This window comes from Kitasatospora sp. NPDC088351 (assembly GCF_040685575.1).
Lineage (GTDB): Bacteria > Actinomycetota > Actinomycetes > Streptomycetales > Streptomycetaceae > Kitasatospora.
The window spans coordinates 227,874-285,544 of sequence record NZ_JBFBIL010000001.1 but is presented as its reverse complement, the minus strand read 5'-3'; the positions used below and the strand labels follow the sequence as shown (position 1 = coordinate 285,544).

The window sequence follows — 57,671 nt, the reverse complement described above, 5'->3', positions numbered from 1 at the left end:
GTCTCCTCGGCCCAGGACGGCCGGGGGCGCGGCTCGGTGGCCGGCGGCTGCTCCTCGACCACCGGCAGCTCGCGGGTGCTGTCGGCCGGCTCCTCCCGCCAGAGGCCCGGCGGGAGGCGGTCGGCCGGGCGGTCCGGCTCGACCCGGGGCAGCACCGCGGTCCGGTCGGCGTCCGCCGAGGGCACCCGGGGCAGCACGGTGGTCTCGTCGCCCGCGGCGGCGGGAACAACCGGCAGCTTCGCCGTCTCGTCGGCCGCGGGGGCCGCTGCGGCCCTCGCCGCCTCCGCCTCCTCGGCCGCCCGGGCAGCCGCCCGGCGGTCCCGCTCGGAGATCTCCTGGGTGGCCTCGTCACTGTCCTTCACCACCCGCAGTTCGGTGGTCACCGCGTCCCCCGGAGCCGTCCGGTCCGCCCGGTCGGCCGCGCTCTCGGCGGCGGCAGCGGCAGCGGCGAGCGCGGCGGCCTGCGCCAGCCGGGCCTCCTCGGCCCGCTGCAGGGCCTCTTCGGCCCGCCGCCGCTGCTCCTCGCGCTGAAGATCGCGCTGCCGCTGGAGCTCCGCCTGGACGGCGGCCTCCTCGGCACGCCGCTTGCGCTCGGCGGCCTCGGCGGCCAGCCGGGCCTCCTCAGCGGCCCGCAGCTTCGCCTCCTCCTCGGCCTGCCGGCGGGCTTCCTCCTCCGCCCGGAGCCGGGCCTCCTCGGCCGCCTTGCGGGCGGCCTCGGCGGCGACCCGCTCGGCCTCCTCCTTGGCCAGCCGTTCCTTCTCCGCCTGCTCGGCCCGGAGCTGCTCCAGCAGCTCCAGCCGCTTGCGCTCGGCGGCCTCCGCCTCGGCCTTCTTCCGGGCCTCCTCGGCGGCGCGGCGCTCGGCCTCCTCGCGGGCCAGCCGCTCCCGCTCGACGCGGGCGGCCTTCTCCTGCTCGGAGAGCGGCAGCTCGCGGTCGAGCCGGTGCCGGATCGCGGTGGTGACGAAGGCGGGCTGCTGGCTGCCGTCGACGACCAGGTAGCGCGCCGGGTCGGCGGCCGCCAGGGCGAGGAAGCCGGACCGCACCCGCTGGTGGAACTCGGTCGGCTCGGACTCCAGCCGGTCCAGCGCCTCGGTGAACCGCTCCCGGGCCTTGCTCGGATCCACGTCCAGGACGACGGTCAGGTCGGGCACCAGTCCGCCGGTCGCCCAGCGCGAGATCCGGGCCACCTCGGTCGCGGCCAGGTCGCGGCCGGCGCCCTGGTAGGCGATGGAGGAGTCCATGTACCGGTCGGTGATCACGACGGCGCCGCGGGCCAGCGCGGGCCGGATGACGTTCTCGACGTGCTCGGCGCGGTCGGCGGCGTAGATCAGCGCCTCGGCGCGGTGCGACAGTCCGGTGTTGCCGACGTCCAGGACGAGGCCGCGCAGCCGCTGCCCGACCGGGCTGCCGCCGGGCTCGCGGGTGAGCACCACCTCGTGGCCCTTGCCCCGGATCCACTCGGCGAGCGCCTGGGCCTGGGTGGACTTGCCGGCGCCGTCGCCGCCCTCCAGGGCGATGAAGAAGCCGGTGCCGGTGGTGCGGTGCGAGGCGAGCCCGGTGCCGCCGCGTACGGCGTCCACCAGCTCACGGACGAAGGGGGTGGTGCCCCGGCGGTCGTCGGTCTTGAGCAGCACGACGGCCGCGAGGACGAGGGTCAGCAGCCCGGTGGTGGCCACCGCGAGGGCCGCACCGCCGTGAATGAAGGTGAACGAGCCGGGCTCGATCCGGCCGTACTCGACGTCCCCGTAGGCGGCGGCGATCAGCGGGACGGCAACCAGCGCGGTGCCCACCACGGCCCGCAGCACCGCGTGCAGGTGCTCGGTGACCTCGGGCAGCCGGGCCTCCTCGACCTCCTGGGCGAGCAGGGTACGCCCGGCCGAGACGGTGATCCCGGCGGCCAGCCCGGCGAGCACGGTCAGCAGCAGGACGAGGACGAAGTCCAGCACCAGGCCGGCCAGGATCAGCGCCACGCCCTCGGTCAGCAGCGCCAGCGCCAGCAGTCGGCGGCGGGAGAGCGCGGGCAGGGTGGCCCGGGTGAGCCGGGCGCCGAGCGCGGGCGTGGCGGCGGCGACGAGCACCAGCAGGCCGTAGCCGATCGGCCCGGCCCGGTGCTCGGCGGCGGTCAGCAGCGCCAGCGCGGCGACGCCCGCCATCGAGGCGTACCCGGCGGCGACGGAGAAGGTGAAGTACGGGGCGGAGCCGGTGCGGCCCTTGTTCAGGGCGGGGCCGGGCGTCGCGTCGGTCGGGGCGCGCAGGCCCTGCAGCGGCGAGTGCGGGGCGACCGGCACCGGACCACCGGACAGCTGCTGCAGGTACACCCGGACGGCCGAGGCCGTGAACAGGGCGGCCGAACCGAGGGCGGCGAAGGTGAGCTGGTGGGCGCGCAGCCAGTCCGAGCCGAGGGCCGCGAAGATGTTGCCGACGAGGGTGAGCGCGATCAGCGCGGCGGCCGCGACCGGCACGGTGGCCCAGCCGGTGCGACGGTCCAGCGTCCGGACGGTCTGCAGGTTGGCGGCGGACGGGCGCTGCTCGGCGGCCGGAGCGTACGGGTTGCCCGGCGGCAGCAGGCCGGGGACGGCGGCGGCCTTGGCGATCGCCCAGACGCGTTCGGCGGCCCCGGTCAGGAAAACGGTGGCGAGCAGGACGTACGTCGCACCGCCGGAGGGCTTCGGGCCGGAGCCCAGCCAGACGACCCACCACGGCGCGACGCCGATCAGCACGGCGCGCAGCGCGTCCGCGCCGAACAGCGTCCAGCGGCGGTCCAGCGGGCCGGTGAGCAGTCGGTGCACCGGGCCGAGCAGAGCGGCGCCGACCAGCACGGTGGCGGCCAGCCGGGCGGCGAAGACGGCGGCGACGGCGAAGCCGAGGCTGCGCGGCAGGTCGCCGAACTGGCCGCCGAGGGCGGTGGCGGTCACGGTGAGCGCGAGCAGCACCAGCAGACCGAGCCGGTCGGCGGTGCCCCCGATCAGCTGGGTGGTCCAGAGCCGGCGGTACGGGCGCGTCCGCAGCAGCGCGCGGGCCCGTTCACCGGGGGTCCCGGCGGGCGCGACCTCGGGAAGGTCGGGCGCGCCGGCTCTGGCGGCCGGGGCGGCGCTGGGGGTGGGCTGCTCCTCGCTCGTCATACGGTCAGCGTAGCGGTCGGCGCTTGCCGCAAAAGGGTGAGCGGGGTTCCGGATCCCGGTCATTGCACGGTTGTGACGCTCCGCGCACACGGCGCGGGCCCGCGCCTCCGGAGCGGAGGCGCGGGCCCGGTGCCACTGGCGGAGGGTCAGCCCTCGTCGGTGACGGTGGTCTTGCCCGCGGCGGCCTTCTTGGTGGCCGTCTTCTTGGCCGCGGCCTTCGCCGTCGTCTTGGTCGCCGTCTTCGTCGCCGTCGTCTTGGTGGCCGCGGTCTTGGCCGCCGCCGTCTTGGTGGCGGTGGCCTTCTTCGCGACCGTCTTCTTCGCGGTCGCCTTCTTGGCCGGGGCCTTCTTCGCCGTCTTCTTCACCGGTCCGCGCGCCCGCTTCTCGGCGAGCAGCTCGTAGCCGCGCTCGGGCGTGATGGTCTCGACCTCGTCGTCCTTGCGGAGCGTCGCGTTGGTCTCGCCATCGGTGACGTACGGCCCGAAGCGGCCGTCCTTGACCACCACCGGGCGCTCGCTGACCGGGTCGGTGCCCAGCTCCTTGAGCGGCGGCGCGGCGGCGGCCCGGCCGCGCTGCTTGGGCTGGGCGTAGATGGCCAGGGCCTCCTCGAGGGTGACCGTGAACATCTGCTCCTCGCTGGTCAGCGAGCGCGAGTCGGTGCCGCGCTTGAGGTACGGGCCGTAGCGGCCGTTCTGCGCGGTGATCTCCACGCCCTCCGGGTCCACCCCGACCACGCGCGGCAGCGAGAGCAGCCGAAGCGCGTCCTCCAGGGTGACGGTGTCCAGCGACATCGTCGTGAGGAGGGAGGCGGTGCGCGGCTTGACGGCGTTCTTGCCGGTCTTGGGCGTGCCCTCGGGCAGGATCTCGGTGACGTACGGGCCGTACCGGCCGTCCTTGGCGACCAGCATGTTGCCGCTGACCGGGTCCGGGCCGAGCTCGAAGTCCCCGCTGGGCTTGGCCAGCAGCTCCTCGGCCAGCTCGACCGTCAGCTCGTCCGGCGGCAGCTCGTCCGGGATGTCGGCGCGCTGGCCGGGCTCGCCGTCCACCACGGAGGCCCGCTCGACGTACGGGCCGTAGCGGCCGACCCGCAGCGTGATGTCGTCGCTGACCTTGAACGAGCTGATCTCCCGGGCGTCGATCGCGCCGAGGTCGGTGACCAGTTCCTTCAGCCCGCCCAGGTGGTCGCCGTCGCCGTTGCCGGCCTCGGCGGCACCGCCGGTGGCGTGGCCCTCGCCCTCACCGAAGTAGAAGCGCTTCAGCCACGGCACGGACTGCGCCTCGCCGGCCGCGATCCGGTCGAGGTCGTCCTCCATCTTCGCGGTGAAGTCGTAGTCGACCAGCCGGCCGAAGTGCTTCTCCAGCAGGTTGACCACGGCGAAGGAGAGGAACGACGGCACCAGCGCCGTCCCCTTCTTGAAGACGTAGCGGCGCCCGATGATGGTGTCGATGATCGAGGCGTAGGTGGAGGGGCGGCCGATCTCGCGGTCCTCCAGCTCCTTGACCAGCGAGGCCTCGGTGTAGCGGGCCGGCGGCTTGGTGGCGTGGCCCTCGGGGGTGAGCTGCTCGGCGGAGAGCGGATCCCCCTGGGTGACCTGCGGCAGGCGCCGCTCGCGGTCGTCCAGCTCGGCGTTCGGGTCGTCGGCACCCTCCACGTAGGCCTTGAGGAAGCCGTGGAAGGTGATGATCTTGCCGGAGGCGGAGAACTCGACGTCCCGGCCGTCCGAGGCGGCGCCACCGACCTTGACGGTGACGGACTGGCCGACCGCGTCCTTCATCTGGGAGGCGACGGTCCGCATCCAGATCAGCTCGTAGAGGCGGAAGTCGTCACCGCTCAGGCCGGTCTCGGCGGGGGTGCGGAAACGGTCGCCGGACGGGCGGACCGCCTCATGCGCCTCCTGCGCGTTCTTGACCTTGTTGGCGTAGGTCCGCGGCGCGTCCGGCAGGTAGTCGGCACCGTAGAGCTGGGTGACCTGCGCGCGGGCGGCCGCGATCGCGGTGTCCGACAGCGTGGTGGAGTCGGTACGCATATAGGTGATGAAGCCGTTCTCGTACAGCTTCTGGGCCACCTGCATGGTCCGCTTCGCGCCGAAGCCCAGCTTGCGGCTGGCCTCCTGCTGGAGCGTGGTGGTGCGGAACGGCGCGTACGGCGAGCGGCGGTAGGGCTTGGACTCGACGGCGCGCACCGCGAAGGCGGTCTGCTCCAGGGCGGCGGCCAGCGTACGGGCGGCCTGCTCGTCCAGGTGCAGCGTGTTCGCACTGGCGCTCTTCAGCCGGCCGTCCGAACCGAAGTCGCGGCCGCTGGCGATCCGCTTGCCGTCCACGGTGGCGAGCCGGGCGCCGAAGGTCTCCGGGTTGGCCGCGTCGGCGGGGGTGCGGCCGGTGCCGAAGGTGCCGACCAGGTCCCAGTAGGACGCGCTGCGGAAGGCCATCCGCTCGCGCTCGCGCTCGACCACCAGACGGGTCGCGACGGACTGCACGCGGCCCGCCGACAGCTTCGGCATGACCTTCTTCCACAGCACCGGCGAGACCTCGAAGCCGTAGAGACGGTCGAGGATGCGGCGGGTCTCCTGGGCGTCGACCAGGCGCTGGTTCAGCTCGCGCGGGTTGGCCACGGCCTCCTGGATCGCCGTCTTGGTGATCTCGTGGAACACCATCCGGTGCACCGGCACCTTGGGCTTGAGCACCTGCTGGAGGTGCCACGCGATGGCCTCGCCCTCGCGGTCCTCATCGGTGGCGAGGAAGAGCTCGTCGGACTCCGCGAGCAACGACTTCAACTTGCTGACCTGGGACTTCTTGTCCGCGTTGACCACGTAGATGGGCGCGAAGTCGTGGTCGACGTCCACGCCGAGGCGGCGTACCTCGCCGGTGTACTTGTCCGGTACCTCGGCCGCCGTGCTGGGCAGGTCGCGGATGTGCCCGACGCTCGCCTCGACGATGTAGCCGGGGCCAAGGTAGCCCTTGATCGTCTTCGCCTTGGCCGGCGACTCGACAATGACGAGTCGCTGTCCGTGCGCGGTCTCGCTGCTCGGGGACACCTTCGCTCTTCTCTCCCGGTCGTTATGTGAGCTGGTCGGCGCTGGCAGCACGGGCTGCGCTCCGCCCGACCCCTCCACCGTCCCGGGGCTGCCGCTGTACGACGACCCCACCAGCGGAGTGTGACCGTACCCCGGCCACCCTTGTCAAACGGACGGATCCCGCTTTTTCACCGGCTAGGCCGACCGACGCCACTCGAACGGTAACCCGATGATGGAGGATCGCGCCCCGTGGAGGGGGGCTTCGGCGGGTTCCGAAGGATGGAATGACGGATTTCAAAATCTGTCAACAAATAATCGGTGGGCCGCCCGTCACCCGGGACGGCCGGTGCGACGGCCGTCCACCGGCCCGTGACGGATCGTACGACGGCCGCCCGCCGGACCGCGCCGGCCCCCTACGACGGATGCCCACCGGACGGGCCGGACCGTACGACAGATGCCTGTCAGACCGTGCCGACGACAGCCAGCAGGCAGGCACCGGCGGCCAGGCTGCCGACGCCGAGCGAGCTCCAGAGCAGGTCCGTCAGCGCGACACGGCCCGTCTCGGCCGCCGCCAGCACCACCCGGGACGGGCGGCGCGGATCGTACGAGATCCGCACTGCGGTGCCGGGCGAGAAGCGGACCGGGCGGCGCAGCGGGGTGTGGCCGCGCGGCCGGGTGAGCACCGCCTCGGCGCACCGGCCCGCCCCGGGGCCGCCGACCGATGCCATCGCGGAGAAGGAGAGCAGCGGCGCGCTGTCGAGCTCGCCGTGTGCGTGGGCCTCGACGACCACGGTGGCGACCGCGGGCACGCCCCGGCGGCGCACGAGGTGGCGAAGGCGCACTTCGGCGGCGCACCAGAGAAGCAGGGCGCTGCCGAAGAGGGCGAGCACGATGCCGCCCACCGTCGCCGTCGTCGTCTCCAACCCCGCGCCCCCAGCCCTGTCCACAGCCTGTGGACAGAGCCTCACAGTCGGGGGCCAACGGGAGGCAGCCGCTCGGCGGCCGACGGACGAACCAGGGGGTACGGCGAGGTGAACCGGCCCCCGGTCCGAGCGGCCTGCCCGGGCCGGGGACCGCGGGACTCGTCAGTCCACGCTCGTCAGTCCACGGGCCGAATGAACCCCTGCTCGGTGAGCAGCCGCAGCGACTCCGGTACGCGGTCCCGCAGCACCACCCGGTCCTCTCCGAGCAACTGCGCGATGGCGTCGACGATCTCGCCGGCCGACAGCGTCCCGTCGCAGACCCCGACGAAGCCGGCGCCCACCGTGTCCACCTTGGTGGCGCGCCGCATGCCCCGGTTGTGCCGCAGGATCACGTGCTCCGGGTCCTCCGCCCCGGGCGCGCCGACCTGCTCCTGGACGACCTCGTCGGCCAGCACGTAGTGGGCCGCGAGCAGCCCCGCGTCGTCGTGCGTCCGCAGGTAGTCCTGCCGGTCGAACCACTCCTCGATGTGCGGACCGAGCGGCTGCTCGACCGGGTGCGGCCACTCCTCCACCCGGACGGTCGGCCGGTCGGCGCCGCCCGCGCGCAGCGTGATCCAGCCGAAGCCGATGCCCTCGACCCGGCCCGCCTCGAAGGCATCCAGCCACTCCCCGTACCGGGCCTGGTAGTCGCCGCCGGGGCCGCGGTGGTCGCCGCCGTCGCGCAGCCACAACTCGGCGTACTGGGCGACGTCCTGAACCTCCCGCTGGACGATCCAGGCGTCCAGGCCGGTGCCCGCGACCCAGCCGGCCAGCCGGTCGTGCCAGTCCTCGCCCTTGACGTGCTGCCAGTTGGCGAGCAGCTGGCAGTAGCCGCCGGGCTCCAGATGGGCGGCGGCCGTGCGGACCAGGCTGCGGCACAGGTCGTCGCCGGCCATCCCGCCGTCCCGGTAGGTGAAGCGGCCCGCGGGCGAGATCACGAACGGCGGGTTGGAGACGATCAGGTCGAACTTCCGCTCCCCGACCGGCTCGAAGAGGCTGCCTACGGCGGTCTCGGTGTTGTCAAAACCGGAGAGCGCGAGGGTCAGTTCGGTGAACCGCAGGGCGCGGGGGTTGAGGTCGGTGGCGGTGACCCGCTGGGCGTGCCGGGCGGCGTGCAGCGCCTGCACACCGGAGCCCGAACCGAGGTCCAGGGCGGCCCGGACCGGCCGGCGCACGGCGAGGTTGGCCAGCGTGGTGGACGCGCCGCCCACCCCGAGCACCAGATCCTTGCGGGCCACTCCCTGCGCGGTCTCACCGGAGCCGATCCCGCCCGCGCCGCCGACCGCGCAGCCCAGGTCGGAGACCACCCAGGCGTCCGAACTCGGCAGGCCGGCGACCTCATTGGCGTACGGACGGATGTCCACGGTGGCTCGCACCAGGTCGCCGTCCGGACGCAGCCAGCCGTCGGCCAGGCAGTCCTCGACGGGCAGGGCGGCAGCGGCCGCCCGGTACGGGACGGGCTGCTGCAACAGGAAAAGCCGCACCAGCGTCTCCAGCGGGCTGCCGCCGCGGGTGGCGCGCAGCGCCGGGACCGCCTCGCTGCGGGCCAGCGCCGCGTACCCGGTGGGCCCGAGCAGGCCGAGGCAGCCGTCGGCGGTGTACGAGGCGGCGAGCAGTGCCTCGCGCAGTTTGGCGAGGCGGGTCTGGTCGAGAACGGGGCTACTGATCACCCCGCCATTGTCTCCCGACCCGCCGCCGCCGACCGCTCGCCGGGCCACGCCCGAACGGGCCCGCCTGGGCAGGCCTCAACGGATCTCCATGGGTCTCAGTGAGTCTCAGTGAGTCTCAACGGGTCTCCGCAGTCAGCGGCCCCGGCGGCCCCGGCGAGTCTCGACAGGTCCCCAGCGGACCTCAGCTCGCCGAGGGGGCGGGTGCGGGCGGGGTCGACGCCGCACCCGTGTCCGTCCCGGTGGGGCTCGTGGCCGGGCTCGTGCCGTCCGTGGCGCCGGGGGCGGGCGTTCCGCCGGCGCCGTCGGTGGCCGGGGCACCGCTCGCCGGGGCGTCAGTGGCCGGGGTGCCGCTCGCCCCGGTGGTCGGGGCCGCACCGGCCGCGCCCGGCTTGCAGCCCTCCTGCTTGGCCATCGCGGCACCGAGCTCGCCGCGCTGCAGCTTGGCCTGCGCCTGGGTGGACAGCGAGGCCAGCTGCTGCACCTGGTCGGCGACGCTGCGCAACCCGTCCGCGAACTTCGCCTGGTCCGTATTGGGCAGCGCGTCCACCTTCTTCTGGACGTCCAGGTAGCCGTCCGCCGCCTTGTTGAGCTCCGCGACGGTGTCCTTCTGGAGGTTCGCCCCGTCGTCCACCTTGGGCGCTCCGGCCGAGTTGATGGCCGCGGCGATGTCCTGGTTGGTCTTGGCCAGGCGGCCTATGTCCGTCGAGAGCCGCTTCTGCAGGTCGCCCGGGGCCTCGCCGGTCTTCACCTGGCCGGTGTCCGCGAGTGCCGTCTGCGCCTGGGCGATCGGGTCCTTGGCCGCGCCACAGACGTTCGCCGCCCAGGACTCCAGCTGCTTGCTGTTGTCGTCGCCGCAGCCGACGGCGCCGAACGCGAGCAGCGCGCCGAGCGCGGGTACGGCCAGCAGTCGCTTGTTCACCGGAGAAGCCCTTTCGGTTTCGGTCGTCGAACTGCGAACCTACACGGCCGCCGCACCGCCCCCGGTTCCCGCCCGTATTCGGCCACCCGCTCCGCGCCGGGCGCCGGTTCGGGCCCGCCCACCCCGGATTCGGACCGCCTGCCCAGTCGTCTGCCCCGCCCACAGCCCCCGGGCACCGGTACGGACGGCAGCGCGAGACCGTCCCGGTCCGGCCAGAACGCCGAGCAATGGCATCAGCGCCGGGGAGGCGGTCGAGAGCAGGCACCGGCTCAGAGCAAGGCAAGGCACGACAGCGAGCCGTGAACAGATACCCGGACCAGCGCTCGGTCGGCCGGTACCCGGCAGGTCGGCGTTCGGCGGGTCAGTGCTTCGCGGGTCAGTGCTTCGCGAGCCGGTGCTTCGCGAGCCGGTGCTTGGCGGGCCGGGACCCAACGAGCCGACGCCGCTGGATCAGACCGTCACCGCGTCGACCGAAACCGGCCAACTCATCCGGATCAGGCCGCCACCGGCTCCGCTGGTGACCTCCAGGTCCTCGACCAGGCCGGTGATGACGGCGAGGCCCAGGGTGTCCTCGTCCGGGTCCGCGCCCTCGGTCGCACCCGGAGGCGGGACGGTAGCGGGACCGGCTTCGTCCTCGACCTCGATGAGGAAACGCTTCTCCTGGTCGGTGAGCGCCACCCGGACCGCGCCGGTGATGCCACCACGCTGGTGCAGGCCGACGGCACGGGAACACGCCTCACCCACGGCGAGCCGCACCTCGTCGAGCACCGACTCGTCGACGCCGGCACGTCTGGCGACTGCCGCGGCGACCAGCCGGGCCGTACGCACGTGCTCGGGAAGCGCGCTGAATCGAAGTTCGACGGTTGCCATCTCTCCCCCTCGGGGTACTCCGACCGGGGCCGACCATGCGGCCCGTACGGGCCGGTCTCCACCGGCCCCGGGGCGACCGGAGGCGACCGGGGCACAGGGCCCCGGGCACCCCGGACGCGTGAATCGGGCGGGCCGGCCGCTGGGCCGGCCCGGCCGCGTCAGTCGGTCGAGTTGACCGCGTCGTCCACCGAGGTGTGGATCGGGAAGACCTTGGTCAGGCCGGTGATACGGAAGATCTTCAGGATGCGCTCCTGGTTGCACACCAGGCGCAGCGAGCCCTCGTGGGCGCGCACTCGCTTGAGACCGCCCACCAGCACGCCCAGACCGGTCGAGTCGAGGAAGTCCACGCCCTCCATGTCGACGACGAGGTGGTAGTTGCCGTCGTTGACGAGCTCGACCAGCTGCTCGCGCAGCTTCGGGGCGGTGTACACATCGATCTCGCCGCCAACCTCGACGACCGTGCGGTCGCCGACTGTACGGGTCGACAGGGACAGGTCCACGGAACCTCCAGCACCTTGCCTTGCTACGTCATTGCGATCCTCGGCCGGACGGCCGTCACCGCATGGTCACGAACGCCGGACACACCCAGCCAACGCGTGGCGAGCCTCAGCGCTGCGACCCCCGGCCGTACGGCCGTCACGGCCACATTCAACCACCTGCGACCATGCCCGCACGATGGCTTACGACGATTCTGCGTCACGCCGGTGACACACTGGGTCCTCATGCCGCCCCGACACAGCCTGCCCGAGGCACTGCTCACGACCCTGTCCACCACCAGGGGGCGGTCCGACCGACTCACCCATACGGAGCACCTTCCCGCCCGACCCGCCCGTTATTCGCCGTGGCCCGACTCGATCCGGCCCGAGATCGTGGCCTCCGCCCTGGCTCTGGGCGTGGAGCAGCCCTGGGCTCATCAGGCAGAAGCGATGAATCTGGCCAAATCCGGCCATACTGTGGTGATCGCCACAGGCACCGCTTCGGGCAAGTCGCTCGGCTACCTGGCCCCGGTGCTCAGCGACCTGCTGGACGGCACCGAGGCCCGCAACGGGCGCGGTGCCACCGCCCTGTACCTGGCCCCCACCAAGGCGCTCGCCGCCGACCAGCGCCGCCGGGCCGCCGAGCTCGCCCCGCCCCGGGTCCGGCCCGCCCTCTACGACGGCGACACACCGCCCGAGGAACGCGAGTGGGTGCGCCAGTACGCCTCGTACGTGCTCACCAACCCGGACATGCTGCACCGCGGCATCCTGCCCGCCCATCCGCGCTGGGCCTCCTTCCTCAAGGCGTTGCGGTACGTGGTCGTCGACGAGTGCCACAGCTACCGGGGCGTGTTCGGCTCGCACGTCGCCCAGGTGCTGCGGCGGCTGCGCCGGATCTGCGCCCGGTACGGTTCCACGCCCACGTTCCTGCTCGCCTCGGCCACCACCGCGGACCCGGCCGCCACCGCCCGACGGCTCACCGGACTGCCCGCCGAGGCGGTCACCGAGGACGGTTCTCCGCGCGGCCCGGTGGTCTTCGGACTCTGGGAGCCGCCGCTCACCGAGAACGTCGGCGAGCACGGCGCGCCCGTCCGGCGGACGGCCACGGCCGAGGCCGCCCACCTGTTGACCGACCTGGTCGAGAACCAGACCCGCACCGTCGTGTTCGTCCGTTCCCGCCGGGCCGCCGAACTCGTCGCGCTCCAGGCCCAGGACCGGCTCGGGCGCCCGCTCGCCGACCGGGTGGCCGCCTACCGAGGCGGCTACCTCGCCGACGAACGCCGGGCCCTCGAACGCGATCTGCACACCGGGCGACTGCTCGGACTCGCCTCCACCTCCGCTCTCGAACTCGGCGTCGACATCTCCGGTCTGGACGCCGTCCTGATGGCCGGCTACCCCGGTACCCGGGCCTCGCTCTGGCAACAGGCCGGACGGGCCGGGCGCGAGGCCCAGGGCGCGCTCGCCGTCCTGATCGCCCGTGACGACCCGCTGGACACCTATCTGGTGCACCACCCCGAGGCGCTGTTCGCCACACCTGTCGAGGCCACCGTGCTCGACCCCGACAATCCGCACGTCCTGGCCCCGCATCTGTGTGCCGCGGCCGCCGAACTTCCGCTCACCGATGCCGACCTGGACCTCTTCGGCCCCTCCGCCGCCCCGCTGCTGCCCGTCCTGGAACGGCGCGGTCTACTGCGCCGGCGCAGCGACGGCTCCTGGTACTGGACCCGCCGTGAACGCGCCGCCGACGCCGTCGACCTGCGTGGCAGCGGGGGCAACCCGGTGCAGATCGTCGAGTCCCCGACCGGCCGTCTGCTCGGCACCGTGGACGCCTCCGCCGCCCACACCACCGTCCACACCGGAGCCGTCCACCTCCACCAGGGGCGCAGCTACCTCGTCCGGGAGCTCGACCTGGAAAGCTCGGTCGCTCTGGTCGAACCGGCCGACCCGCCCTACACGACGGCCGCCCGCGACATCACCTCCGTCTCCGTGCTCTCCACCGACACCTCGGTCGAGTGGGGCGAGGGCCGGCTCAGTTTCGGTTCGGTGGAGGTGGTCAACCAGGTGGTCGGCTACCTCCGCAAGCGGATCTCGACCGGGGAGATCATGGGCGAGACCAAGCTCGACCTGCCGCCCCGCACACTGCGCACCCGCGCGGTCTGGTGGTCCGTCACCGAGGCCCAGCTGCTCGACGCGGACATCCCGCTCGACCAGCTCCCCGGTGCCGCCCACGCCGCCGAGCACGCCTCGATCGGCCTACTGCCGCTGTTCGCCACCTGCGACCGCTGGGACATCGGCGGCGTCTCGGTGCCGCTGCACCCCGACACCCAGTTGCCCACCGTGTTCGTCTACGACGGCCACCCCGGCGGGGCCGGCTTCGCCGAACGCGGTTTCCAGCGGGCCGTGCAGTGGCTGACGGCCACCCGGGAGGCGATCGCGGCCTGCGAGTGCGAGCGGGGGTGCCCGTCCTGCGTGCAGTCGCCCAAATGCGGCAACGGGAACGACCCGCTGGACAAGGCTGCCGCCATCCGGCTGCTGGACGTGCTGCTCGCCGGAGCCCCGACGACGGACCAGGACGCCGGCACCGGGAGAGCCGGGGCCGGCAGCAGGACGCACGACGGGGAGGGCGAGAAGGACGGCGGGGACGGGCGCCGGGAAGCCAGCCGGTAGGCCCGGTCCGGCGCCAGGGGCTCGTGAGCCACCCGCCTTCGCGTCGAGGCTCTCCTCCGCCGGACCGGTCACCGCCCGGACCGGTCCGGCGCGGGCCCGGGCACGCGCCGGACCGACCGGCAGATGCACAGGCACTCCCCGGACCGGTACCTCTGCCACCACCTCAACGGCGTCCGCCTCCCGGTCCACCGCGCAGAACACCACCGTGGCCCCCTGAGCGGCGGCGATCCCGGCCGCTCGGCCGCATCCGCCGTCCTGGTCCAGGAGCAGCCGGTCGGCCGCCGCGAGGGCCGCCAGATCGGCGGCGGCCTCCGCCCGGTGCCGGGCCCCGACCACCGCGCCGACCGAGAGGATCGCGGAGAACACCGCGCAGCCGAGCACCGCGAACGCGACCAGCCAGACCGTCGCGGAGCCTGTGTCCGGCCCGCGACCTGCCGCCGCCGCCCGGGCGGCACAGGTGGTACGGGCCCTGCGGGCGCACGCACCGCGGCGCACTGTTGCCGCGACGCGGCTCAGGACGGCCATGACCCGGCACCTCCGCCGCCCACCAGGGTGTCCTCCCGCGCCGCCACAGCGGTGGCGCTCAGCCGGACGGAGAGCACGGCGGCGAGCCTCCCAGGGCCCGCGCACGGCGCGTCCACGGTGACCCGCACCGTGTCGGTCTCCACGCCGACCTGCACCGCCGCCCCGGGTGGGGCGGCCGAGCGGGCGATCTCGGCAGCATCCGGCTCGCCGCGCGCGGCCGCCCTGGCCCCGACACGAGCCGCGTCCACGCAGCGGATCTGGGCGGCCGCCGCGAGTACACCCCAGATCAGCATCGCGGCAAGCAGTACCAGTGCCGGCAGCGCCACCGCGGTCTCCGCCGTGGCGAAGCCCGCGTCGCCACGACCGCGTTGCCGACGAGCCCGCCCAGTCCGGGGACGGGGACGGGGTTGGTGCCAGGTTCGGGTTCGGGTTCGGGTTCGGGTTCGGGAACGGCGGGGGAGCGGCCAGGCCACCGATAGTCCGTCAGGTCGCATGAAGCGCCCGGTCCAGGAGCTCGGTCAGCGCGCCGATGACGGCCGAACTGGTCACCACCTTGTACAGGCCGGCGGCGAAAGCACACGCCCCGAGCGTGCCGACCGCGTACTCGGCCGTGGTCATTCCAGCGTCCGATCCGGCCCTGGCGCGAACCGCCCGACGGATCTGTCCGGTCGCCCAGCGGCCTCTACGACGGCACATCCCCAGCAGGTCCCGATGCGCGCGTCCGACAGCGGGCCCGGGAACGATCACTACAGCCATGAATCTCTCCTTGATGATGATGGATTGGCACGAAACCGCGCTTCAGAACGAACAGCCTCGACCAACAACTCGAATAGAAATAAGCATTCTTGAGGTCTCGTCACATCGACTGCGCAAAGCGCGCGGTGAGCCCGATAACCACCGGAACAACGCTGATCAGTACGAACGCCGGCAGGAAGCAGAGCCCGAGCGGCGCCGTGGCGAGTACTCCGGCGCGGCGGACACGGACGTGCGCCGCTCGCGCGGCCGCTTTCCGGTGGCCGTGCGCGAGCCCGACGAGCGGCTCGGCCACCGGCGCCCCGCTGAGGCTCGTCCGGGCCAGGCAGCGGGCCAGTGGCGCCAGCGCCGGGCGTTCCTCGCCCAGCCTGCTCCAACAAGTCTCCGGCGGTGCGCCCAGGGCCAGTTCGGCCGCGATCGCGCCCAACCGGGGCCCCATCGGGGCACCCACACTCCGGCCGACAGCCGCGACCGCCACAGCCGGCGAAGCAGCCGATCCGAGACAAGCCGCCAGCAGCTCGGCCGTCAGTGGAAGTTGCCGGGTGAGCCGCTCCTCCTCCAGTACGGACCGCCGCTCCACCGGGGACCGCGCCCGAGGCAGCCACCGGTTCAGCCCGAAGGCCAGCAGGACGCCCGCCACCAGGCCGACGCCACCGCCGACCATCAGGGCCGCACCGAGTGCCGTGCAGCTCACCACCGCCAGGTGCTGTGCACGGCCGGCGGCATCGGGACTTCGCGCCGTCGCCCCGGCCCGGCGGCCCGGGCGGCTCCCGGCGAGTCGCCCGGCCTGTCCGCTACGCGGCCGGGCCCGAGGTCGAGGCCGCCCCCGGGGCCGGAACCACACCGCCGCCCTCCGTCGGCCCCGGTGCCGAGCCACCCGCCACCACAGGAGCGATGCTCCCACCGCCATGGCCGACCCCCAGCCGGCCCATTCGGCTTCCCCGGTCACCCCGACATCACCTCCGCCCGGAACGATCCGCTGGGCCGGCCGGGACGGGCTCGCGTCCGCGAGATCCCACACCGCCATCCACCGCCGTCCCGCCGCTCGTCGGGCCCGGGCCTCGCCGCGGCCCGGCGACCGTTCTGGGGAGCCTCCAGAACGCCCTGTGAGGCACTCCGGACGATGCGCGACGTCCACGCCAGGCCCAGCCATTCCAGCACCGCGCCTACGGCCAGGCAGGCGAGCCCGGCGGGGGTGTGGAGCAGAACGTCCACCGGCCGGGCCCCGAGCGCCACGCCGAGCAGCAATCCGGCCGCAGGCAGGACAGCCAGAACCGCGATCGTCGTCCGCGGCCCGGCCAGCTCGCCGGCGATCTCCTCGGCCAGCGCGCGCTCGCCGCGCAGCGCCTCGGCAACCCGGTCCAGCCCGGTGGCCAGGCCCGAACCGCTGTCGGAGGCGACCCGCCAGCAGGCGGCGATCGCGGTCGCCCCACTCCCGCCCGGCAGCTCGGCGAGCAGTTGGAACGCCGAGGGCACGTCCCCTCCGTATCGGCCGGCCGCCAGCCGCGCCACGGGCTCCTCGCCGATCCGGCGCAGCATCTCGCGATCGGCGGCGATGCGCGCGGTGACCACGTGCAGCGCCTGCTCCGGTGTCGCCCCGCTCCGCAACTCCCCCGCCAGCCCGGCGCAGAGCTCCACCACCGCCCCGGCCCGCTGCCGGGCCTGCGCCTCCGTGCCGCGCTGCAACCGCCATCGTCGAAGCGGGAGGACAGCCAACGCGGCGGCGAGCGATGGCACGGGCGACGCCGTCGCCTGCCCGGCCGCCAACCCTCCTGGCAGAAGAAGCAGTTCTGGTGTCAGCCAGGCCCATCGGCGAAGCGCCGGCACCCCTGATCCGGGGGCGGCCGAACGTCGGCGAGCCACCATACGACCGCCGCCGTCGCCCCCATCTCCTCCCCCTCCTCCGCCAGGATCGCCGGCCAGCAGAAGCCCGTGCCGCCGGACGCCCGCCACCTGTCGCTGCAATGAGCGCCAGCCCGCCAGCGCCACCACACAGAGCACCAACGTCCAGCACAAGGCAATCTGATGAATCGTCATGTCAAATCCCTCTTTCTTCCGGGTCGGCCATTCCTGCCCCGTACCCCGAGCAGCGTCAGGGCGCCGACCACACATCCGCACAGCAGCAGGACGAACGCCACCTCCGCCGGCCGGACGCTCGCACCCGCCAGCGCCGCCGCCTCCGCCGTCACGGCGGACCGTCCGTGAGCGTCACCCCGCGCGTCGCGAGCAGCCGGACGAGCCGCTCCCAGCCCGCCCCGGGCACCGTGGCTCCGTCCGCCGTGAACGTCACCGCCGGGGTGGTGACGGCCAGACCTTCGCGGTCGCCGGCCAGTGTGTGGATCTCGGCAACCCTCCGCCGGCCGGTTCCCGGGTCCCTCACCAGGTGCACCACCAGGTCGAGTGCGGCCCGGAGTTGGCTGTGCAGCGACGGCCGGTCGAGCCCCGCGAGCGACCCGAGCGCCTCCAGCCGGACCGGGACGTCCGCCGCCGTGTTCGCGTGGACGGTCCCGCAACCGCCCTCGTGCCCGGTGTTCAACGCAGCCAGCAGATCCGAGACCTCAGCCCCTCGGACCTCACCGATGACCAGCCGGTCGGGGCGCATCCGCAGCGCCTGGCGGACGAGATCCCGCAGGGTGAGTTCGCCGAGCCCCTCCTGATTGGGCGGCCGGCTCTGCAGACGGACCACATGCGGATGAGCCGGTTGCAGCTCGGCGGAATCCTCGGCGACGACGATCCGCTCGGTCGGTTCGGCCAGGCCGAGCAGTGCCGCCAGCAGGGTGGTCTTGCCCGTCCCGGTGCCGCCGCTGACCAGCAGGGACAGCCGCGCCCGCAGGATCCCGGCCAGGAGTTGGGCACCGCCCGCCGGCAGTGCCCCACCGGCCACCAACTCGTCGAGCGTGAACGGACGGGGCCGGCAGACCCGCAGGGAGATGTGGGTGCAACCGGCCGCGATCGGCGGCAGCACCGCGTGCAGCCTGGTGCCGTCCGGCAGTCGGGCGTCCACCCAGGGCCGGGCGTCGTCGAGCCGCCGCCCGGCCGCGGTGGCGAGCCGGTGGGCCAGCCGCCGTACCGCGTCCGCGTCGACGAAGCGGACCCCGGTGGCCCGCCGTAGGCCGCTACCCCGGTCAACCCACACCTCGTCCGGGCCGTTGACCAGAACATCCGTGACACCGGGCGCCGACAGCAGCCGGTCCAGCGGGCCCGCACCCACCAGTTCGGCCCGCAGCGAGCGCACGGTGTCCAGGACTTCGCCGCCACCGAGCGGGGGCCGGGTGGCCCGCAGTGCGGCCGCGACGGACCCGGCCGTCGGAGCGGCCCCCGACTCGGCCAAGCGCAAGCGCACGGCGTCCACCAGCGCCGCCGTCCGTTCCTCCCTGGCCGTCCGCCCATAGGGGTGCGGCTCCGGCCGCGATTCCGGCTCCGGCGGCCGGGCGTTCGCCGCCACGCTCCTGAGCGGCCGGTGCTCGCGCACATAGCCCCGGCGGCTTTCAGCGCTGCCCACGACGCGGTTTCCACGCAGACGGACCATCAGTACACCCCTCCTCCGGCCACCGGCACCGGCGGCAGCACCTCGTCCAGAAAGGTCTCGCAGAACCGCGCGAGCGGACCGTTCTCACGGATCCCGGGCGGCACACCCTTCTCGACATCGGCGGCCAGCCCGGGCTCCGGATCCAGCTCTCCCGCGAGTTCGAGCCGAAGCCCCCGGGCGATCCGGCGGGCCGGGAGGCCGAAGGGCCGCAGCGGGCGCACCACCACCCGTACGTCGCCGAGCCGCATGCGGGCCGCTGCCGCGACCCGGTCGGCGGCCGCCACCGCGCGCAGTTCGGCCGGCACCACCAGCAGTGCCAGGTCGGACTGTTCCAGCGCCTGCCCGGCCGCCGGATCGAGGTGGCGCGGTACGTCGATCACCACGAGGCCGCCGCGTCGGCGGGCGGCGGCCAGCACACTGCGCATGGCCTCGGGCGGCACGGTCAGGGTGTCGCCACGGTCCCAGGACAGGCAGGACAGGGCCGTCAGCCGCTTCAGGACCGGCAACGCCTTGGCCAGCTCGGCACCGCTGACCCGGCCCCGCGAACCGGCCAGGTCGGGCCAGCGCAGACCACCGGCCGCCTCCCCGCCGAGCAGGATGTCGAGCCCGCCGCCGAGCGGATCACCGTCGATGAGTATGGTCCGGCGGCCGGTCCGCGCGGCCGTGGCCGCGAGCGCGCAGGCCAGGGTGGAGGCACCGGCACCGCCCCGGCCTCCGAGGACCGAGAGGGTGAGCGCCGGTGTCCCGACGCCTTCGGCCGCGTCCGCGATCCGGTCGAGCAGCCAGGCCTCGGCGTCGGGCAGGAACAACACGTGCTCGGCGCCGAGTTGGACGGCCCTGACCCACACCTCGGGGTCGTCCAGGTCCAGTCCGAGCAACAGCACCCCGTTGCGGCGGGGCAACCCGGCACACCGGTCGGCCTGGTCGTCCCCGACCAGCACGAGTGACGAGCCCTCCCAGAGCCCGCGCGGCGGCGAGGCTCCCCGGATCAGCTGGGGTTCGGTGCCGGCGGCCGCGCAGAGCCGCAGCAGGTGCTCTGCCAGGCCCTCGTCCTCGGTGACGACGAGCGGGCCGGTGGCCTCGGGGCCGTCGGCGGCGGTGTGGTCGGCGGTGGGTGTCGACATGGCGCTCTCCCCTGTGCGGCGCCCGTCCGCACGGAGCGGTCCGGGCGCACATCCGGATGGTCCCGGCAGGCGGTTGCCCGGCCCGCCCCGCAGGACGAGCCCGGCAACCGCTGCCGACCACCACGGTGGAGCGCGATCGGGGTTGCGTCAGCCCGGTTCCGAATCCCTGTGGACAACTCGGGGCTGTGGATAACTACGTTCACCCGGGCGGGGGGCTATTGAGCAAAGAATTGACGAAACGGGCTCACCGAGAAGAACCGGCACGCGGCTCACACGATCCCCGGCCGACGTCGGCCGACCTCACTTCGGGACGTCTGCGAGGCCTATTCGGCGCGCCGCCGGGCCATCGACAACTGAGAGTAATCAGCAACGCAGAGTGACGAAATCTGATCCCTGGACGCCCGCCCCGACACCCCTTGTACGTGCCGCACGGACCATCGGCGGCATCCTCGGAGCGAGGCTTTCAAACCCTGAAAATGGCCCCGGACGTGCGACGACCCCCGCCGGGGGGGAGAGCGGGGGTCGTCTATCCACAGCCCGACTCGGGGGGGAGGAGCCGGACCGGGTTAGCACGGTCGCGAACGATCCGTGACTTCCATGGTGTACCCGAGCGGCCAGAAACACAAACCCGCGCGCCCACGAGTACACCGAATGGCGGGGTGTTTTGCGGTGCCCTCTATCCTCGGTTCCCGTGGACACCACCGAGAACGCCGACGAGTACGCCGACGAGTCCCCGAACGGCACCACCAGGACCGGCGGGGCCTCCTCACCCGCCCGTCCGCGGACGGGCGGCCCGCGCACAGCGGCCTTCTTCGACCTGGACAAGACCATCATCGCCAAGTCGAGCGCGCTGGCTTTCAGCCGGCCTTTCTACCAGGGCGGTCTGATCAACCGTCGGGCCGTACTCCGCAGTGCGTACGCCCAGTTCGTCTTCCTGGTCGGCGGAGCGGATCACGACCAGATGGAGAAGATGCGCGAGTATCTCTCCGCGCTCACCCGGGGCTGGAACGTCCAGCAGGTCCGCGAGATCGTCGCCGAGACCCTGCACAACCTGATCGATCCGATCATCTACGACGAGGCCGCCTCCCTGATCGAGCAGCACCATGCGGCCGGCCGCGACGTGGTGATCGTCAGCAGTTCCGGTTCCGAGGTGGTCGAGCCGATCGGCGCCCTGCTCGGCGCGGACCACGTGATCGCCACCCGGCTGAAGATCGAGGACGGTTGCTACACCGGCGAGATCGAGTACTACGCCTACGCCGAGAACAAGGCGGCGGCCATCCGGGAGTTGGCCGAGGTCGAGGGCTACGACCTCGCCGCGTGCTACGCCTACAGCGACTCGTCCACCGACCTGCCGCTGCTGGAGGCGGTGGGTCACCCGTCCGCGGTCAACCCGGACCGCGCCCTGCGCAAGGAGGCGGTGGCCCGCGAGTGGCCGGTACTGGTCTTCGACCGCCCGGTGGAACTGCGGCGGCGGCTCCCGGAGTTCTCGGCACCGAGCGGCTCCGTCCTGACGGCCGTGGCCGTCGGCACGGCCGTGCTGACCGCCGGGGTGATCTGGTACGCGGCCAGGCGTCGGCGGCCGGCGGCCTGACCTCTCTCCGGGCCTGACGCCCGCCGCTCCAGGACGGCAGGGCCGGCCCGCCTAGGACAAAACGGTCAAAAGGCGAAGACTTCTCATTTCGGGTTCCCCTTTCGCCCAAAACGCGATACAAATGAAGCACGGCCCGCGAGACCCGGTCAGGACCTAAGAGGTCAAACCGACAACGCAGTTCAGGCCACACGGACCGCGCGTACGGATAACTGAGCACCCACATGCAGCCGACCCGCTGTCGGGCCGCCGCACCAGACGAACGGGCAGGATCCCCGTCTGATGGGCACTTCCGGTGCATGCATGGTCACCCGGCATCTGTACCAGCGGCGGCACCCGGCAGGATCGAGTGCCGCCGCATCTTCCGCCTCCTCGGACCCGGGCCTCACGGCCCGGGTCCGTCGCGTCGGGCCCGGCTCAGACCATGCCGCGCTGCATCGCCTCGCAGACCGCCGTACTCTCCCGCACGCCCAGGCGCAGCGCCCGGCCGCAGTGGCCGATCCAGTCCGCCAGCCCCTCCGGGGTGCCCGCCAGATAGCCGGCCAGCGACCGCCGGTAGGCGTCCGTGCCCAGTTCCGCCAGGCCGACTTCGACCGGACAGATCGCCTTCGGGTCGAGCCCCTCGGCGATCAGTACGATCCGCTGCGCGGCGCGCGCGATCACGCCGTTGTGGGAGGCGAACGGCCGCAGCGCCAACAGCTCCCCGTGCACCACCGAGGCCACCACCAGGGCCGGCGTCCCCACCCCCTGCCCCTCCCCGCGGGCGATCAGCAGCCGGGAGAGCTGGTCGAGCCGGGCGGCCACCTCGTCGGCCCCGGGGGCTGGAGACAGTTCGGCCACCGGCCCGCCGGTCGCGGCCTCGACCTCGACGCTCTCCACCGGCTTGAGCTCCAACGGGAACAGCGCCTCGGCGGTCTCCCCGGACTGTCGCGGCCGCCCGGCCGACGCGTCGGCGTCGCCGACCGCCAGCAGGTGCAGCCGGGCCAGCACCTGAAGCGGCGAGTGCCGCCAGGCGCTCAGCAGCTGACCGGCCTCGGCGGCGATCCGCAGGGCCGCGCCGACCGTCCGGGCATCGGGGTCCGCGCCGAAGTCGCTGCGCCTGCGAACCTCCTCCAGCGGCCAGTCCGCCCCGGCCAGTGCCGCCGAGGCACGGGCGCCGCGCAGCGCCGACTCGGAGGTGACCTCGGCCGCGCGGCGGCGCATCACCCGGTGACCGTAGAGGCGGTCGACGGCCTTGCGCACCTCGGCCACCGCGTCGGGCACTCCGGGGAGCTGGGCCAGCGGGGCGAGGGGATCTGTTCCAGTGCTCACCTACCCGAGAGTAATGAACGGAGGGCATTTCCCGGAACAGCAACCCCATATCACCCGTTCGAGGCAATCCTCACTTCCCTTCGACGAGGAACCCGAAACCCTGGATAGCATGGCCACTATCGGAGACGATAACGGTTTCCAGGTTTGGGGACCGTCGACCTCGGCGCACGAGGCCGCGAGCAAAGAGGCCCGGAGCGAGGGCCCAGAGCGAGAGCCGGAGTCCCAGATGAAGATCGCCTTCGTCGGCAAGGGCGGCAGCGGCAAGACCACGCTGTCCTCACTGTTCATCCGCCACCTGGCCGCCACCGGCCGCCCGGTCCTCGCCGTCGACGCCGACATCAACCAGCACCTCGGCCCCGCACTCGGACTGACTGACGCCCAGGCCGCAGAGCTGCCCTCGCTCGGCGCACGCCTGCCGGAGATCAAGGAGTATCTGCGCGGCAGCAACCCCCTGATCGGCTCCGCCGCAGAGATGATCAAGACCACGCCGCCAGGCCGGGGTTCGCGACTGCTCCGGATCGTCGAGGAGAACCCGGTGTACACGGCCTGCGCCCGCCCGGTCATGCTCGACGAGGGATCCGTGCGACTGCTGGCGACGGGCGCCTTCACCGAGGAGGATCTCGGGGTGGCCTGCTACCACTCCAAGGTCGGCGCGGTCGAACTGCTGCTCAACCACCTGGTGGACGGCCGGGACGAGTATGTGGTCACCGACATGACGGCGGGCTCCGACTCCTTCGCCTCCGGCCTGTTCACCCGCTTCGACCTCACCTTCCTGGTGGCCGAACCGACTCGCAAGGGCGTCTCCGTCTACCGCCAGTACAAGGACTACGCCCGCGACTTCGGCGTCGAGCTGCACGTGGTCGGCAACAAGGTGCAGGGTCCGGGCGATCTGGATTTCCTGCGCCGCGAGGTCGGCGACGACCTGCTGGCCACCTTCGGGCAGTCCGACTGGGTGCGCCGCCTGGAGCAGGGCGCCGAACCCCCACTGCGGGTTCTGGAGCCGGCCAACCGCGCCGTCCTGGAGCGGCTGCGGGTCGAGGTCGACGCCGCCTACGACCGCCGGGACGCCCGCCGCTACACCGAGCAGGCCGTCCTCTTCCACCTCCGCAACGCCGAGAGCTGGGCCAACGCCAAGGTCGGCCTCGACCTCGCGAGCCAGGTCGACGGCGAGTTCGTACTCGGCGGCGAGCAGAGCACAGCGGCCGGCGCACGCGCCTGACCGGCGGCCACAGGGCACATCCGACACCGAACGGGCCGCGGCCTCCCCCACCCGGGGAGGCCGCGGCCCGTTTCGCACCCAGCGACGGCATCAGCAGATTTCCGCTGGTTCGAACACCACCCAATGGGGTGAATCGGGGACTGCGGACCTACCGGCCAAGGTGACGCTGTGCAAAGCTTTCATTACCCTCGGTTTACCGAGTCTTGATGGTCCTCTTCTTGAGGCCCTTGATGGTCCAAGGTCCGGCCGGTGACACCCGCACTCCCCGCCGCACCCACACCATCCCGCCACACCGTCGCGACCCACGACAGCCGATCCGACTCCCCGAGCCCACAGCCGGACTCACCGCCGGACCTGACTGCGTTCGTTCCCCCGGAAAGACGGGAAGACAATGACCCTCGACATCTCCAGCGCACCCATCGCCTCCGACACCACCGACCACGCCCCACCCGGCCCCGGCTCCCGCGTCCGTTGGGCACACGACCTCTCCGCCTCCCTGGTGGTCTTCCTGATCGCCGTGCCGTTCTCCCTCGGCATCGCCCTGGCCACCGGCGCCCCGCTCACCGCAGGCCTCGTCGCGGCCGCCGTCGGCGGCATTGCCGTCGGGCTGCTCGGCGGTACACCCCTCCAGGTGAGCGGCCCCTCCGCCGCGCTGACCGTGATCACCGCCGGCCTGATCTCCCAGTACGGCTGGCAGGCCACCTGCGCCATCACCCTCGCCGCAGGCCTGCTCCAACTGGTGCTCGGCGTACGCCGGGTGGCCCGCACCGCACTCGCCGTCTCACCCGCCGTCGTGCACGGCATGCTGGCCGGGATCGGCGTCACCATCGCCATCGCGCAGTTGCACGTCGTCCTCGGCGGCTCCGCGCAGAGCTCGGCCTTCGCCAACCTGCTCGCCCTGCCCGGCCAGTTGGCCGGCCCGCATCCACCCGCGCTGATCGTCGGCACGCTCACCGCGGCCGTTCTGCTCGGCTGGCCCAGGCTCGGCCGGCTCCCGGGCCGTTTCGGCGAGTTCGGCGCCCGGCTGGCCGCCGTACCGGGCCCGCTGGCCGCGGTCGTCACCGCCACCGCGCTCTCCATGGTCCTTGGCCTGCGGCTCGCCCATGTCGGGCTGCCTGCCTGGCAGCCGCACGACCTCGCCCCGGAACTGCCGCACGGGCCGCTCGCCGGTGCCCTCGCCGCCGTCCTGACCGTCGCCGCCGTGGCGAGCGTCGAGTCGCTGCTCTCCGCCGTCGCCATCGACCGCATGTCCCGCCGCACCGGGGACCTCGACCGCGAACTGCGCGGCCAGGGCGTCGCCAACCTGCTCAGCGGACTGCTCGGCGGACTGCCGGTCGCCGGAGGAGCGGTACGGAGCACCGCCAACGTCCGAGCCGGTGCGCAGAGCAGATGGTCCTCGATCCTGCACGGCGTCTGGGTGCTGGTGGCGGCGCTGGTGCTCACCGGGGGGCTCCGTCACATCCCGCTGGCCGCGCTGGCCGCCCTGGTCCTGGTCGTCGGCCTGCAGATGGTCAGCTTCGCGCACATCCGCAAGGTGCACCGGCACCGCGAATTCCCGGTCTACCTGGCCACCGTGCTCGGCGTGGTGCTGCTCGGGGTCCTGCTCGGCGTGGCGCTGGGGGCCGCGACCGCCGTCCTGCTCGCGCTCTACCGGTTGACCCGCGCCCATGTGGACGTCCTGGTCGGCTCCGACGAGTCGGTCACGGTGCAGACGCACGGACCGCTCACCTTCACCGCCGTGCCCCGGCTGAGCCGGGCGCTGGCCGGAATCCCCGCCACCGCCGAGGTGACGATCGTCCACGACGGCTCGTTCCTGGACCACACCGCGTACGAGACCCTGCACAGTTGGCGGGCCGACCACCTGGCCGGCGGCGGCCGCGTATCGATGGCGACGCGCCGCCAGGACGACGAGGTCCTCGATCCCGACGGCACGGTCCGGGCGGGCAGCTCCCCCGGCCCGCACCGCTGCCGGGCCTGGACGCCCTGGGTCGGCCACCACTGCATCGACCAGCAGGAGGATCCGCACAGTCGGCTGATGGACGGCGTCAGGGTGTTCCAACTGCACACCGCTCCGCTGGTCCGCCCCGAGCTTGCCCGACTGGCCCGGGAAGGGCAGACGCCCTCCCAGCTCTTCCTGACCTGCGCGGACTCGCGGATGGTCACCAGCATGATCACCAACAGCGGGCCGGGTGACCTGTTCACCGTCCGCAACGTCGGCAACCTGGTACCCGCTCCCTTCGAGCCCGGCGCGGCCGACGACTCGGTGGCGGCCGCGGTGCAGTACGCCGTCGAGGCGCTGGAGGTGCGCTCCATCACCATCTGCGGGCACTCCGGCTGCGGTGCGATGAAGGCCCTTCTGGACGGGGTGCACGAGCGCCAGGGACCGCCGACCCCGCTCACCCGCTGGCTGCGTAACGGCCGCGGCTCGCTCGACCGGCTGCGACGGGTCCCCGCCGAGTTCACCGCCCGCCCGGTAGTCGACCTGGTGGAGCAGCTCTGCATCACCAACGTGGTCCAGCAGCTGGACCAGCTGATGGCCAACCCCGCCGTGGAGCGCCGGGTCGCCGAGGGCACACTCCGGCTGGTGGGTATGTACTTCGACCTCGCCACCGCACAGGCCTATGTGCTCGATCGCGAGAGCGGCCGCTTCAGTCCGATCGAGGCGCTCGACGTCGGCGCGGCCCCGGTCAGGCCCCGCGACACGCCCGAGCAGGCGAACGAAATCGAACAGGTCTCCGCCGTCGACGTGGACAGCGGCCCGGCGGCGGCCGGGAGCGACCCCCGGCTGGCCGCCTGAGAGCCGGGCCCGTGTCCCCGCCGGGCGGGCCGGGGCGCGGGCCCACCTCACCCGCCGGTGCCGAGGCGTGTCGCGCGTCGCCCGGCCGTTCGACTCTCGATCAAAGGTCTACACCAATTCCTCGGAGCCTCTTGTCAACTGACCTCTTCGCCTGGTGAGCTGTGCGCTGGGACACACGGGACAATCCCCACGCACGGGAATGCCCCCGATCATGACTCGATGAGGAGTGCGCGTTGAGCAACGAGAGCCTGGCCAACCTGCTCAAGGAGGAGCGGCGCTTCGCCCCGCCGGCAGAGCTCGCCGCAGCCGCCAACGTCACCGCGGCCGCGTACGCGCAGGCCTCCGAGGACCGCCTGGGCTTCTGGGCCGAGCAGGCCCGTCGCCTCACCTGGGCCGTCGAGCCCACCGAGACGCTGGACTGGTCCAACCCGCCGTTCGCCAAGTGGTTCGCCGACGGCAAGCTCAACGTGGCCTACAACTGCGTCGACCGCCACGTCGAGGCGGGCAACGGCGACCGGGTCGCGATCCACTTCGAGGGCGAGCCCGGCGACGGCCGCTCGATCACCTACGCCCAGCTCAAGGACGAGGTCTCGCAGGCCGCCAACGCGCTGCTGGAGCTCGGCGTCGTCAAGGGCGACCGGGTGGCGATCTATCTGCCGATGATCGCCGAGGCGGTCGTCGCGATGCTCGCCTGTGCCCGGATCGGCGCCACCCACTCCGTGGTCTTCGGCGGCTTCTCCGCCGATGCCGTCGCCTCCCGCATCCAGGACGCCGACGCCAAGCTCGTCATCACCGCCGACGGCGGCTACCGGCGCGGCAAGCCGTCCGCGCTCAAGCCCGCCATCGACGAGGCGCTGACCAAGGCCCCGCAGGTCGAGCACGTCCTCGTGGTCCGCCGCACCGGCCAGGACATCTCCTGGACCGAGGGCCGCGACGTCTGGTGGCACGAGATCACCGAGCGCCAGTCCACCGAGCACACCCCCGAGGCGCACGACGCCGAGCACCCGCTCTTCATCCTGTACACCTCGGGCACCACCGGTAAGCCCAAGGGCATCCTGCACACCTCGGGCGGCTACCTCACCCAGGCCAGCTACACCCACAACGCCGTCTTCGACCTCAAGCCGGAGACCGACGTCTACTGGTGCACGGCCGACATCGGCTGGGTCACCGGCCACTCCTACATCGTCTACGGCCCGCTCTCCAACGGCGCCACCCAGGTCATCTACGAGGGCACCCCGGACACCCCGCACCAGGGCCGGTTCTGGGAGATCGTCCAGAAGTACGGCGTGACGATCCTCTACACCGCGCCCACCGCGATCCGCACCTTCATGAAGTGGGGCGACGACATCCCCGCGAAGTTCGACCTGTCCTCGCTCCGGGTGCTGGGCAGCGTCGGCGAGCCGATCAACCCCGAGGCCTGGATCTGGTACCGCGAGCACATCGGCGCCGGCAAGGCCCCGATCGTGGACACCTGGTGGCAGACCGAGACCGGCGCGATCATGATCAGCCCGCTGCCGGGCGTCACCGAGACCAAGCCGGGCTCCGCCCAGCGCGCCCTGCCGGGCATCGCGGCCACCGTCGTCGACGACGAGGCCAACGAGGTCCCGAACGGCTCCGGCGGCTACCTGGTGCTCACCGAGCCGTGGCCGTCGATGCTGCGCACCATCTGGGGCGATGACCAGCGCTACATCGACACCTACTGGTCGCGTTTCCAGGGTCGCTACTTCGCCGGTGACGGTGCCAAGAAGGACGAGGACGGCGACATCTGGCTGCTCGGCCGGGTCGACGACGTGATGCTGGTCTCCGGCCACAACATCTCGACCACCGAGGTCGAGTCGGCACTGGTCGGCCACCCGGCCGTCGCCGAGTCCGCCGTGGTCGGCGCCACCGACGCCACCACCGGCCAGGCGATCGTCGCCTTCGTCATCCTGCGCGGCACCGCGGCCGACAGCCCGGAGCTGGTCGAGGAGCTGCGCGCGCACGTCGGCAGGACGCTCGGCCCGATCGCCAAGCCGAAGCAGATCAAGGTGGTCGGCGAGCTGCCGAAGACCCGCTCCGGCAAGATCATGCGCCGCCTGCTGCGCGACATCGCCGAGGGCCGCGAGGTCGGCGACACCACGACCCTGGCGGACAGCAACGTGATGAACCTGATCCAGTCCCAGCTCCCCGCTGCGGGCAGCGAGGGCTGAGTGCAGGCCTGAGCCGCTTGAGCCGCTGAGTCGCTGAGCTCCGGGCATGGGGCCCGGCGCCCGGGACGTGGGTGTGCCCCTGGTGGTCACGATGGTGACCACCAGGGGCACACCCATGTCCGCTTCCTGCCCGACCGCAGCCGCCACGACGCCGGCCACCGGCCACCGGCCCCGGCCGTCTGCCGTTAACGCCTTCACCGCACCGCGCTGGCACGAGCAGCGACAAGGGCCGGATCCGAAGGATGTCCACCATCCGACCGCAGGTCGGCACCCGTCCGCATGCGGCTGCCGCCGTTCGGGTGCCACTCAGAAGTACAGAACAGGCCCCTGCGACTTAAGTCCTGAAGTATGACAATCAGGATGTCCCCTTGCGGTTCCCGTTAGACTGTCAACGACGCATCAATATCCCCACTCGGGAATCCGTGCGTCACAGGGCGCGCCGGGAAGTCTGGTCGGCACTGCACCACAGGTGCATCCGCAGACCGTTCCGCGCCCCAGGAGGTCCCTCGTGGCCAGCCAACCGACCACCAATGAGCCGACGACCCGGCGCCGCCAGCTCCTCGGCCGGTTGTCGCTTCCCGAGCGCACCTACGTCACCGACGCCCTGCGCACCGAGACGGTCGGCGGCATCCTGCTGCTGACCGCCGCCGTGGTGGCCCTGATCTGGGCCAATGTCTGGCCGCATGCCTACGAGAGCGTTCTCGACTACACCATCGGGCCGTCCGGCCCGCTCCACCTGAATCTCAGCCTGGACGCCTGGGCCAAGGACGGCCTGCTGACGATCTTCTTCTTCGTGGCCGGGATCGAGCTCAAACGCGAGTTCGTGGCGGGTGAGCTGCGGAGCCTCAGCGCCGCGATACTCCCCGTCATAGCCGCGGTCTGCGGCGTGGCGCTGCCGGCGATCCTGTTCGCCGTCACCAATTCCGGCAGCGGCGGGCACCCGGGCGGCTGGGCGATCCCGACCGCCACCGACATCGCCTTCGCGCTCGGTGTGCTGGCCGTGGTCGGCAGCCACCTGCCCTCGGCGCTGCGCGCGTTCCTGCTCACCCTCGCGGTGGTCGACGACCTGATCGCGATCCTGATCATCGCGATCTTCTACAGCTCCGGTATCAAGTTCTGGGCGCTCGGACTGGCCTTCGCCGGCCTGGTGCTGTTCTGGTTCCTGCACCGGCGCGGGGTGCGCGGCTGGTACCTGTTCGTACCGCTGGCCCTCGTGGTCTGGGCGCTGATGCACGAGAGCGGTATCCACGCCACGGTCGCGGGTGTCGCAATGGGCCTGATGCTCCGCTGCCACCGGGTCGGCGACGAGAAGCACTCCCCCGGTGAGCGCATCGAGCACCTGGTCCGCCCGCTCTCGGCCGGGCTCGCCGTCCCCGTCTTCGCGCTGTTCGCGGCCGGGGTGACGATCTCCGGACCGGCGCTCCGCGAGGTGTTCACCCAGGCCACACCGCTCGGCATCATCATCGGCCTGCTGGTCGGCAAGACCGTGGGCATCTTCGGCGGCACCTGGCTCACCGCCCGTTTCACCCGTGCCGAGCTGAACCCTCAGCTCAAGTGGGCCGATATGTTCGCGGTCTCGGTGCTGGCCGGCATAGGTTTCACGGTCTCGCTGCTGATCAGCGAGCTCGCCTTCCCCGGAAACCAGGCGCTGGCCGACCGGGCCAAGGCGGCCGTCCTGGTGGGCTCACTGCTCTGCGCGCTGGTCGCCACCGTACTGCTCAAGCTGCGCAACCGGCACTACCGGGAGCTGTGCGAGGAGGAGGACCGCGACCTGGACGGCGACGGCATCCCCGACGTCTACCAACAGGACGACCCGGCCTGGCAGGCCCGGCTGGCGAAGTCGGCGGAACGGGCGGCGGACGAGCACCCGGGCACCGGCACCAACGAACTCCGCTGAGTGCTCGGACGCCCCCCTCGGCCTCACCACAGGCCCGTCGCGCCCCACCGCGGCCCCACCACGGCCCCACCCGGCTCCCGGGGCCACCGGCGGCCCGCCCGCGACGCCACGCAACGGCCCCCGGCATCGGGACACGTCCATCCGGCGGGGCCCCGGAGTGGTGTCCGACTGACTGGTAGGGGCATGATTCTGAGCTGTCGACAGTCCACTGACGCCACCGGACCCCCGCCGGTCCCCGGAATCGCACCGTACGGCGGCGTCACGCCGCACAGCCGCAGAGGAGAACCGCTGATGCCCGCAGGAGCCGCAGACCCGTCCAGCAACGGCCGGGCGCCCTACGAGGGCGAGCGTTCGGTGGGGCAGCTGTTCGCGGCGGCCACCGCCGATCTGTCCGCGCTGGTCCACGACGAGATCGCGCTCGCCAAGGCCGAGCTCCGGGCGGACGTCAAGCGCGGCGTCTCCGGCGGTGTCTCGCTGACGGTCGCCGGCGTGGTGGCGCTGGCCGCCGTCCCGATGCTGAGCGCCGCAGCGGCGTTCGGGATCCACGCGCTGGGTCTCTCGCTCGGCTGGTCGTTCCTGATCGTGGCCGGCGCGTACCTGCTGCTCGCGGTGGTGCTCGGGCTGCTGGCGCTGCGCTCGTTCAAGCGGATCGAGAAGCCGCACCGCACCATCGAGGGCGCTCAGAAGACCGCCGACGTGCTCAAGAACGCCCGGCCGCGCCCGGCCACCCAGGAGGAGATCGACCGGGCTCTGGGCCGCATCCCGTAGACCCGGCCACACGGCGCCGGGACCGACGGGACCGACAGGGCCGGCAGGGCCGACGGGACCGGGAAGACCCGGCGGACGCGCCGGGTCCGGCTCCCGGCGGCGGCCGGGCGCCCCGAGAGCGAGTGCCGGGCGCGTGTCCGGCGCACGGATGTGACACGCTCTCGGTATGCCGCTCGACCAGAAGCCCGTGCCCTCGCAGCCGTCCACCGGCCCCGGCCTCGACCGTGCGACCGGTCAGGACGTTGTTGCCGGAAGCACCGACGGACTCGCCGACGGGAAAGCCGCCGGAGCCGACGGGGAGAACGCAGCCGAAAGCGCAGCCGGGAACAGCCCCGACGGGCTCGCCGACGGTACCGACGGCGGGGCCGCCGACGGCAACAGCGAAGCAGCCCCGGAGACGGTGCCCGAGGCTGTCCCCGCAGCGGCCTGGAACATCCGGCAGGCCGGTCCCTGGACGCACCGCGACCTCGCGGCCAACGGCGCCCGCTTCCACATCGCCGAGCTGGGCGAGGGTCCGCTGGTCCTGCTGGTCCACGGCTGGCCCGAGTACTGGTGGGCCTGGCGCCACCAGCTGACCGCGCTGGCCGCGGCCGGTTACCGGGCCGTCGCGCTCGACCTGCGGGGCATCGGCGGCAGCGACCGCACCCCGCGCGGGTACGACCCGGGCAACCTCGCCCTGGACATCACCGGCGTGATCCGCTCGCTCGGCGAACGCCGGGCGCACCTGGTCGGCCACGCCTCCGGCGGCACGCTGGCCTGGGTGGCGGCGGTGATGCGGCCGTCGGTGATCCACAGCCTCACCGTGGTCTCCGCCGCCCACCCCCGCGACCTCCGCCGGGCCCTGTTGACGGACCGCCGTCAGATGGCGGCCTTCGAGCACGTGCTGGGCTTCCAGCGGCCGTGGATACCAGAACGCCGCCTGGTGGCCGACGACGCCGCGCTGCTCGGCCGCTACCTGGACGCCTGGACCGGTCGCAACCAGTTGGACCGGGCGACGGTGGCCGCGTACCGGCAGGCGATCCAGATCCCCAGCACCGCGCACTGCTCGATCGAGCCCTACCGCTGGCTGCTGCGTTCGATGGCCCGCCCGGACGGTATCCAGTTCGCCCGCCGGATGAAGAAGCCGATCACCGCACCCACCCTGCACATCCAGGGTGCCTCGGACCCGGTGCTGCTGTCGCACACCGCGCTCGGCGGCGGGGAGTACGTGGCGGCGCCGTACCGCTGGCGGCTGATGCCGGGGGTCGGGCACTTCCCCCACGAGGAGGCGCCCGAGCAGTTCACCGCGGAGCTGCTGGACTGGATCGGCCGCCACAAGGACTGACCGACGAGGACCGACCGACGGGACCGGGCCGGTGGGGTGACCCAAGGGACCCCATCATGCCGGGCCTTAGGTCCCAACTCCCTTTACATTTAGCTCATATGACAAACGCATAGGCCATTTTCGAAGCCCCTGAGGCGGTTACCCCGACCGGCCCAGGGGCATCCATTGCGGTATGACCTGGATGCCCGATCACGGCAGCGCCCCGCGCAGCCGACGCCACAACAGCTCGCCGAGGTCCAACCACCGCCCCGACCGGGCGGACGACCTCGGATACGACGGTGTGGAGCGCCATCAGCGCTCGACGCAGCCGCAGCTCGGCATCCCGCGCATCCTCGGCCGCCGCGCCCGCTGGGTGGGCGTACGACTGCGACGCGAGACCTGAGGCCCCGCGCCGCATCCTTACCGCCGCACCGCCGGTCGGTTCACCACCGGCGGTCGGTTCACCACCGCTGGTCAGTTCACCACCGTCGGCGACAGCGCCGTGAACCAGAGCAGGACGAAGGTCGCCACCGACATGATCGGCACCAGCACCTTGGTCTCGACGTCGTTGCCGCTGCGCTTGATCAGCACCACCTCGTAGCGCTCCTTGTGCGGCCAGAGCAGCGGCGCGCCCTTCTTCGTCAGGCAGTCGCCCAGCAGGTGCGCCAGCGTGCCCAGCGCGACCGCGTACGGGAGCCAGCCCGGGGCGTTCGGCATCCAGGTGTTCATCCCGGCGGTGCCCAGCACCGCGAGGCCGATAATGGTGATCCACATGGTCGGGCCGTCGCCCGGCGGGTGCAGCCGCAGGGCGCGGATCGCGAGCGCCAGCAGGAAGAACGTCACGCCGAGGGTGAAGTAGCGGCCCAGGAAGGTGACGCCCGCCCAGGTGCCGGCGCCCATCAGCGCGACGAAGAGCAGCGAGTGGGTCGCGTGCCGGTGGCCGCCGGAGATCCAGGCCACGAAGCGGCAGAGCACCTTGGAGACCGGGCCGAGGAAGTTGGCGATCGTCCCGTCGTGGTGGTCGAGGTCCGGCAGCAGGGCGGCCCCCGCGCAGAGCACCGTGCCCATCAGGATGTCGGCCGGCTGCAGCGTGGTGTCCAGCAGCAACGGCGGCAGGAAGGGCGCCGAGGCCGCGTACAGCATCGCGCCGCTGACCGCGTGCGAGTGACCCATCATCGAACTTCCCGACCTCCGCTCGGGCCCACTCCGGGACGGGCCCGGTTGAGCCGAACGGGTGAGCGCGGCCGACGCTACCAGGCAGGACTGACGGTGCGACGGATATCGGCCATCACCGGCGGTTGGACCCGGGACACAGCCCGCGGGCCCCGCAGGAGAACCAACGGCGGAACCAGCGACAGAGCCGACAGCGGACCCGACGGCGGTCCGGTCAGAGCGCGCAGCCCTGGGTGTCCACCCGGGCCGTCGCGATGCTGCCCTTGTCGGCGTCCTCGCGGACCTCGGCGGCGGTCAGCACGTACCCGGTGTCCGCACTGTCCAGCGACTTGGCGAAGACCACGCCGAACACCTGCCCGTCCGGGGTGAGCAGCGGGCCGCCGCTGTTGCCCTGGCGGACCAGCGAGCGCACCGAGTAGACGTCGCGGACGACCTGGCCGCGGTGGTAGATGTCCGGGCCGTTGGCCTGGATCCGGCCGCGGATACGGGCCGGCTGGACGTTGAAGGAGCCGTTCTCGGGGAAGCCGGCCACGATCGCGTTGTCGTTGGTCTTCGCCTCGCCCGCGAAGGCGAGCGCGGGCGCGTTCAGCTTGGGCACGTCCAGGATCGCGATGTCGCGCTGCCAGTCGTAGCGGACCACGGTCGCGTCGTACAGCTGCCCGACGCCGCCGATCTGGACGGTGGGCTCGTCGACGCCGCCGACCACGTGGGCGTTGGTCATCACCCGGTGCGGGGCGTAGACGAAGCCGCTGCCCTCCAGGGTCTTGCCGCAGGAGGTGGCGGTACCGACCACCTTGACCAGGCTCTGCTTGGCCCGGGCCACCGCCGGGCTGCCGGCCAGCGCCGGGTCGGGGATGTCGACCTGGGTGATCGGCTCGTGCTCGAAGGGGTTGAAGACCTGGGGGAAGCCGTTGCGGGCGAGCACCTTGGAGAAGTCGGAGAACCAGTTGGGCGCGTCGGAGGGCAGCGCGTCCTGGACGCCGCCGAGGATCGCGGAGGTGCGGACCTGCTTCGAGACGGTCGGCAGGGACGTTCCGGCGAGCGCCGAACCGATCAGCCAGGCCACCAGCAGCATCGAGATCACGTTGACGACGGAGCCGCCGGCCGCGTCCAGTGCCTTCGCCGGACGGCGGTCGATATGGCCGCGCAGCTTCCAGCCGAAGTGGGTGGTGATCGCCTGCCCGATCGCCGCCAGCACGATGACCACCACGACGGCGACCACCGAGGCGGTGGTGCCGGGGTTGAGGTGATCGAGCAGCAGCGGCAGCAGCTGGACGGCGATCAGCCCGCCGCCGAGAAAGCCGAGGACCGACAGGATGCCGACCACGAAGCCCTGCCGGTAGCCCGACACGGCGAATCCGATGGCGGCGGCGATCAGCAGCAGATCCAGGACATTCACCCCGACACCCTCCCACGGCGGGCCGCGCGGCCGCGCGGACGGGCGTTCACGAAGTCCTGGCGTCGCCGCCCAGCAGCGCGCGGGAGCGGTCGCGGTCGCCCTGGGCCAGTTCGATCGCCTCGTCCGAGAGGTCGACGGTCCGGGAGGTGTCCCAGGGCAGTTCCAGGCCGCTGTGGTGCAGCACCCGGTCGATCACTCCGGCGGTGAAGCCCCAGACCAGCCGGCCGCCGACGGCGAAGGCCGGGCCGAGGTGGCCGGAGGGGTGGCGCAGCCGGGCCCGGTTCGCCGGGTCGGTCAGCTCGGCGATCGGCACCCGGAACACCGCGCCGGTCTCGCACCGGTCCACCGGCGCGACCGGCGACTCCTGGCGCCACCAGCCGAGCACCGGGGTGACCACGAACCGGCTGACCGGGATGTAGAGGGCGGGCAGGGCGGCGAACACCTGCACCCCGGCCGGGTCCAGGCCGGTCTCCTCCCAGGCCTCCCGCAGCGCCGCCGCGACCGGTCCGGGCCCGGCCGGGTCGCCGTCCTCCGGGTCGAGGGCGCCGCCCGGGAAGGACGGCTGCCCGGCGTGCGAGCGCAGCGAGCGGGCCCGTTCGATCAGCAGCAGGTCCGGGCCGTCGGCGCTCTCACCGAAGAGCATCAGGACCGCCGACGCCCGGCCGCCCTCGGCGGGCGGCAGGAAGCGGCTCAGCTGCTCGGGCCGTACCCGCTCGGCGGCGTCGCGGACCGGCAGCAGCCACGGCGGCAGACCGTCCCGCTCGATCCGCGCCGTCACTCGGCCACCGCCAGGTCCGCGACCTCGCCGTCGTGCGCGGCCGCCGCGGCCCGTGCCGCCGCCTCCCCCGGGTAGTCGGCGGGCGGCCGCAGCCGCTGGCCGGGCTGCCCGCCCAGTTCGTACTTGAGCAGCTTCCTCGCCTTCTCCGGGTCGGTCTCGCCCTCCCCGTAGGACGGGCAGAGCGGCGCGATCGGGCAGGCCCCGCAGGCCGGCTTGCGGGAGTGGCAGATCCGGCGGCCGTGGAAGACCACCCGGTGGGAGAGCATCGTCCACTCCGACTTCGGGAAGATCTCGGCGACGGCCGCCTCGACCTTCACCGGGTCCTCGTCGGTCGTCCAGCCGAAGCGTCGCGCGAGCCGCCCGAAGTGGGTGTCCACGGTGATCCCCGGGACGCCGAAAGCATTGCCGAGGACGACGTTGGCGGTCTTGCGTCCGACGCCCGGCAGGGTGACCAGGTCCTCCAGCCGGCCGGGGACCTCGCCGCCGAAGGTGTCCCGCAGGGCGATGGAGAGGCCGATCAGCGACTTCGCCTTGGCGCGGAAGAACCCGGTCGGCCGGATGATCTCCTCCAGCACCTCCGGCTCCGCCGCCGCCATGTCCTCGGGCGTCGGGTACTTCGCGAACAGGGCCGGCGTCGTCTGGTTCACCCGCAGGTCCGTCGTCTGCGCCGACAGCACCGTGGCCACCAGCAGCTCGAACGGGTTCTCGAAGTCCAGCTCGGGGTGTGCGTACGGATACAGCTCCGCCAGCTCCCGGTTGATCCTCCGTGCCCGCCGCACCATCGCCAGGTGCGACTCCGGCTTCCTCGGCTTCACACCCGGCTCAGCGGCCGCCCTCTTCGCTGCCGGCGCGGCCTTCTCGACCTTGCTCTCTGCCATGCCCGAAGGCTACGCCGCCCGACCGGCGGCAGGCAGCAGATCTCCCAGAGCCCCGCTCGCGACGGCTCCGCGCGGAGGCGGGCGGGTTGCGCGAAGGCCGCTACGGCCGGTGTGCCAGGACTGAGCCGTCGAGATCGGTCACACCGTTCACGCCCACGAAGCCCAGCGCTGTTTCCAGTTCCTCGCGGAGCAGGTCGAAGACCTTGTCGACCCCGGACGGTCCGAGCGCGGCCAGACCATAGGCGGCCGGGCGGCCGATGAGCGACGCGTCGGCCCCGAGCGCCAAGGCCTTGACCACGTCCGAGCCGCGTCGCACCCCACCGTCCAGGTAGACCTCGAGCCTGCCGTCCGCCGCTGCCACGACCTCCGGCAGGGCCGCGATGGTGGAGGGCTGCGAGTCGAACTGGCGGCCGCCGTGGTTGGACACGATGACGGCGTCGACCCCCGTGTCGGCAGCCCGAACGGTGTCCTCGCCGGTCATGACCCCCTTCACGACGATCTTCCCCGGCCACCGCTCACGCAGCCGCTCGACATCCGCCCACGTCGCGGCCGCGTTCTCCATGGTGTGCATGAATCCGCCCATCTCCCTCATGCGCATGCGCCGCCCGTCGATCCGGTAGTTGCCGAACGTGGGCCGACGGCCGGTGGCGAGCCGGGCCAGCCAGCCGGGCCTGAGGCCGGTGTCCACCACATCGCGCAGAGTCGGCCGCGGTGGCAGGGCCATGCCGTGATGCAGGTCCCGCTCGCGCTTGCTGGACAGATTGACGTCACCGGCCACGACGAGCACCTCGACACCGGCGGCCTCGGCGCGGTCGACGTGCTCGCGGGTGAGGCCGGCGTCGGTCCAGAAGGAGATCTGCGCCCAGATCGACTTCGGCGCGGCGGCGACCACTTCCTCCAGGGAGCAGGCGGACCAGGCGCTGTGGACGAGGACGGTTCCGGCTCGTTCGGCCGCCCTCGCGAAGGCGAGGTCGGCCTGCGGGTGAAAGAGGCTCAGCATTCCCAGCGGCGAGATCATGACTGGAAGGGCGAGCCGCTGACCGAGAACCCGGGTGCCCGGTTCGATCTCGCTCATGTCGCGCAGGACGCGCTGGCGCAGACGCAGCCTGACCAGGTCCTCGGTATTGTCCTGAAGGGTCAGTTCATCGAGCGCGCCGCCTTCGAGGAAATCGAAGATCATGCGCGGCAGCTTTCGCCGGGCCTGCCTGCGCATGTCCTCGATGTTCACGATCTTTTCGGCCACCGGTAGCTCCCGCCTCGTCCTGCCGAGCGCATACCCGGACGAGCGACCGGAAGCTCAGCGATCCCAAGTTTGCGGGTCGGCCCCACTCGCCCCTATGTATCATTCACACAGTTCATGGCGATCGGCTTGTTGAATTGTCCAAATAACAATGTGTGGCACGTCGCCGAACGGCTTTCATGCGGATGCTGGAGGAGGTGGACGAGTTGGCGCGGCTGACTCAGATCGTCAACGCCTTGGGACCGTCGATAGTCCGGGTTACGCACAGCATGCCGGACCTCGACCCCGAGATCGCCGGCCTGGTGATCCACGACGAACTCCGGGAATTCCGGCCGACTTCCGCCGGACTGCTGCTCGCGGTGGGCGTGTGTCCGGCCGGTGAACCCTGGCTGCGTCTGCTCGAACGCGCAGAAGCCGGCGGGTTCGGCTGCGTCGCCGTCAAGACGTACGGGATCGGCGAACGGCAGATCGCCGAAGCCGCGGGTTCCGGCTCGATTCCGGTCCTGCTCCTCGCCGACGAGGTCTCCTGGGAACAGCTCATCGCCTTGCTGTCGTCGGCCATCAGCTACAGCCGGCCCGCCGGACAGGGCGACGGCGGGAACAGCCTGGGCGACCTGTTCACGCTTGCCAACGCCGTCGCCTCCGCCATCGGAGGGGCGACCGCGATCGCCGACCCGGCACGCCGCATGCTGGCCTACTCAACCGTCGACGGCCAGCTGATCGACGACACCCGGAGGCAGAGCATCCTCGATCTGCAGGTGCCGACGGACCCTCAGATCATCGCGGAGTACCAGGCCGTGCACAGCGCGCCAGGGGTCATCGAAGTAGCCGGCAGAGGCACCGACCTGCCGAGACTGGCCACCTCGATCAGGGCCGGCGGTGAACTCCTCGGCTCGATGTGGGTCATCGATCCCGGCGAGCAGGAGCGTGAGCTGGCCTGCCGGCGGCTCGTCGAAGCCTCCAACATCGCCGCCCTCCATCTGCTCCGCGTGCGCACGGAACGAGAGGGCCTGCACCGGCGCCGCAGCGACCTGCTGACAGCGCTGCTGGCTCAGGCCGATGTGCCGCACGACGTCATGAAGCGGCTGGCGCTCCCCGCCACGACGAATGCGCGGATCGCCGCGCTGGCACTGGCTGAGATCCCTCCGGAGACGGAGCCCACGGCCGCCGTCCACCAGGTACTCGACCTCGTGACGCTGCATTGCCAGGGCGAGCTGGGCTTCAGCGCCGCGACGGCCATCGACGACGTGGTGTACGTGCTGCTTCCCGCACCGCCCGGACGTGCGCGTTCGCTGCAGCAGCGACTGCTCGCAGGTGTGGCCGCACACGTCCGGCGCTCCTACGGATACCGGCTCCGGATCGGCGCGGGCGGCGAGGTCGCCGACCTCAAGGACGCCGCCCGGTCGAGGGAGCAGGCCGACCGCGTGATTCAACTGATGGGACTGCCCAGCCGGCAGAGCACGCGCACGACCACGACGGATGCGGACATCGTGTTCGCTGAAGACGTCCGCCCCCAGATCGCCCTGCTGCACCTGGCCGAGCGCTGTCCGGTCGCCGACCCCGCCATGGACGAGACCATCAACACCATGGCCGAGTACGACCGGTCCAACAACAGCCAGTACCTGCCAACCCTTTCGAGCTATCTGCAGGCCCACGGCGACATCGCCGGAATGGCTCGCGCCCTGCATGTGCACGCGAACACCTGCAGATACCGCCTCAGCAGAATGAAGGAGCTGTTCGACGTGGATCTCACCGACGCCGATGCCCGTCTCGTCATGGCCCTCCAGCTGAGGCTGCGCGATCTCGTCGCCTGACAGGGCCGCACTCGACGAAGGCAGCCCTGCGGATCAGGATCGAAACGATCAGAGCACGCTGGCCAGGAACGCCTTCGTCCGCTCGTTCCGCGGAGACAGCAGGACCTGCCCCGGTGAGCCGGACTCCACGACCGTCCCGTTGTCCATGAAGACGACGGTGTCGGCGACCTCGCGGGCGAAGCCCATCTCGTGTGTCACCACGACCATCGTCATACCCTCACCGGCGAGATCGCGCATCACCGTCAGGACCTCACCGACGAGTTCCGGGTCGAGCGCCGAAGTCGGCTCGTCGAAGAGCATGAGCGAAGGACGCATGGCCAGAGCCCGTGCGATCGCGACCCGTTGCTGCTGGCCACCTGAGAGTTGCCCGGGATAGGCATCGCCCCGATTCCCCAGTCCGACCCTGTCGAGCAGCGACCGGGCGTGTTCGAGAGCCGCCGACCGGCTCTCCCCTCGCACCGAGATCGGCGCCAGCATGATGTTCTGCAACACGGTCATGTGCCCGAACAAGTTGAATCTCTGGAACACCATCCCGATGTCGCGGCGGGCCCGCGCGATGTCGCGCGACCGCAGCTCGTACAGCTTGTCGCCCCGCTCGCGGTATCCGACCAGGCCGCCGTTGACCGAGAGTTCGCCGGAGTCCACCTTCTCCAGATGGTTGATACAGCGCAAGAACGTGCTCTTGCCCGATCCGGACGGGCCGACGATGCACAGCACCTCGCCGTCGCGGACCTCCAGGTCGATGCCACGCAGGACCTCGACCGAACCGTAGCTCTTGCGCACCTGCTCGGACCTGACGATGACTCTATCGGGCATCGGGGGCCACCGGTCCCTTCTTCATTCGCGGGTGGATTCCACGTGGAGCAAAGCCGCGTGGCCGACCGGACGCCGCTCGGAAAGCGCGACCGAATCTCCGCTCCAGGAAGTACTGCGCCACCGAGAGCACAGTCGTGAGCGCGAGATACCAGAGGCTGGCGACGATCAGCAGCGGGATGGTCTGGTACGTGCGCGCATAGATGACCTGCGCGGAGTAGAGAAGTTCGGAGATCGCCAACACGCTGACCAGTGAGGTGCTCTTCAGCATGGAGATCAGCTCGTTGCCGGTCGGCGGCACGATCACCTTCATCGCCTGCGGCAGAACCACCTTGCGCAGGGTCTGGAAGTGGGTGAGGCCGAGCGAGTGCGCGGCCTCGGTCTGGCCGTTGTCGACCGACTGGATGCCGGCTCGCACGATCTCGGCCATGTAGGCCGCCTCGTTGAGCCCGAGCCCGAGCAGCGCGGCCGCCAACGGGGTGACGATGGAATTCGCCGAACCGGAGAACAGCTGCGGGCCGAACGGAATGCCTATCCCGATCTGCGGGAAGATCGCCGAGAGGTTGTACCAGAAGATCAGCTGGACCAGCACGGGCGTGCCGCGGAAGAACCAGATGTACAGGCCGCTTGCGGCGGCGATCACCGGGTTCTTCGACATTCGGGAAATCGCGAGGACGTTTCCCAGGACGACACCGATGGCCATGGCCATGACGGTGAGTTCCAGGGTCAGCAGCGCGCCCTTGACGATGGTTCCGCTGAAGACGTACTGACCCACCACATCGAACTGGAAGCGGGGGTTGGTCAGCAGTGTGTGGATTCCCATCGCCGCCAGGACGAGCACCACTGCCGCCGCGATCCACCGCTCCGGGTGGCGTAGCGGGACGACCTTTCTCGCCGGGCGGCCTGGAGCCGCACGGCCCGGCGTCGCGTCAGCGATCGCGTTCTGGGAGCTATGCACCGTTGTCATTGACCTTCGCACTCGTGACCGCCACCGACTCAAGGCCCCACTTGGCCAGCACGGCCTTGTACACCGGGCCGGTCAGGGCCTGGGACATCGCCGCCTGAACGGCATCGGTGAGACCGCTGTTCTTGCCGATGCCGATGGCGATCGGACTGAATCCGGTATCCGCCTGCACCTCGATCGACGGGTTCTGCTTGGCCGCGTAGTCGACCACCGTGGAGTCCTCGTACAGCCCGTCGATCCGGCCGGACGCCAGCGCGAGAACCGGGGAGTTCTGGTCTGGGTACAGCTTGAGATCGATGGGCTGCCGACCGGACTCGGTGCACTTCCTGTCGAGGTCGGGAAGCACCTCGGTCACCTGGTAGGAGCCCACCAGAGCACCGATGGTGTGACCGCACATGGAGTCGACCGAGAGCTTCCGCGGATTGCCCTTCTGGACACCCAGCGCATCACCGGTTTGGGCATACGTGACGAAGTCGAGGATCTTCTCGCGCTCGGGCGTCGGGGCCATCTCAGCGACGCTGACGTCGTAGCGGCCGGCCGCGATGCCGGGAGTGATCTGGTCGAACGCGACCACCTGGACATCGAGCGTCAGCCCCAGCGACTGGGCCAGCAGCCGGGCGATGTCCGGGTCGAGTCCGATCAGGTCCTCGGTGCCCGGGGCGTAGGAGCTTCCGGGCGGCGCGTTGGTCACCATCGCCACCGTCAACGTGCCCTTGGCCCGGACGGCCGCGGGGAGAAGCGCGACTGCCGCGCTCACCGGGGAAGCGCTGGGGAGCGGGCCCCCGGCATTCGTCGGCGAGCCGGCGCCGGAGGTGCCACCCGCGGCGGTGCAGGCGGCGAGCGATACGCAGCAGACAAGCGCAGCCGGTGCGACACCTCGCATCCACCTTGGCTTCCCACCTGTGGCGCGTCGGGATGATGACCTGTTGATCCTCAACTGCTTCTCCTTGTCGATCGCCGTGACCCCCTCGCCGGCGATGAGGCCCTCCCTGACGACTGCCTCGATCGCGAGTGACCTCATAGTGCAGGCCAGGGCGCCGCATGGCCTTGGAAAATGACACAGCGATGCGGGCGTGAGCTTGGACGATCGGCCAGGTTCGGATGGCTCGTCGAGAACTAACGTGGTGGCCGGCGGGTGTCGCCAATACCCCGTTCTGTCGCTTTATTGAGAGCTGGAGAGTCCCCGTGAGCCTTGCTGCGGTCACCCGGTTTCAGGCCGAGGGTGTCGGATCCGAACTCGCGCTGTCGGCCGAGGCGGTCGCCTTCGCGGGAATCGTGTGCACGACCCAGATTCCCGACCGAGAGGACGGTTCGATCGAACTGGGCGACATCCGAGCGCAGACCCGGCAGATGCTGACCAACTTGGCCGTGGCCCTCGAACGGGCGAACAGCGATCTGAGCCGGCTGCTGCACCTGACGATCTACCTCACCGACATCGACGACCGCGAGGTCTTCAATGAGGTCTACGCCGAGTTCGTACCCCTGCCGTTCCCCGCACGATGCTGCGTCGCCGTCTCCGCGCTCGCCGTTGACGGGATGCGTGTGGAAGTGACCGCGCTGGCCGCGCAGAGGCTCGGGTGACAAGGAACTTGGCGACACACTTCCGATCGATGCGCTGCGGTGGCTCAGGTGCGCCTGATGGTTGAACGAGCGGGGTGAGGTGCCCGACCAGCAGGCGCCGGCCCGGCAGGCCGGTACGGATGTGAGGATGACCTCCCAGCTGGTGCGGAAGCCGGAGGCCAAGGGGCTGTTGAACCGGAAGACCGATCCACCGGACACCCGGGCGCGCGGCCGCGGGTCACCGCGCGCGGAGCGGAGCCGGCGCAGGCCGCGATCACCGAGGTCGAGCGGGCGGGCGCGGCGTTCTTCCGCCCAGTTGCCGGGACGCGGAGGAGCTGGGCGGTCCCGGCGGACTGGACGGCCTGGTCGGCGGTGGCGAGCGCGGTGCAGAACCCCGCGCAGCCGTTGTTGACGTCGAAGCCGACGGCGGCGGGTATGCCGAGCCGGCCGGCGACCTGGGTGGCGATGCTCAACCACGCCCGACGGCTGTACCGCGACCGCTCCGCAGCCGGCCGCGATCAGCGCCGGTACAGCCCGTCCAGCTCGCCGAAGCCCAGCGAGCCGTCCAGTTCCGTGAGGGTGCCCGCGCCGAGCAGCTCGGCGGCGGCCCGACGGGCGGCGGTGTACGCGAGCTGGGCGAGCCCGGTGCCGACGCTGATCCGGCGGACCCCGGCGGCGGCGAGTTCGGCCACGCCCGGTCCACCCGCCACCGCCATCGCGTTCACCGGCAGCGGGGACGCCGCGCAGAGCCGGGCCAGTGCCTCCAGGTCCAGCAACCCGGGGACGAACAGGCCGTCCGCGCCCGCCCGCGCGTACGCCTCCGCCCGGGCCAGCACCTCGTCGAGCCGGCCGCCGGGCTCGCCGATCCCGAACAGGAAGACATCCGTCCGGGCGTTGACCACCAGCTCCGGCAGACCCGCCTCCGCCGCCTCCTCCCGGGCGGCCCACAGCCGGGCGGCCTGGTCCGCCACCGGGAACAGCGGACCGCCGGCGGCCGTGGAGTCCTCCAGGTTCACGCCGACCGCTCCGGCCCCGACCAGCAGCCGCACGGTGGCGGCGACATCGGCCGGCTGCGGGCCGTAGCCGCCCTCGGCATCGACGGTGACCGGCAGCTCGACGGCCGCGACGATCCGGCGGGCCGCCGCCGCCATCTCCTCCCGGCCGAGCCGCTGGCCGTCGCCGTGCCCGAGCGACCAGGAGACGCCTCCGCTGGTGGTGGCGATCGCACCGGCACCGGCCGAGGCGATCCCGCCGCGCTGCCCGCGTCCCAGGCGTTGGGCAGGACGAGTACGCCGCCCTCGGTGAGCGCCCGCAGACGCAGCGCCTGGTCCCGGAGCGCGGTCGAGGTCGTGGAGGTGCTGCGGGGGTGTGTGGGCATGGCGGTGACCGTCCTTCGTACCGTCGGATCGTCTGAACTGTCCGACGGCGGTGCGGTGCTGCCCCGCCGTCCGACTCCCGCATCCTGCGGCCCGGCCCGGCCGGTGCTCCATTGATTAAGCTGAGGCCGAATCCTGAGGGAGGCGATGCGATGCGGACCGAACTGGCGTTCTCGGTGAACGACCTGGCACAGACCCGGTTCGCCGTCTCCCCCCTGTGGGAGGTCGTGACCAGCCTCCGGGCCCTGGCCACCGCCCCCGTCCCCGCCCTGCACCGCCGCTGGGCCGAGCAAGTCCGCCCCCGGCTGGCCGGCGCCGGGCTGGAGCGCGGCCGACTGGCCGCCCTGGTCCCGGCCACCGGGCATCTGCCGGACTTCCTCAACCCCACACCGGCCGGCCCCTCCCCCGCCCTCGCGGACGAGCTGACCGCGATCACCGCCACCGCCCCGGAGCAGGTCCGGGCCGATCTCGACTGTCTGGCGGCCGAACACGGCGGCCGCCTCCCGGCCCGGCTCCGGCCGCTGTACCGCGACCCGCAGGCCCAGCTGCCCAGGGTGGCCGCCGAGATCGAGACCTACTGGCAGCTGGCGCTGGCGCCGTACTGGGCCAGGATCCGCGCGGTGCTGGAGGCCGACGTGTTCCACCGGGCGCGACAGGCCGTGGAGCACGGCACCGCCCGGGTGCTCGACGATCTGCACGAGACCGTCCGCTGGGACGGCCGCGCGCTCCGGCTGGAACAGCGGCACTGCGCCGTCGAGCGGCTGGACGCCGGGGCCGGGCTGCTGCTCGTCCCGTCCGTGTTCGCCTGGCCCAGGGTGCTCACCCGCTCACTGCCACCCGACCCGCCGCAGCTCGCCTACCCGGCGCGGGGGATCGCCGCCCTGTGGGAGCGCCGGCCGGGCAGCCGGTCCGACGCCCTCGCCGCCGTCCTGGGCCGGTCCCGGGCCCGACTGCTCGCCGAACTCGACTCGCCCGCCTCCACCACCGAGCTCGCCCGCCGGACCGGACTGTCCGCGGCCGCGGTCTCCCAGCACCTGACCGCGCTGCGGTCGGCCGGCCTGACCAGCGCCCACCGCGCGGGCCACGCCGTGCTCTACGCCCGCACCGCCGTCGCCGATGCCCTGTTCGATCCGGCGGACATCGCACCGCGCCCCGCCGGGTAACCCTCGGTACGAATGGCCCCGCGCAGCACCCCTCGGCGTACCCCCTCCTCATATGATCGGAGCGACATGCGCCATGCTTGGTGATGCAGAGCACTGTACGAACTTGCGCCGGCGGGCTTGACAGCCGACCGGCCGAGAAGGAGGAAGCACGTGGACGACGTTCTGCGGCGCGCCGCACTCTTCGCGGCACTCGACGACGAACAGGCCGGCGAGCTGCGCGCTTCCATGACCGAGGTCACCCTCGCCCGCGGTGAGTCGCTGTTCCACGAAGGCGACCCGGGCGACCGGCTGTACGTCGTCGCGGAGGGCAAGGTCAAGCTGCACCGTGCCTCGCCGGACGGGCGGGAGAACATGCTCGCCGTCCTCGGCCCGAGCGAGATGATCGGCGAGCTGTCGCTGTTCGACCCGGGCCCGCGCACCGCCACCGCGAGCGCGCTGACCGAGGTCAAGCTGCTGGGCCTCGGCCACGGCGATCTCCAGCCCTGGCTGCACGCCCGCCCCGAGGTCTCGATCGCGCTGCTGCGCGCCATCGCGCGCCGACTGCGCCGGACCAACGACGTGATGTCCGACCTGGTCTTCTCCGACGTGCCCGGTCGCGTCGCCAAGGCCCTGCTGGATCTCTCCCGCCGGTTCGGCGTGCAGTCCGAGGAGGGCATTCACGTCGCCCACGACCTCACCCAGGAGGAACTGGCCCAGCTGGTCGGCGCCTCCCGCGAGACGGTCAACAAGGCGCTCGCCGACTTCGCCGGCCGCGGCTGGCTGAAGCTGGAGGCCCGCGCGGTGGTCCTGATGGACGTCGAACGGCTGTCGCGCCGCTCGCGCTGACGGCGCCGCACCCGACGAGGGCTCGTACACCGACCGGTGTACGAGCCCTCGCGCATGCCGTCGTCGTGCCGCCGTCGTGCCGTCAGGACCGACGGACGGGCCCGGCGAGAGGCCCCGCGACGGGGCAGGTACCCGGCGGCAGGTGCGCGGCTCAGATCAGCCCGTGCTCCTCCAGGTACTGGAGCTGGGCCAGGACCGACAGCTCGGCGGCCGGCCAGAGCGACCGGTCCACGTCGGCGTAGACCCGGGCCACCACCTCGGGCGCGGTCCGGCAGCCGGCCTCCACGGCGGTCTCCACCTGGGCGAGGCGGTTGGCCCGGTGGGCGAGGTAGTAGTCGACGGCGCCGAGCGCGTCCGCGAGCACCGGCCCGTGGCCGGGCAGAACGGTCCGCACGCCGTGCTCGGAGGCCATGGTGTGCAGGCGGCGCAGCGAGTCCAGATAGTCGCCGAGCCGGCCGTCGGGGTGGGCGACCATCGTGGTGCCGCGCCCGAGGACGGTGTCGCCGGTGAGGATCGCGCCGTCGACGGGCAGGTGGAAGGTCAGCGAGTCCGAGGTGTGCCCGGGGGTGGCGACCACCCGCAGGTCGAGGCCGCCGATGTCCAGGCGCTGTCCGTGGGTCAGGCCCTCCGAGCCCAGCCGGTGTGCCGGGTCCAGGGCGCGGACCTCGGTACGGGTCAGCTCGGCGAAGCGGGCGGCGCCCTCGGAGTGGTCGGCGTGGCCGTGGGTGAGCAGGGTGAGCGCGACGCGCTTGCCCTGCTGTTCGGCGGTGTCGATCACCCGGCGCAGATGGCCCTCGTCGAGCGGGCCGGGGTCGACGACCACCGCGAGGTCCGAACCGGGCTCGGAGAGCAGCCAGGTGTTGGTGCCGTCCAGCGTCATCGGCGACGGGTTCGGCGCCAGCACGCAGAGCGCCCGGGGGGTGGCCTCGCCGCCGATGCCGGCGGCGGGGTCACCCGGGAGGAGACCGCTCACCGGCCGCCCCCGCCGGTCCGGACGATCGCGCGCGGCGGCATCGGCCTGAGCAGGTCGCGCAAGCCCGGGGCATGGTCCTCGCCGATCCCGGCGTCGAAGGCGAGGGTGCGGGGGATCAGGCTGCGGGCGGGCATCTCGCGTGCCGTCCGGCGAGCCACGTCGTTGTGGTTCATCGGGCGAGGTCCTCTCTGTTCATCGGATTGTCGTAGTTCATCGGGTTGTCGGACTGATCGGATTCTGCAGGTCTTCGGTGTTCGCGGTGCACGGCCTCCGCGGGCTCCCGGCGCTCCGGCTACTGGGCGCGCTCGGGGAACTCTCCATCGATGGTCAGCTCTTCATACCCCGACCACCGAACGGTCATTCGATCACCCCGGACCTCGGCCCGGCCGAGGACCGGTTCCAGCGACCTGCCCCCGGCCGCCGCCAGGGCCTCGGCGGCACTGCGCGCCGGCAGCAGCTCGCGCAGCACCGTGACAGTCGGCGGCAGCATGCCGTAGCGGCCCTGCTCATAGCCCTCGACGGCCTCGGCCGGCGAGAGCCAGGCGACCTTGTCGGCCTCGCCGACCTCCAGCGCCGCGCGCTGCCCCGGCGGCAGGGCGGCCACGAAGAACCAGGTGTCGTATCGACGCTCCTCGAACTCCGGGGTGATCCACCGGGCCCAGCCGGCCAGCAGATCGCTGCGGAGCAGCAGGCCGTGCTCGCGGAGGAAGTCGGCGAAGGAGAGCTCGTGGGCCTCCAGCGCGGCGCGCTCGGCGCTCCAGTCACGCGGTTCGGCGGTGCCGGCGGTGTCCGGGCCGGCCAGCAGGACGCCGGCCTCCTCGAAGGTCTCGCGGACGGCGGCACAGACCACCGCCTGCGCGGTCCGGGCGTCCGTGCCGAGCCGCCGCGCCCACTCCTGCGGGCCCGGGCCGGCCCAGCCGAGTTCGGCCTCGGCGTCGCGCGGATCCACCCCGCCGCCCGGGTAGGCGTACATGCCTGCGGCGAAGGCCATCGAGGTGCGTCGGCGCAGCAGGTACGCCTCCGGCCCGGTGGCCTCGTCCCGCAGCAGCACCACGGTGGCGGACGGCTTGGGCACCGGCGGGGTCAGCTCGCCGGACTCGACCGCCCGGATCCGGGCAGGCCAGCCGGGCGGCATCGGGAGCGTCGTTGCTCGATGGTCCATGCCCGGATGCTAAGCGCCCGGGGGTGGGGTTGGACAGGGCCGGCCGCCGCCCGTTCGGCCCAGGGCCCGCCGCCCAACCCCACCGCGACGATCAGGCTCCGGTCCTGACCCGGACCTGCAGCTCGACCTCGACCGGGGCGTCCAGCGGCAGCACCGTCACGCCGACCGCGCTGCGGGCGTGCACACCGGCTTCGCCCAGCACCCGGCCGAGCAGCTCGCTGGCGCCGTTGATGACACCCGGCTGGCCGGTGAAGTCGGCGGCGGAGGCGACGAAGCCGACCACCTTCACGACCCGCTCGATCAGATCCAGGTCGCCGATCACCGACTTCACCGCGGCCAGCGCGTTGAGCGCGCAGATCTGCGCGAGCTCCTTGGCCTCCTCCGGGGTGATCTCGGCACCGACCTTGCCGGTGTTCGGCAGCTTGCCGCCCACCATCGGCAGCTGGCCGGAGGTGAAGACGAACTCGCCCGAACGCAGAGCCGGTACGTAGGCGGCGACCGGCGCGGCCACCGGCGGCAGGGTCAGGCCCAGCTCGGCGAGCTTCTCCTCGACTTTGCTCATGCGTTCTTCTCCCGCTTGAAGTAGGCCACCAGCTGCTCCGGGTTCGGGCCCGGCACGACCTGGACGAGCTCCCAGCCGTCCTCGCCGAAGTTGTCCAGGATCTGCTTGGTGGCGTGCACGAGCAGGGGCGCCGTCATGTATTCCCACTTGGTCATGGCCAGACTCTAGACGAGCGGCCGCGACGAGCGGGGCGGCCCGCAGGCGGGCGTGTGAGGTGGCCCACAAAGCGGGCATGATTCAGGCCTGGCCCCCCTGATGCTCCAGGCATCCGGCGCGGTCCCTGGTTACCCTCGCGGGAGGGCACCAGAGCAGTGTCGGCCTTCGGAACGGCCTTCGCGCCCTCGGAACGGCCCTCGGCCCTCGAAGACGGACGGAGACGGAGCGTGGCACGCACCCCCGGCCAGGCGGCCCGGCGCGATCCCGACTGGGAGGGCGTACGGCTGCACGTGGTCAGTGGCAAGGGCGGCACCGGGAAGACCACCGTGGCCGCCGCGCTGGCGCTGGCCCTCGCCGCCGAGGGCGGACGGGTGCTGCTGATCGAGGTGGAGGGCCGCCAGGGCGTCGCCGAGCTGTTCGGGATCTCCGCGCTGCCCTACGAGGAGCGCCGGATCGCCTCCGTCTCCCGCGCCCAGCTGGGACTGCCCGGCGGTGGCGGCGGCGGTGAGGTCTGCGCGCTGGCGATCGACACCGAGCAGGCGCTGCTGGAGTACCTCGACATGTTCTACAAGCTCGGGCGGGCCGGCAAGGCGTTGCAGAAGGTCGGCTTCGTCGACTTCGCGACCACCGTCGCGCCCGGCGTCCGGGACGTGCTGCTGACCGGCAAGGCCTGCGAGGCGGCCCGGCGCAAGGGCCCGGACGGGCGCCGGGCGTACGACGCGATCGTGATGGACGCGCCGCCGACCGGTCGGCTCACCCGCTTCCTGAACGTGAACTCCGAAGTGGCCGGACTGGCCCGGATCGGGCCGATACATACGCAGGCGCAGGCTGTGATGCGGGTGCTGAGATCGCCGGAGACCGCGGTGCACCTGGTCACCCTGCTGGAGGAGATGCCGGTGCAGGAGACGGTCGACGGCTTCGCCGAGCTGCGCGAGGCCGCCCTCCCGGTGGGCGGGGTGATGGTGAACATGGTCCGGCCGCCGGTGCTGGACGCGGCGGCGGTGGCGGCGGTGGACGGGGACCACCGCGAGGAGGTCGCGCTGGCCCTCGGCGAGGCGGGTCTCGGGGGGCGCTCGCGCAAGCCGGAGATCGTCCGGACCGCGGTGGAGCCGCTGCTCGACCCGCTGCTGGCGCAGGCCAGGGAGCACGCCGAGCGGGTGGAGCTGGAGCGCGAGCAGCGCGCCGACCTTCAGCAGTTGAAGCTCCCCACGTACGAACTCCCGCTGCTGGGCGAGGGTGTGGACCTCGGCGGGCTGTACCGGCTGGCGGGCGAACTGAAACGGCAGGGGGCGGCGTGAGCGGCAACGGCGTACAGGGGACGGGCAGCCGGCTCGCGGTGGACGGGCTGATCGACGACCCGAAGACCAGGATCATCGTCTGCTGCGGATCGGGCGGCGTGGGCAAGACCACCACCGCGGCGGCGATCGGCCTGCGGGCGGCCGAACGGGGGCGCAAGGTCGTCGTGCTGACCATCGACCCGGCCCGCCGGCTGGCCCAGTCGATGGGCCTGACCGAGCTGGACAACACCCCCCGGATCGTCAAGGGCGTCACCGGCGAGGGCGAGCTCCAGGCCATGATGCTCGACATGAAGCGGACCTTCGACGAGGTCGTGCTGGCCCACGCCGAGCCCGACCGGGCCAAGGCGATCATGGAGAACCCCTTCTACCAGTCCCTGTCGGCCGGCTTCGCGGGCACGCAGGAGTACATGGCGATGGAGAAGCTCGGCCAGCTGAGGGCGGCCGAGGAGTGGGACCTCATCGTCGTCGACACCCCGCCGTCCCGCTCGGCGCTGGACTTCCTGGACGCGCCGAACCGGCTGGGGTCGTTCCTGGACGGCAAGGTGATCCGCATCCTGACCGCGCCGGCCAAGGTCGGCGGCCGCAGCGCGATGAAGTTCCTCAACGTCGGGATGGGCCTGCTCACCGGCACCCTCGGCAAGATCTTCGGCGCCCAGCTGCTGACCGACGTACAGACCTTCGTCAGCGCGATGGACTCGATGTTCGGCGGCTTCCGCGAGCGCGCGGACCGGACGTACCAGCTGCTCAAGGCGCCGGGCACGGCGTTCCTGGTGGTGGCCGCGCCGGAGCGGGACGCGCTGCGCGAGGCCGCCTACTTCGTCGACCGGCTGGCGGCCGACCGGATGCCGCTGGCGGGTCTGGTGCTCAACCGGGTGCACGGCACCGGCGCTCCGCAGCTCACCGCGGAGCGTGCGCTGGCGGCGGCCGAGGCGCTGGAGGAGAACGGTTCGGAGCACGCCGGTCCCGAGGCCGAGCTGCTCGCGGCCGGGCTGCTGCGACTGCACGCCGAGCGGATGCAGATCATGGGGCGGGAGCGCCGTACCCGCGACCGCTTCGTCTCGGTCTACCCGGACGTGCCGATCGTCGAGGTGGCCGCGCTGCCCGGGGACGTCCACGACCTGGACGGGCTGCGCGTCATCGGTGACCGCCTCAGCGGCGCCGCGTAGTCCCGAGCATCGGGCAGTCCTGAGGCGCCGGGCAGTCCCGAGACACCGGGTGCAGTTCTGCCGCACCGGGCGGCACAGTCCTCACACGCCGGGTATGGTCCGCACCGGGGTGGAGGTGGGATCAGCCCGCCTGGGCGTAGTCGGTCAGTATGACGCCGGTCGCGAGCGACTCCTCGTACTCCGTGCGGGCCGTCTCCAGCAGCCGCCGCCACGAGATCACCGTCGGACGGCGGCGCAGCAGCGCTCTGCGCTCGCGCTCCGTCATCCCGCCCCAGACGCCGAACTCCACGCGGTTGTCCAACGCGTCCGCCAGGCACTCCGTGCGAACGGGGCACCCGCTGCACACCGCCTTGGCGCGATTCTGCGCCGCCCCCTGGACGAACAGTTCGTCCGGATCACTAGTGCGGCAGGCGGCCTGCGCACTCCAGTCATCTACCCAGCCCATGCCGGCGCCGTCCTCTCCCGAATCGAGGCTCCCCCACGGCGGCAACGGCATATTCACCGTTGCCAGTTGAGGACGTTACGGAAGAACGACAGCTTGCAACAGCCCCTTCGTGCCCAATCTCGAATGACCCAATCGGACTATGGGTATCGGTCAGCTCACTCGTTGGAGTGACCGCAGGTCGCATGCCTTGCCAAGTCCATCGCCGCCACTCTCGCCACGCACACCATCACAGAGCGCTACCAAGAACAGGCGCACAGCCGGAGACAGCCACCTCAAAACCTGTCCACAGGGAGGCAATTCGGGCAAATCTCATCACTCACAGGAGTGATAAATATTGACGCACCGAAGCTGTCGCAAGCTTGTAACAAGCCTAGGCGAACACCTGCCCCTATGTGCGGGATTCCGCGACGTAGGGTTCTCCTCATGGCACCGAAGCGCCCCCAGGCACCCCAGCCCCCAGGCAACACCGGAGCTCCGCGCGGCCAGCGCCGCGGGTCACCGCAGGATCTCGCGGGACACGGAGTGAAGTTCCTGGGCGTCAGCGTGCTCTCCGGAGTCCTGCTGGCCGGCATGGCCCTGCCCGCCGTCGGCGCGCTCGGGCTCACCGCCAAGAACACGGCGGAGAGTTTCGACAACGTCCCGGACGACTTCAAGACCCCGCCGCTCACCCAGGCCACCCAGATCTTCGACGCCAAGGGCGGCCTGATCGCGAAGGTCTACGAGCGCGACCGCACGGTGATCACGGCCGACCAGATGTCGCCCTACATGCGTCAGGCCCAGGTCGACATCGAGGACGCCCGGTTCTACGAGCACGGCGCCGTCGACCTCAAGGGCGTGCTCCGCGCGGTCAGCAAGAACGCCGAGAGCGGCACCACCTCCCAGGGCGCCTCGACGCTGACCCAGCAGTACGTGAAGAACGTCAACGTCGAGAAGGCCGGCGACGACCAGGCCGCCGTCCTGGAGGCGCAGCGCAAGACGCTGGGCCGCAAGATCCAGGAGCTGAAGGTCGCGATCAAGCTGGAGGAGGACCTGACCAAGGATCAGATCCTCACCAACTACCTGAACATCACCTTCTACGGCCACCAGGCCTACGGAGTGGAATCCGCCGCCCAGCGGTACTTCAGCAAGAGCAACAAGGACCTGACCATCGCCGAGGCCGCCACCCTGGCCGGCGTGGTGCAGAACCCCTCCCAGTACGACCCGGTGCGCTACCCCGAGAACACGGTCAAGCGCCGCAACGTGGTGATCGACAAGATGCTTGAGAACAAGCACATCACCGCGGACCAGGCGAAGGAGGCCAAGGCCGCCCCGCTGGGCCTGAAGTACAAGGACCCGCAGAACGGCTGCATCACCGCCCAGGCGGGCATGGGCTTCTTCTGCGACTACGTGCGCCACGTGGTCAAGCAGGACCCGACGTTCGGCAAGACCGCCGCCGACCGCAAGAAGCTCTGGGACACCGGTGGCCTGAACATCTACACCACCCTGGACCCCGACAAGCAGGCCGCCGCCCAGAACGCGGTGACCAAGAAGGTCTACGTCACCGACTCGGTGTCGGCCGCCACCACCATGATGGAGCCGGGCAGCGGCAAGATCCTGGCGATGGCCCAGACCCGCCCGTACGGACTGGACCCGAACAAGAACCAGACCGTCGTCAATCTCAACGTGGACGCGGCGATGGGCGGCGGCAACGGCTTCCAGACCGGCTCGACCTTCAAGCCGATCCTGGCCGCGGCGGCCCTGGAGTCGGGCATGCTGCCCACCCAGTCGTTCCCGTCCGAGAACAAGATCGACTATCCGTCGATGTCCACCTGCTCGGGCACCTGGAAGAACACCGACAAGCCGAAGGCGACGGTGAAGAACGAGAGCGAGAAGGAGATCGGCCCGTACCAGCTCAAGGAGGCCATGGCCCTCTCGGTCAACACCTACTTCGTGCAGATGGAGCAGCAGGTCGGCCTCTGCGCGATGAAGCAGATGGCCAACAAGCTGGGCATCACCCAGTCCTCCAAGGGTGACGCGTTCCAGGAAGTCCCCTCGATGGTCCTCGGCACGCTGGAGCTGAGCCCGCTGACCATGGCGAACGTCTACGCGACCTTCGCCGCACGCGGCAAGTACTGCACCCCGATCGCGATCAACAAGATCACCACGGTGGACGGCAAGGACGTGAAGGTCCCGCAGTCCACCTGCAGCCAGGCCTTCTCCGAGAACACCGCGGACGCCCTCAACACCGTTCTGCTCAACGTGACCGAGAAGGGCACCGCAGCCGACCTTCCCCTCTTCGACGGCCGGCAGATCGCCGGTAAGACCGGTACCACCGACGAGAAGAAGGCCGCCTGGTTCAACGGCTACACGCCGCAGCTCGCCACCGCCGTCTGGCTCGGCGGCCCGGCCGGCGGCGTGAAGATGAAGAACATCAGCATCGGCGGCACGCAGTTCCAGGAGGTGTTCGGTGCCACCGGCCCCGGCCCGATCTGGAAGCTGGCGATGGACCAGGCGCTGAAGGGCACTCCCAAGGAGACCTTCCAGACCATCAGCATCCCGGACCCGCCCAAGACCGACCCGAACGCGAACGCGACTCCCACGTCCGGCGCCAGCCAGCCGGGCGGCGACGCGGCCGCGGCCGGCGGTAACCCGGGTGCCCCGGGTAACCCCGGCAACCCCGGCAACCCCGGCAACCCCGGCAACCCCGGTGGGGGCCCGGGCGGTAACCCCGGCGGGGGTGGCAACCCCGGTGGGGGCGCCAACAACGCCGGCGGGATGATCGGCGGCGGGTTCACCCTCCCGCCGGGCGTCATCGGTGGGAACAACGCCGGCGGTCGGCACGGCGGCAACAACGGCAACGGCGGCTGAGCAGGCCAGCGGCAACGCCGGAGGGCGCCCCCCGAATCATCGGGGGGCGCCCTCCGGCGTTGCGGGCCTCAGCCCTCGCCTGGGGCTGGGGCCCGCCAGGTCGTACTGGACCTGGCTGGGCTGGGCTGAACGAAAACGGTCGGGGACCGGTCGGGCCCGGCCGGGAAAGTCCAGCCCTCCCGCCCCGCCCTCAGCTGAGCGCGGCCTTCACCGCGGCGGCCACCCGGCCGCCCTCGGCGAGCCCGTCCACCTTCGGCTTCACCAGCTTCATCACGGCGCCCATGCCCTGCGGCCCGGTCGCCCCGCTCTCGGCGACGGCGGCGGCCACGATCGCCGTCAGCTCCTCGTCGGAGAGCTGCTTGGGCAGGTAGCCCGCCAGCACCTCGCCCTCGGCCCGCTCACGGGCGGCCGAGTCGACCCGGCCCGCCTTGTCGAACGCCTCGGCGGCCTCCCGGCGCTTCTTCGCCTCGCGGGCGAGCACCTTCAGCACCTCGTCGTCGGAGAGCTCCCGCTTCGCCTTGCCCGCCACCTCCTCGCTGGTGACAGCGGAAAGCGTGAGCCGGATGGTGGACGAGCGCAGCTCGTCCCGGTCCTTGATGGCAGCCGTGAGGTCATCCTGCAGCTGCGCCTTCAGCGTGGTCATGGCCCCGAGTCTCCCACCTGCGACGTTCGACCGCCCAGCATTAACGCCCGGGCCCACCGGCACACGACGGATTCTGCCGGGCTCCCCCGCCTCCCGGTCGGTGGTGACATGACTGGCGAGCGGACGCCCGGACCGGCTCACCGACCCCGGCCGGGCGCGCCCGCCCCGCGTCGCCCCCGCCGAGCCGTCCGGAGGGGCCGCTTGGAGCAGTGTCCCGTGTCCCCGCGCACCCACCGGACGTTCACCAGCTGATCCGCCGTCTGAGAGCATGGAGCGATGCGACCGCTGTACTCCGTTCCCCTCGGAATCGCCGCCACCGGCGCCGCCTGCCTCGCCTACTCCGCCGGGTACGAGGTCCGTTCCTTCCGGCTCCGCCGGGTCGAGGTCCCCGTCCTGCCCCGGGGCGCCCGGCCCATCCGGGTACTGCAGGTCTCCGACATCCACATGGTCAGCGGACAGGGCAAGAAGCAGCGCTGGCTGCAGAGCCTCGCCGGGCTCCGCCCCGACCTGGTGGTGAACACCGGCGACAACCTCTCCGACCCGCTCGCCGTCCCCGCCACCCTGGACGCGCTCGGGCCGCTGATGGAGTTCCCCGGCGTCTACGTCTTCGGCTCGAACGACTACTACGGCCCGGCCCGCAAGAACCCGGCCCGCTACCTCCAGGCGATGCGCAGCGGCGCCCACGGCATGAACAACCCGGACGGCAGCGCGCGCCGCGGCATCACCGGCGCCGTGCACAACCCCTGGGAGAAGCTGCGGGACGGCTTCGACTCCGCCGGCTGGCTCGACCTCACCAACACCCGGGGCCGGCTGAACCTCGGCGGCCTCGACATCGAGTTCACCGGCCTGGACGACCCGCACATCCGCCGCGACCGCTACAGCGAGGTCAGCGGAGGCCCGTCCGCCGACGCCGACCTCTCGCTCGCCGTCGTGCACGCCCCCTACCTGCGCGTCCTGGACGCCTTCACCGCCGACCGCTACCCGCTGATCCTGGCCGGCCACACCCACGGCGGCCAGCTCTGCGTCCCCTTCTACGGCGCGCTGGTCACCAACTGCGACATCGACGCCAAGCGGGTCAAGGGCCTCTCCACCCACCAGGCCGGCGGCCGCCGCTCCTACCTGCACGTCTCCGCCGGCTGCGGCACCAACCGCTACACCCCCGTCCGCTTCGCCTGCCCGCCCGAGGCCACCCTCCTCACCCTCACCCCACCCCGCTGACCTGCGACGGACGCCCGCCGGGAATCGGATTTCGTCTCTCGGCGAGCGTCCGGTAGAGTTCTACTCGTTGCGAAGGAGACAGAGCAACAAAACGCAGGACCGGGGTGTGGCGCAGCTTGGTAGCGCGCTTCGTTCGGGACGAAGAGGCCGTGGGTTCAAATCCCGCCACCCCGACCCAGGTCAGAGGCCCTATCGGAGAGATCCGACAGGGCCTCTGACGTATGTGCCGGCACGCAAGTACAGCAACTGCTGTGGCTGCTGGCGGCCTTCACCCGCTGTCGGCCCGGCCGCCCTGCGGAGCAGCCGACCTGACAGGGGGTCGATCGGGCGGAGGCCGGGCGGAGGTCCGACCATCCCTGTCTGCGCGAAGGCGCCCGAGTGGCTGACGGTCCGTCTGCGGCTCCGGGGGCCGATCGCGGCGCCCGTGATCGACGGGACGCCCGCCGGCGCGGCGCTCCGCAGCAAAGTGGTTATCGCGACCATGCCAGGACCGGGCCGGACCGAGAGTAGCCTGG

Annotated in this window: 47 protein-coding genes, 1 tRNA gene and 1 pseudogene (1 of these 49 only partly in view); 18 read left to right on the top strand and 31 right to left on the bottom strand. The window is 72.1% G+C overall.

All coding sequences use genetic code 11. The annotated features are described in order from the left end of the window. From tmk to bldG, 7 genes are all read right to left on the bottom strand, one after another. On the bottom strand, positions 1 to 3,122 hold the 5' portion of the coding sequence (gene tmk / locus AB0P06_RS01240; protein WP_363604116.1) for a dTMP kinase. It extends 220 nt beyond the left edge of the window; only the first 3,122 of its 3,342 coding nucleotides appear in the window; its start codon is at positions 3,120 to 3,122; its stop codon lies beyond the left edge, outside the window. Between the two features lie 146 nt (positions 3,123 to 3,268). Continuing rightward, the gene (gene topA / locus AB0P06_RS01235; RefSeq protein ID WP_363604114.1) at positions 3,269 to 6,157 is read right to left on the bottom strand and encodes a type I DNA topoisomerase; all 2,889 of its coding nucleotides are present in this window, start codon (positions 6,155 to 6,157) and stop codon (positions 3,269 to 3,271) included. Positions 6,158 to 6,597: 440 nt separating this feature from the next. Then, on the bottom strand, positions 6,598 to 7,059 hold the full coding sequence (locus tag AB0P06_RS01230; RefSeq protein WP_363604113.1) for a DUF3592 domain-containing protein: 462 nt from the start codon (positions 7,057 to 7,059) through the stop codon (positions 6,598 to 6,600). 176 nt (positions 7,060 to 7,235) lie between these two features. Then, positions 7,236 to 8,768 (bottom strand): methyltransferase, encoded by a 1,533-nt coding sequence (locus tag AB0P06_RS01225; protein ID WP_363604111.1) that lies wholly within the window; start codon positions 8,766 to 8,768, stop codon positions 7,236 to 7,238. Positions 8,769 to 8,949: 181 nt separating this feature from the next. Continuing rightward, positions 8,950 to 9,687, bottom strand: a complete 738-nt coding sequence (locus tag AB0P06_RS01220) for a small secreted protein (RefSeq protein ID WP_363604110.1) — start codon at positions 9,685 to 9,687, stop codon at positions 8,950 to 8,952. A gap of 450 nt (positions 9,688 to 10,137) precedes the next feature. After that, the gene (locus AB0P06_RS01215) at positions 10,138 to 10,557 is read right to left on the bottom strand and encodes an ATP-binding protein (RefSeq protein ID WP_363604108.1); all 420 of its coding nucleotides are present in this window, start codon (positions 10,555 to 10,557) and stop codon (positions 10,138 to 10,140) included. Between the two features lie 158 nt (positions 10,558 to 10,715). Beyond that, positions 10,716 to 11,057, bottom strand: a complete 342-nt coding sequence (gene bldG / locus AB0P06_RS01210) for an anti-sigma factor antagonist BldG (RefSeq protein WP_148644090.1) — start codon at positions 11,055 to 11,057, stop codon at positions 10,716 to 10,718. A 222-nt stretch (positions 11,058 to 11,279) separates the two neighbouring features. Between bldG and AB0P06_RS01205 the strand changes: the two genes are divergently transcribed. Then, entirely contained in the window at positions 11,280 to 13,700 is a 2,421-nt protein-coding gene (locus AB0P06_RS01205; RefSeq protein WP_363604107.1) for a DEAD/DEAH box helicase, read from the top strand. 141 nt (positions 13,701 to 13,841) lie between these two features. On the opposite strand, the pseudogene AB0P06_RS01200 reads toward AB0P06_RS01205, so the two are convergent. From AB0P06_RS01200 to ssd, 7 genes and pseudogenes are all read right to left on the bottom strand, one after another. Then, a pseudogene (locus AB0P06_RS01200) lies at positions 13,842 to 14,225 on the bottom strand (Rv3654c family TadE-like protein); the annotation flags it as partial. Further along, positions 14,213 to 14,551, bottom strand: a complete 339-nt coding sequence (locus AB0P06_RS01195; protein WP_363604105.1) for a TadE family type IV pilus minor pilin — start codon at positions 14,549 to 14,551, stop codon at positions 14,213 to 14,215. The pseudogene AB0P06_RS01200 and the gene AB0P06_RS01195, both read right to left, overlap by 13 nt. A 157-nt stretch (positions 14,552 to 14,708) precedes the next feature. Further along, positions 14,709 to 14,921: a DUF4244 domain-containing protein gene (locus tag AB0P06_RS01190; protein ID WP_363604203.1), complete on the bottom strand. Its 213-nt coding sequence runs from the start codon at positions 14,919 to 14,921 to the stop codon at positions 14,709 to 14,711. Between the two features lie 160 nt (positions 14,922 to 15,081). After that, positions 15,082 to 15,675, bottom strand: coding sequence for a type II secretion system F family protein (locus AB0P06_RS01185; protein WP_363604104.1), 594 nt, complete (start codon positions 15,673 to 15,675; stop codon positions 15,082 to 15,084). A gap of 248 nt (positions 15,676 to 15,923) precedes the next feature. Further along, positions 15,924 to 16,664, bottom strand: a complete 741-nt coding sequence (locus AB0P06_RS01180) for a type II secretion system F family protein (protein ID WP_363604103.1) — start codon at positions 16,662 to 16,664, stop codon at positions 15,924 to 15,926. 499 nt (positions 16,665 to 17,163) lie between these two features. Further along, positions 17,164 to 18,333, bottom strand: a complete 1,170-nt coding sequence (locus tag AB0P06_RS01175) for a TadA family conjugal transfer-associated ATPase (protein WP_363604202.1) — start codon at positions 18,331 to 18,333, stop codon at positions 17,164 to 17,166. 173 nt (positions 18,334 to 18,506) lie between these two features. After that, positions 18,507 to 19,631 (bottom strand): septum site-determining protein Ssd, encoded by a 1,125-nt coding sequence (ssd, locus tag AB0P06_RS01170; RefSeq protein ID WP_363604102.1) that lies wholly within the window; start codon positions 19,629 to 19,631, stop codon positions 18,507 to 18,509. Positions 19,632 to 20,322: 691 nt separating this feature from the next. Between ssd and AB0P06_RS01165 the strand changes: the two genes are divergently transcribed. Further along, positions 20,323 to 21,222: an HAD-IB family hydrolase gene (locus tag AB0P06_RS01165; protein WP_363604100.1), complete on the top strand. Its 900-nt coding sequence runs from the start codon at positions 20,323 to 20,325 to the stop codon at positions 21,220 to 21,222. A 414-nt stretch (positions 21,223 to 21,636) separates the two neighbouring features. On the opposite strand, the gene AB0P06_RS01160 is transcribed toward AB0P06_RS01165, so the two are convergent. Continuing rightward, a complete protein-coding gene (locus AB0P06_RS01160) occupies positions 21,637 to 22,530 on the bottom strand; it encodes an oxidoreductase (protein ID WP_363604099.1) in 894 nt (297 codons plus the stop codon). Between the two features lie 226 nt (positions 22,531 to 22,756). Between AB0P06_RS01160 and AB0P06_RS01155 the strand changes: the two genes are divergently transcribed. The 7 genes from AB0P06_RS01155 to AB0P06_RS01125 all read left to right on the top strand — a co-directional run bounded on the left by AB0P06_RS01155 (position 22,757) and on the right by AB0P06_RS01125 (position 33,106). Then, positions 22,757 to 23,749 (top strand): ATP-binding protein, encoded by a 993-nt coding sequence (locus AB0P06_RS01155; RefSeq protein WP_363604098.1) that lies wholly within the window; start codon positions 22,757 to 22,759, stop codon positions 23,747 to 23,749. Between the two features lie 391 nt (positions 23,750 to 24,140). Then, on the top strand, positions 24,141 to 26,546 hold the full coding sequence (locus AB0P06_RS01150) for a SulP family inorganic anion transporter (protein WP_363604097.1): 2,406 nt from the start codon (positions 24,141 to 24,143) through the stop codon (positions 26,544 to 26,546). Positions 26,547 to 26,779: 233 nt separating this feature from the next. Then, complete coding sequence (gene acs / locus AB0P06_RS01145) at positions 26,780 to 28,735, top strand: acetate--CoA ligase (RefSeq protein WP_363604095.1); 1,956 nt, start codon at positions 26,780 to 26,782, stop codon at positions 28,733 to 28,735. 508 nt (positions 28,736 to 29,243) lie between these two features. Further along, positions 29,244 to 30,632, top strand: coding sequence for a Na+/H+ antiporter NhaA (gene nhaA, locus AB0P06_RS01140; protein ID WP_363604094.1), 1,389 nt, complete (start codon positions 29,244 to 29,246; stop codon positions 30,630 to 30,632). Between the two features lie 291 nt (positions 30,633 to 30,923). Continuing rightward, the gene (locus AB0P06_RS01135) at positions 30,924 to 31,400 is read left to right on the top strand and encodes a phage holin family protein (RefSeq protein WP_363604092.1); all 477 of its coding nucleotides are present in this window, start codon (positions 30,924 to 30,926) and stop codon (positions 31,398 to 31,400) included. A 166-nt stretch (positions 31,401 to 31,566) separates the two neighbouring features. Then, positions 31,567 to 32,724, top strand: a complete 1,158-nt coding sequence (locus AB0P06_RS01130; protein WP_363604090.1) for an alpha/beta hydrolase — start codon at positions 31,567 to 31,569, stop codon at positions 32,722 to 32,724. A 172-nt stretch (positions 32,725 to 32,896) separates the two neighbouring features. Next, on the top strand, positions 32,897 to 33,106 hold the full coding sequence (locus tag AB0P06_RS01125) for a hypothetical protein (RefSeq protein ID WP_363604089.1): 210 nt from the start codon (positions 32,897 to 32,899) through the stop codon (positions 33,104 to 33,106). A gap of 71 nt (positions 33,107 to 33,177) precedes the next feature. On the opposite strand, the gene AB0P06_RS01120 is transcribed toward AB0P06_RS01125, so the two are convergent. The 5 genes from AB0P06_RS01120 to AB0P06_RS01100 all read right to left on the bottom strand — a co-directional run bounded on the left by AB0P06_RS01120 (position 33,178) and on the right by AB0P06_RS01100 (position 38,174). Next, on the bottom strand, positions 33,178 to 33,879 hold the full coding sequence (locus AB0P06_RS01120; RefSeq protein WP_363604087.1) for a metal-dependent hydrolase: 702 nt from the start codon (positions 33,877 to 33,879) through the stop codon (positions 33,178 to 33,180). A 211-nt stretch (positions 33,880 to 34,090) separates the two neighbouring features. Continuing rightward, a complete protein-coding gene (locus tag AB0P06_RS01115) occupies positions 34,091 to 35,275 on the bottom strand; it encodes a MarP family serine protease (RefSeq protein ID WP_363604085.1) in 1,185 nt (394 codons plus the stop codon). A 46-nt stretch (positions 35,276 to 35,321) separates the two neighbouring features. Further along, on the bottom strand, positions 35,322 to 36,053 hold the full coding sequence (locus AB0P06_RS01110) for a CoA pyrophosphatase (RefSeq protein ID WP_363604084.1): 732 nt from the start codon (positions 36,051 to 36,053) through the stop codon (positions 35,322 to 35,324). Further along, positions 36,050 to 36,931, bottom strand: coding sequence for an endonuclease III (gene nth, locus AB0P06_RS01105; RefSeq protein WP_363604083.1), 882 nt, complete (start codon positions 36,929 to 36,931; stop codon positions 36,050 to 36,052). The genes AB0P06_RS01110 and nth overlap by 4 nt, the downstream gene beginning before the upstream one ends. A 100-nt stretch (positions 36,932 to 37,031) precedes the next feature. Beyond that, positions 37,032 to 38,174, bottom strand: a complete 1,143-nt coding sequence (locus AB0P06_RS01100) for an alpha-hydroxy acid oxidase (RefSeq protein ID WP_363604081.1) — start codon at positions 38,172 to 38,174, stop codon at positions 37,032 to 37,034. Positions 38,175 to 38,356: 182 nt separating this feature from the next. Between AB0P06_RS01100 and AB0P06_RS01095 the strand changes: the two genes are divergently transcribed. Continuing rightward, the gene (locus AB0P06_RS01095) at positions 38,357 to 39,985 is read left to right on the top strand and encodes a helix-turn-helix domain-containing protein (protein WP_363604080.1); all 1,629 of its coding nucleotides are present in this window, start codon (positions 38,357 to 38,359) and stop codon (positions 39,983 to 39,985) included. 48 nt (positions 39,986 to 40,033) lie between these two features. On the opposite strand, the gene AB0P06_RS01090 is transcribed toward AB0P06_RS01095, so the two are convergent. The 3 genes from AB0P06_RS01090 to AB0P06_RS01080 form a co-directional block, all read right to left on the bottom strand. Beyond that, positions 40,034 to 40,801 carry an amino acid ABC transporter ATP-binding protein gene (locus tag AB0P06_RS01090; RefSeq protein ID WP_363604079.1) on the bottom strand — a complete coding sequence of 256 codons (768 nt, stop codon included), beginning with the start codon at positions 40,799 to 40,801 and terminating at the stop codon, positions 40,034 to 40,036. Then, entirely contained in the window at positions 40,791 to 41,642 is an 852-nt protein-coding gene (locus tag AB0P06_RS01085; RefSeq protein WP_363604078.1) for an amino acid ABC transporter permease, read from the bottom strand. The genes AB0P06_RS01090 and AB0P06_RS01085 overlap by 11 nt, the downstream gene beginning before the upstream one ends. A gap of 106 nt (positions 41,643 to 41,748) precedes the next feature. Then, positions 41,749 to 42,783, bottom strand: coding sequence for a transporter substrate-binding domain-containing protein (locus tag AB0P06_RS01080; RefSeq protein WP_363604077.1), 1,035 nt, complete (start codon positions 42,781 to 42,783; stop codon positions 41,749 to 41,751). A gap of 164 nt (positions 42,784 to 42,947) precedes the next feature. Here AB0P06_RS01080 and AB0P06_RS01075 point away from each other — a divergent pair, with 164 nt between their 5' ends. Next, entirely contained in the window at positions 42,948 to 43,343 is a 396-nt protein-coding gene (locus AB0P06_RS01075; protein WP_363604076.1) for a RidA family protein, read from the top strand. A 497-nt stretch (positions 43,344 to 43,840) separates the two neighbouring features. Here AB0P06_RS01075 and AB0P06_RS01070 read toward each other — a convergent pair whose 3' ends face one another. After that, entirely contained in the window at positions 43,841 to 44,812 is a 972-nt protein-coding gene (locus AB0P06_RS01070) for an isocitrate lyase/phosphoenolpyruvate mutase family protein (RefSeq protein WP_363604075.1), read from the bottom strand. A gap of 38 nt (positions 44,813 to 44,850) precedes the next feature. On the opposite strand from AB0P06_RS01070, the gene AB0P06_RS01065 reads away from it, so the two are divergent. Next, complete coding sequence (locus tag AB0P06_RS01065) at positions 44,851 to 45,861, top strand: DUF5937 family protein (protein ID WP_363604074.1); 1,011 nt, start codon at positions 44,851 to 44,853, stop codon at positions 45,859 to 45,861. 150 nt (positions 45,862 to 46,011) lie between these two features. Continuing rightward, on the top strand, positions 46,012 to 46,686 hold the full coding sequence (locus AB0P06_RS01060) for a Crp/Fnr family transcriptional regulator (RefSeq protein WP_030240972.1): 675 nt from the start codon (positions 46,012 to 46,014) through the stop codon (positions 46,684 to 46,686). Between the two features lie 151 nt (positions 46,687 to 46,837). On the opposite strand, the gene AB0P06_RS01055 is transcribed toward AB0P06_RS01060, so the two are convergent. The 5 genes from AB0P06_RS01055 to AB0P06_RS01035 form a co-directional block, all read right to left on the bottom strand. Continuing rightward, positions 46,838 to 47,659 (bottom strand): MBL fold metallo-hydrolase, encoded by an 822-nt coding sequence (locus tag AB0P06_RS01055; RefSeq protein WP_363604072.1) that lies wholly within the window; start codon positions 47,657 to 47,659, stop codon positions 46,838 to 46,840. Then, complete coding sequence (locus AB0P06_RS01050) at positions 47,656 to 47,832, bottom strand: hypothetical protein (protein WP_363604071.1); 177 nt, start codon at positions 47,830 to 47,832, stop codon at positions 47,656 to 47,658. Before AB0P06_RS01050 ends, AB0P06_RS01055 begins: the two co-directional genes overlap by 4 nt. Positions 47,833 to 47,951: 119 nt before the next feature. After that, complete coding sequence (locus AB0P06_RS01045; protein WP_363604069.1) at positions 47,952 to 48,821, bottom strand: NUDIX hydrolase; 870 nt, start codon at positions 48,819 to 48,821, stop codon at positions 47,952 to 47,954. A 91-nt stretch (positions 48,822 to 48,912) separates the two neighbouring features. Beyond that, positions 48,913 to 49,383, bottom strand: coding sequence for a RidA family protein (locus AB0P06_RS01040; protein WP_363604067.1), 471 nt, complete (start codon positions 49,381 to 49,383; stop codon positions 48,913 to 48,915). Further along, on the bottom strand, positions 49,380 to 49,538 hold the full coding sequence (locus AB0P06_RS01035) for a DUF4177 domain-containing protein (RefSeq protein ID WP_094743074.1): 159 nt from the start codon (positions 49,536 to 49,538) through the stop codon (positions 49,380 to 49,382). Before AB0P06_RS01035 ends, AB0P06_RS01040 begins: the two co-directional genes overlap by 4 nt. 228 nt (positions 49,539 to 49,766) lie before the next feature. Between AB0P06_RS01035 and AB0P06_RS01030 the strand changes: the two genes are divergently transcribed. Together AB0P06_RS01030 and AB0P06_RS01025 are read left to right on the top strand one after the other, a co-directional pair. Beyond that, the gene (locus AB0P06_RS01030; protein WP_363604066.1) at positions 49,767 to 50,837 is read left to right on the top strand and encodes an ArsA-related P-loop ATPase; all 1,071 of its coding nucleotides are present in this window, start codon (positions 49,767 to 49,769) and stop codon (positions 50,835 to 50,837) included. Beyond that, positions 50,834 to 52,003, top strand: coding sequence for an ArsA family ATPase (locus AB0P06_RS01025; RefSeq protein WP_363604065.1), 1,170 nt, complete (start codon positions 50,834 to 50,836; stop codon positions 52,001 to 52,003). The genes AB0P06_RS01030 and AB0P06_RS01025 overlap by 4 nt, the downstream gene beginning before the upstream one ends. Before the next feature lie 121 nt (positions 52,004 to 52,124). Here the strand turns inward: AB0P06_RS01025 and AB0P06_RS01020 are convergent, their stop codons facing one another. Further along, entirely contained in the window at positions 52,125 to 52,448 is a 324-nt protein-coding gene (locus AB0P06_RS01020; protein ID WP_030240986.1) for a WhiB family transcriptional regulator, read from the bottom strand. Between the two features lie 522 nt (positions 52,449 to 52,970). Between AB0P06_RS01020 and AB0P06_RS01015 the strand changes: the two genes are divergently transcribed. Continuing rightward, a complete protein-coding gene (locus AB0P06_RS01015) occupies positions 52,971 to 55,295 on the top strand; it encodes a transglycosylase domain-containing protein (protein ID WP_363604064.1) in 2,325 nt (774 codons plus the stop codon). 190 nt (positions 55,296 to 55,485) lie between these two features. Here the strand turns inward: AB0P06_RS01015 and AB0P06_RS01010 are convergent, their stop codons facing one another. Then, positions 55,486 to 55,938 carry a GatB/YqeY domain-containing protein gene (locus AB0P06_RS01010; RefSeq protein ID WP_363604063.1) on the bottom strand — a complete coding sequence of 151 codons (453 nt, stop codon included), beginning with the start codon at positions 55,936 to 55,938 and terminating at the stop codon, positions 55,486 to 55,488. A gap of 276 nt (positions 55,939 to 56,214) precedes the next feature. On the opposite strand from AB0P06_RS01010, the gene AB0P06_RS01005 reads away from it, so the two are divergent. Both AB0P06_RS01005 and AB0P06_RS01000 read left to right on the top strand, forming a co-directional pair. Further along, a complete protein-coding gene (locus AB0P06_RS01005; protein ID WP_363604062.1) occupies positions 56,215 to 57,156 on the top strand; it encodes a metallophosphoesterase in 942 nt (313 codons plus the stop codon). A 100-nt stretch (positions 57,157 to 57,256) separates the two neighbouring features. Then, positions 57,257 to 57,330, top strand: a tRNA-Pro gene (locus AB0P06_RS01000). Positions 57,331 to 57,671: the final 341 nt, after the last annotated feature.

Excerpts from the sequence above, each read along its gene's own strand:
- AB0P06_RS01155 (WP_363604098.1), top strand. The coding sequence starts at position 22,757 with ATGAAGATCGCCTTCGTCGGCAAGGGCGGCAGCGGCAAGACCACGCTG.
- AB0P06_RS01205 (WP_363604107.1), top strand. The coding sequence starts at position 11,280 with ATGCCGCCCCGACACAGCCTGCCCGAGGCACTGCTCACGACCCTGTCC.
- AB0P06_RS01125 (WP_363604089.1), top strand. The coding sequence starts at position 32,897 with ATGACCTGGATGCCCGATCACGGCAGCGCCCCGCGCAGCCGACGCCAC.
- AB0P06_RS01065 (WP_363604074.1), top strand. The coding sequence starts at position 44,851 with ATGCGGACCGAACTGGCGTTCTCGGTGAACGACCTGGCACAGACCCGG.
- AB0P06_RS01130 (WP_363604090.1), top strand. The coding sequence starts at position 31,567 with ATGCCGCTCGACCAGAAGCCCGTGCCCTCGCAGCCGTCCACCGGCCCC.
- AB0P06_RS01045 (WP_363604069.1), bottom strand. The coding sequence starts at position 48,821 with ATGGACCATCGAGCAACGACGCTCCCGATGCCGCCCGGCTGGCCTGCC.
- AB0P06_RS01035 (WP_094743074.1), bottom strand. The coding sequence starts at position 49,538 with ATGACCAAGTGGGAATACATGACGGCGCCCCTGCTCGTGCACGCCACC.
- AB0P06_RS01010 (WP_363604063.1), bottom strand. The coding sequence starts at position 55,938 with ATGACCACGCTGAAGGCGCAGCTGCAGGATGACCTCACGGCTGCCATC.
- AB0P06_RS01120 (WP_363604087.1), bottom strand. The coding sequence starts at position 33,879 with ATGATGGGTCACTCGCACGCGGTCAGCGGCGCGATGCTGTACGCGGCC.
- AB0P06_RS01020 (WP_030240986.1), bottom strand. The coding sequence starts at position 52,448 with ATGGGCTGGGTAGATGACTGGAGTGCGCAGGCCGCCTGCCGCACTAGT.
- nth (WP_363604083.1), bottom strand. The coding sequence starts at position 36,931 with ATGGCAGAGAGCAAGGTCGAGAAGGCCGCGCCGGCAGCGAAGAGGGCG.
- AB0P06_RS01095 (WP_363604080.1), top strand. The coding sequence starts at position 38,357 with ATGCTGGAGGAGGTGGACGAGTTGGCGCGGCTGACTCAGATCGTCAAC.
- AB0P06_RS01070 (WP_363604075.1), bottom strand. The coding sequence starts at position 44,812 with ATGGAGCACCGGCCGGGCCGGGCCGCAGGATGCGGGAGTCGGACGGCG.
- AB0P06_RS01080 (WP_363604077.1), bottom strand. The coding sequence starts at position 42,783 with ATGAGGTCACTCGCGATCGAGGCAGTCGTCAGGGAGGGCCTCATCGCC.
- AB0P06_RS01215 (WP_363604108.1), bottom strand. The coding sequence starts at position 10,557 with ATGGCAACCGTCGAACTTCGATTCAGCGCGCTTCCCGAGCACGTGCGT.
- AB0P06_RS01150 (WP_363604097.1), top strand. The coding sequence starts at position 24,141 with ATGACCCTCGACATCTCCAGCGCACCCATCGCCTCCGACACCACCGAC.
- AB0P06_RS01190 (WP_363604203.1), bottom strand. The coding sequence starts at position 14,921 with ATGTGCCGTCGTAGAGGCCGCTGGGCGACCGGACAGATCCGTCGGGCG.
- AB0P06_RS01090 (WP_363604079.1), bottom strand. The coding sequence starts at position 40,801 with ATGCCCGATAGAGTCATCGTCAGGTCCGAGCAGGTGCGCAAGAGCTAC.
- AB0P06_RS01040 (WP_363604067.1), bottom strand. The coding sequence starts at position 49,383 with ATGAGCAAAGTCGAGGAGAAGCTCGCCGAGCTGGGCCTGACCCTGCCG.
- AB0P06_RS01005 (WP_363604062.1), top strand. The coding sequence starts at position 56,215 with ATGCGACCGCTGTACTCCGTTCCCCTCGGAATCGCCGCCACCGGCGCC.
- AB0P06_RS01135 (WP_363604092.1), top strand. The coding sequence starts at position 30,924 with ATGCCCGCAGGAGCCGCAGACCCGTCCAGCAACGGCCGGGCGCCCTAC.
- AB0P06_RS01050 (WP_363604071.1), bottom strand. The coding sequence starts at position 47,832 with ATGAACCACAACGACGTGGCTCGCCGGACGGCACGCGAGATGCCCGCC.
- ssd (WP_363604102.1), bottom strand. The coding sequence starts at position 19,631 with ATGTCGACACCCACCGCCGACCACACCGCCGCCGACGGCCCCGAGGCC.